A 57,671-nucleotide genomic window follows, 5' to 3' on the forward strand; every position below is an offset into this window, starting at 1 on the left:
CAGTTGACCTTCTCAATCCACCCCGTCTCAGCGGTGTGTCCCTCGAAGGAGATGCGCATTCTACAGACACACGCAGATCTGTCAACGGCCATTTTCATTTAATTTCAGAGAGCCTCGGTTTCCACCTATAAACAGGCCAAAAAAAGGTGGAAACCGATCAAAAATCACACAAACCCTGGGACACCTCAGAGCTTCACTTGCCAACCTTAGCCGATCGACGCGACTTTCCCCGAAACAAAGCACGAACGGGCCCAGACAATGCATAGACCAGAAACCCGCTAAACAACACAGTAGCCGGATCCAGTGCGATCACCACAAGAATCAGAACCACAAGAAGTATGGCAGCAAAAGGCACACGACCACGAAGATCGAGATCCTTGAAGCTGTGATACAGCACATTACTGACCATCAGCACGCCTGAGCCACCTACAACAACTATGGTCAAGAAGGTGAGCCATGCCGCAGGCTCGAATGCATGGAAGCACCAAACGAGACCAGCAACACACGCAGCAGCCGCAGGACTGGGCAACCCAACAAAATACTTTTTGTCCACGGAACCAATCTGAGTATTAAACCGCGCAAGGCGTAAGGCTGTTCCGGCCACATAGATAAAGGTAATAGCCCAGCCAATTTTATCCAGCCCATTCAAAGACCAGAAAAAAGCAACAAACCCGGGAGCAACACCAAAAGCAACCATGTCAGCGAGACTGTCATACTCCTCACCAAATTTGCTTTGCGTATTGGTCATCCGGGCCACACGTCCATCAAGACCATCGAGAATCATGGAGATGAATATCGCAATGGCCGCATTATCGAAAACACCACCTGCAGCAGACACAATGGCGTAAAAGCCAGAGAACAATGAAGCTGTCGTGAGCGCATTAGGAAGCAGGTATATCCCCTTCTTTCGCACCGGCGCCCCCTCAACCAACTCTTCTTCCACTACCTCGCCAGGCTCGATGTCGCACTCGCCCGCTGAACGGGTAGAAATCTCCGGCTCGCCGGCCGAAGAGCCCACTTCTGTATCTTTTCTTTCGTCAGTCATTCCCACTACTCCGGAAAGCATTTGGGCGAAGTATATACGAAAAACGCGGCCACCCGGGCCGCGCTTTATTAATCTAAGCAGAACTTCGCTTAGTTTTTGTCTTTATCTACGATCTTGTTGGCAGAGATCCATGGCATCATTCCGCGCAGCTTCTCACCCGTCACTTCAATCTGGTGCTCGGCATTCTGACGACGACGCGCTGTCATTGAAGGATAGTTGAGAGCGCCTTCAGAGATGAACATCTTCGCGTACTCACCACTCTGGATACGCTTCAGCGCGTTGCGCATGGCTTCACGGGACTGCTCGTTGATAATCTCCGGGCCAGTCACATACTCACCATACTCTGCGTTGTTAGAGATGGAGTAGTTCATGTTGGCGATACCGCCTTCGTACATCAGATCTACAATCAGCTTCAGCTCGTGCAGACACTCAAAGTACGCCATTTCCGGTGCATAACCTGCTTCAGTCAGGGTCTCGAAACCTGCCTTAACCAGCTCAACTGCACCACCACAAAGCACAGCCTGCTCACCGAACAGGTCAGTTTCAGTCTCGTCCTTGAAAGTAGTTTCGATGATACCGGTACGACCGCCACCGATGCCACTCGCATAAGAAAGAGCAACGTTCTTGGCATTGCCAGATGCGTCCTGGAAGATAGCAATCAGATCAGGAATACCGCCGCCGTTAGCGAATTCGGTGCGAACAGTGTGACCTGGCGCCTTAGGGGCAACCATGATTACGTCCAGATCTTTGCGTGGAACGATCTGGTTGTAGTGAACAGCGAAGCCGTGAGCAAATGCCAGAGTAGCGCCCTGCTTCAGGTTCGGCTCGATTTCGGCTGCGTACAGCTGAGACTGGAACTCATCTGGAGTCAGAATCATTACAACGTCAGCAGCAGCAACTGCAGACGGTACGTCACTGGTCTTCAGGCCATAGGCTTCTGCCTTGGCAATGGATGAGGATCCCGGACGCAGACCAACAGTTACATCAACACCGGACTCTTTCAGGTTGCACGCATGAGCGTGACCCTGTGAGCCAAAACCGATGATGGCAACTTTCTTGCCCTGAATGATGGAAAGATCACAATCCTTATCGTAATAAACCTGCATGACTAACCTCTATGATTTGTGATGGCCTTTCAGAAGACCAAATCGTTCGTGATATACAAAACAGTTTAAAGACTCAAAACCTTTTCGCCTCTGGCGATCCCGGAAACCCCCGAACGCACCACTTCAAGCACACCCGACGTTCCAATTGCCTGGACGAAACCGTCCAACTTGTCGCTGGCGCCCGCAAGCTGAACGGTGTAGACAGAGCTGGTGACATCAACTATCTGTCCCCGGAAAATATCCACCGTGCGCTTTATTTCGGCACGTTGAGAGCCGGTCGCCTTCAGTTTGATCAGCATCAGCTCCCGCTCGATGTGGGGGCCCTCAGTCAAGTCCACCAATTTAACCACCTCAACCAGCTTATTGAGCTGCTTGGTGATCTGCTCGATAACACGATCCGGGCCCGTCGTTGTCACTGTCAGGCGAGACAGGGTCTCATCCTCGGTAGGCGCCACTGTCAAGGTCTCGATATTGTAGTTCCGCTGCGAAAACAGCCCAACGACTCGGGACAGCGCCCCCGGTTCGTTCTCAAGCAACACAGAAATGATTCGACGCATGATCACACCCTCTCCGTCTTGCTGAGCCACATATCTTTCATGCAGCCGCGGGCCACTTGCATCGGATATACATGCTCAAAGCGGTCAACCTGGATATCCACAAAAACCAGCCTGTCCTTCATGGCCAAAGCTTCTTTTAACTTCGGCTCCAGATCTTCTTTCTTGTCAATCCGGATGCCCACATGACCATAAGCCTCTGCCAACTTAATAAAATCTGGTAGCGACTCCATGTACGAATGGGAGTGACGGGACTCGTAATTCATGTCCTGCCACTGCCTCACCATGCCCAACGACTGATTATTCAAGTTGATGATCTTTACCGGCAGCTTGTACTGATTACAAGTCGACAGCTCCTGGATATTCATCTGGATACTGCCCTCTCCGGTAATACAGAGGACCTCTTCATCCGGGTGCGTGAGCTTTATGCCCATTGCGGCGGGCAAGCCGAAGCCCATGGTGCCGAGGCCACCTGAGTTAATCCAACGATTAGGCTTGTCAAATTTGTAGTACTGAGCCGCAAACATCTGGTGCTGCCCCACATCGGAGGTTACAAATGCATCCCCATTAGTGAGACGATGAAGCATTTCGACCACTTCTTGCGGCTTGATTACATCCGGACTGGTCTCATAGCGCATACCATGAAACGCGCGCCATTCATCGATCTGCCTCCACCAGGCTGCGAGAGCCTCTGCATCGGGCTTTTCCTTACTTTCTTTGACAAGAGCAAGCATTTCCTTGAGAACCGCATCCACCGGACCAACAATTGGCACGTCGGCGTCTATAGTTTTGGAAATGGACGCAGGGTCAATATCAATATGAATAATGCGCGCACCGGGGCAGAACTTTTCCGTTGCGTTGGTTACGCGGTCATCGAAACGCGCACCGACCGCCAAAATAAGGTCTGAGTGGTGCATCGCCATATTGGCTTCGTAGGTTCCGTGCATACCTAACCAGCCAAGATGCTGCTTATCACTGGCCGGATAACAACCAATTCCCATCAGAGTGTTGGTAATCGGATACCCCAATTTGCGCACCAACTCTGTCAGCTGCCCAGAGGCCTTACCCAGAATAACACCACCACCGGCATATATTATCGGCCGGCGCGCCGCCAACATCATATCAACCGCTTTCTTGATCTGGCCTGCATGGCCTCGTATGGCCGGGTTGTAGGAGCGCAGCTTAACCTTTTTCGGATAGGCATATTCGAAGCGCTCATTGGGGGCTGTCATATCTTTCGGGATATCCACAACAACCGGGCCGGGTCGACCGGTCGAGGCAATGTAATACGCTTTGCGGATAATCTCCGGGATCTCGGATGGATGACGCACACTGAGGTTGTGCTTAACGACCGGCCGGGAAACGCCCATCATATCGGTTTCCTGGAAGGCATCTTCGCCAATCAAGGTGGACGCAACCTGCCCACACAGAACCACCATAGGGATGGAGTCCATGAATGCAGTTGCAATACCGGTAATGGTGTTGGTAGCTCCAGGACCTGAAGTCACAAGCACAGTTCCTGGCAGACCCGTTGCACGCGCATAGCCATCAGCCATGTGCACTGCGGCCTGCTCATGTCTCACCAGTATATGTTTGACTTCGTCCTGCCTGAACAGTGCATCATAAATATGAAGGGCTGCACCACCCGGATAGCCATAGATGTACTCGATTCCCTGATCCTGCAAAGAGCGGATCAGCATATCGGCACCAGACAATAACTCCACGATTTTCTACCCTCTTCTTACGAGTGAATAAGCCGGGCACACGCCCGATTGCCTGGATTCACGGTTACCCTGCTTCTTTTGAAAGCGGAACCGGCTGCTCCACACCTTGTTAAGAGGTTGTCTCCTGGCCAGCCGCCCTCCTGAGGGTTGCGGAGAACGGCCAATCAACGGGTTGCACGTAAGCAACAACCATTCCGCGACAGGTGCGCGGCACGCTCAGTGTGGTAAATAACGGGGGATACTTGCACGGGATTGCCTGCCGTTAGCCCCAGTCTTCAGGCAATCTGTAATTCTGACAGCGCTAAACTCCCTGTCAATAGCCACAGTTGCATTCTGTACCCATTGTGTTGGATGCTCTGCTTTAAATATTCAGAACTCAGGTGCGGAGTTTTGAACCAGGCGGAAGAAAATTCCTCCCACAGGTGGCATGATAGGCGCACGTAAAACACAACGAGTAGAGCCATGAACAGAAAAACCCTGATGCTGACATTATTAATCGCCGTAGCACCCAGCATGGCAATGAGTGCCTCTGTGTATAAATGGACGGACGACAATGGCGTTACCCATTATGGTGATCGTCAGCCGGTAGGAGCCAATTCTGAGACTGTCAATGTTCGTTCTGGCACTTCCTCTGGATCCGACAGCGGCCGGAGCAGCCCGCAGCAACGCCTGGACGAACTGCAAGAGCAACAGCAGAAGAAGACCGACCGGGAAAATGAGACCGCGGTTGAAGCGGCTCGCCGCAAACAGCGTGAGGCAAATTGCGAAACTGCCCGCGCAAATCTCAAAGTCATTGAGAGTAACGCGCGCATTCGGGTCGAAGAAGATGGCGAGCAGCGCTACCTCGCACCTGAAGAAATCGCTGAACAAAAAGTGAAGTTCGAAGAAGTTGTCGCCGAGAGCTGCGGCCCTGAGACTCAACAATAAGCCTCAAGTACGAAAGCAATCCCAAGAAAGCAAAAAGTGGGCAAAGCCCAAGCCACGCCCACTTTTTCTCCAGCCTTTGATCAAGCCTTTTCGAACACCAACACACTGCCATCTGCCGTGGCACGAATGGTGTCACCAGAAACAAAATCTCCCCGCAAAAGTCTTTGTGCCAACGGGTTTTCGATCATCCTCTGAACCGCTCTTTTTAGTGGCCGCGCTCCGTATACCGGGTCGTATCCGACCTCACCCAGAAGATTCATCGCAACGTCGTCCAACTCCAACTTCACGCCCTGCTCCTGCAGGCGCCTGTTGAGAATCTCAACCTGGATTTTGGCAATTCCGTGAATCTGTTCTCCAGCAAGAGGATGGAATACAACCACTTCATCCACACGATTTATAAATTCAGGCCGGAAGTGAGTGCCCACTTCATCCATAACTGCAGCCTTCATGGCCTCGTAATTCTCAGCTCCCGATTTTTGCTGAATAATGTCCGAGCCCAGATTGGACGTCATCACAATAACCGTATTGCTGAAATCCACCGTTCTACCTTGGCCGTCAGTCAGTCGGCCATCATCGAGCACCTGGAGCAGTATGTTGAATACATCCGGATGCGCTTTCTCAACCTCATCCAATAGAAGTACGGAATAGGGGCGACGACGAACGGCTTCGGTAAGGTAGCCGCCCTCCTCGTAACCCACATATCCCGGGGGCGCGCCAATCAGCCGGGCAACGGAATGCTTTTCCATAAACTCCGACATATCGATCCGCACCATAGCGTCGTCAGTATCGAACAGAAATGAAGCGAGCGCCTTACAGAGCTCGGTTTTGCCAACCCCAGTCGGCCCAAGGAACAGGAAGGAGCCATTAGGCCGTTGCGGATCCGCCAAACCAGCCCGAGAGCGGCGCACTGCATTCGATACCGCCTCTACAGCTTCACTTTGACCAATCACCCGCTTGTGCAGGGCCTCTTCCATTCGCATCAACTTATCACGCTCGCCCTCCAGCATTCTGGAGACCGGAATACCTGTCCACTTGGAGACCACCTCCGCAATCTCCTCGTCGGTAACGCGGTTCCGCAGTAGTTTCATCTCCATCATTTCTGCTTGGCTTGCCATATCGAGCTGACGCTCCAACTCTGGAATGCGTCCATACTGAAGCTCAGACATTTTGCCCAGATCACCGGCTCGTCGAGCGGTTTCCAGATCAATACGAGCCTGTTCGAGCTGACTCTTTATTTTCTGGGAGCCATGCAATGCAGCCTTTTCAGTGTTCCAGATTTCCTCAAGATCCGCGTACTCGCGCTCCACGCCTCCAATAACACTGGAAAGCTCTTCCAGGCGCTTTTTTGAAGCCGCATCGGTCTCGTTTTTTAGCGCCTCACGCTCGATTTTGAGCTGGATAAGCCTGCGTTCCAAGCGATCCAGGGGTTCTGGTTTCGAGTCCATTTCCATACGAATCTGGCTAGCCGCCTCATCAATCAGATCGATGGCTTTGTCCGGCAACTGACGGTCAGTGATGTAGCGCTGTGACAGTTTGGCGGCCGCAATAATCGCCCCATCCGTGACTTCGACGCCATGGTGCACCTCGTAGCGCTCTTTCAGTCCGCGGAGGATGGCGATGGTGTCTTCTTCATTCGGCTCTTTCACCAGCACTTTTTGAAAGCGGCGCTCAAGGGCCGCGTCTTTTTCAATGTTCTCACGGTATTCATTCAGCGTAGTGGCTCCCACGCAATGCAGCTCCCCCCGCGCCAGCGCCGGCTTAAGCATGTTGCCCGCGTCCATGGAGCCTTCGGCTTTACCAGCACCCACCACCGTGTGGATTTCATCAATGAACAGAATGATCTGACCTTCCTGCTTGGCGAGTTCATTGAGCACCGCTTTCAAACGCTCCTCAAACTCACCCCGGAACTTGGCGCCAGCTATGAGCGATCCCATATCCAGAGAGAGCACTCGCTTGTTTTTCAAACCCTCGGGTACTTCGCCGTTTACGATTCGTTGCGCCAAGCCTTCGGCAATGGCGGTTTTACCAACACCCGGCTCTCCGATAAGTACCGGGTTGTTTTTACGGCGGCGCTGCAGTACCTGGATAGTGCGGCGTATTTCGTCGTCACGACCAATTACCGGGTCAAGTTTGCCGGCTTCGGCCCGCTCGGTCAGATCAATCGTATACTTGGAGAGCGCCTGACGGCTTTCCTCTGCACCTGCATCATCCACAGTTTCACCACCTCGAACGGCATTAATAGCTTTTTCCAGCGCGGTCTTATCTACACCCTGCTCACGCAAAACACGACCAAGCGTGCCACGGTCGTCCAGCGCGGCCAAAAGCATCAATTCACTGGAGATAAACTGGTCTTTCCGCTGCTGCGCCAATTTATCGGCAATATTGAACAGACGCCCCATATCGTTAGACATAGCGACATCGCCTGCACTGCCGCTCACTTCAGGCAGGTTCTCTATTTCCTGTGCGACAACCATACGCACACGACCAGGTTCAGCGCCCGCCTGCTTCAGAAGCGGCTTTATGGAACTGCCTTGCTGATCCAGCATGGCCTGCATCAGATGCAAAGGTTCAATAAAGTTATGATCTTTGCCAACAGCTAGTGACTGCGCGTCAGCCAGTGCGGCCTGTAAAAGACTGGTGAGTTTGTCGATTCTCATGAATTCGTTTCCCCGACTTGTTCAGCGAATGCGATCAGTAATTGCACATTCGGTTAGCATTGAAAACTAATGTAGGGACTATCAGGGGAAGTTCAAGGCCATTACAAACCAAATCGTCAGAAAATTGACAGGGCTCAGGTTTTCCAAATAGCGGTGGCCATACGGCCGGTCTTGCCATCGCGGCGATAGGAATAAAAACGCTGTTTATCGGTAACCGTGCAAAAGCCACCGCCATATAGCTTTGTGACACCCATATTTTGTAGGCGCTGCCGGGCAAGCAAATATATATCGGCCATGTAATGGCCCTTTCGAGCACCCACGGAACTGAACGCAATTTCGGCTTCTGGGTCATGAGCCATAAACGCTGCTTTCACTTCCGGGCCTATTTCAAATGCCTCTGGGCCTATCGCTGGCCCCAGCCAAGCCATCAAGGTATTGCTGGGCGCGCCCATTTCAGACACCAGTTTTTCCAGAACACCACTACACAAACTACGCCAGCCTGCATGGGCAGCTGCAATTGTGATTCCATTCTGGTCACAGAGAATGACGGGCAAACAATCCGCCGTCAGAATTGTGCAAGCGCTTCTGGCAGCATCGGTATAACTTGCATCTGCGCCTGGAGTAAGAACACCCTCTTCTAATGGCAGCCGGACAACGTCAGTACCATGGACCTGGTTCAGCCACCCGAAAGCGCCCGTTGGAAGACCACAGCCCTGGGCCAATTGCAGGCGATTCTCCAACACATGGGTGGGCTCGTCGCCCACATGGTCACCAAGGTTCATGCTATCCCAAGGCGGCATGCTAACGCCGCCCTCACGGGTAGTGCACACCGCATGGATATTTGAGGGCGCTGGCCAATCCGGGCGAATCAGCGGCAGCGCCGAACGCTCATCAGAACTCATCGCTCTCCAGATCCTTAACATGCTTGCGCAACGCTGCTAACAAGCTTACGAAATCTTCTGGCAAGGGCACTTCCCAGCTCAGGATCTCTCCAGTTTCCGGATGCTCCAGCGTGAGCTGTCGCGCATGCAGTGCCTGCCGATGAAATGCGGAGAGCACTTGGCGCAGTTCTTCGGTTGTGCCCTTTGGCAGTCGCAAACGGCCGCCATAGAGAGGGTCACCCACCAGCGGGTGCTTCACATGAGCCATGTGCACTCGAATCTGATGTGTGCGACCGCTTTCAAGCTTGCAGCGCACATGAGTATGGGCCGCAAAACGCTCAATCAGGCGATAATGAGTTACCGCTGCCTTACCGCTTTTGACGACCCCCATTTTCTTTCGCTCATGGGGGTGACGACCAATGGGCGCATCCACTGTGGCGCCACCGGTGAGGGTACCAACAACTACCGCCTCGTACTCCCGGCCCATGCTGCGGGTTTGCAGCTGATCAACCAGCGATGTATGGGCGATCAGGCTGCGGGCAACAACCATAACTCCGGATGTGTCTTTATCAAGACGATGGACGATGCCGGCTCTGGGAAGATTTTCCACCTCCGGGGCATAGTTCAGAAGCGCATTGACCAAGGTGCCATCGGCGTGCCCCGCTGCAGGGTGCACCACCAGACCAGCAGGCTTGTTAATCACAAGCAAGTGCTCGTCTTCATAGACAATATCCAGGCTGATGGCTTCCGCCTGCCAGGTAACCTGGGCTTCAGGCTCGGCGTCCAGCTCTATCCGGTCGCTGAGCATCACTTTGTCTTTCGGCCTGCGAACTTCTCCATTTACTGTTAACGCACCGCTGCGAATCCACGATTGCAGGCGCGAGCGTGAGTGTTCAGGCATGAGTTCTGCCACTGCCTGGTCCAGGCGCCGATCACTCAGCGCGGACGGCACAGCAAAACTGGCAACAATTCGATTTTCAGATGACATTCAGCCCCCAGGGCCTGTGAGTGTTATGTTTTGATCAGTATATTGGAAATAGTCGGGGCGCGCGCTCTACATGTATTCACATGAGGCTGCACATAAGGCGAGATCCCCGCTACAATGGCGCCCTTGAATTTATCGACATTATACGGGATTCCGGCATGAGATCAGGTGTTCGTTTACTGCTACTTTCTACACTGGTTGTTTTAATCAGTGCCTGCGCCTCCAAGGGGCCAGAGGAAGTGCTTCCGGAAAAAACCTATTACGACAATGCCCGCCAGGCAATGAACTCTGGCAACTTCAACGAAGCCGAGCAGAATCTTGACTCCCTGGAGACCTACTACCCTTTCGGCCGATACGCCGAACAGGCTCAGCTTGACCTTATATATGCCCGCTACCAAAACCTTGATCTTGAAGGTTCCCGCGCCGCAGCAGATCGCTTCCTGCGCCTGAACCCTCAAAGTGACCACGCAGATTATGCTCTGTACATGCGCGGGCTCGCTTCTTATAACCTGGATATCGGCCTGGCCGCACGTTATTTCTCGATTGATGTTGCAGCTCGGGATGCTGGGGAGCAACTACAGTCCTTCCGTGATTTCAGTGAGCTGTTAAACCGTTACCCGGAAAGCGAATACGCGGCAGACGCAAGGCAACGCATGATCGCAGTTCGCAACCGTATGGCGGAGCTGGAGCTGCACGCAGCACGCTATTACATCAAGCGGGAAGCATATGTGGCAGCTAACAACAGGGCACGCTACATCGTAGAGAACTACCCTACATCACCTGCAGTTGAAGATGCTTTGATAGTTCTGGCAGAAACCTTTGACTTCCTTAAGTTCAAAAAAGGCTCTCAAGATGCTGTAGCACTGCTTCGCCAGAACTTCCCGGAAAGCGACGCCTTCAACAGCGATGGCGAGTTTGAAGCCAACCTGCTGAAGCGAGAAAACCGCTCACTCTCCAGTGTGGTTACCTTCGGAATCCTGGGCGACGAATAACAACCCAGTCTTTCAATTGCCGCTTTTCCACCCACTGGTGATGGGATAGCGGCGATCCTTGCCAAACCCGCGCTCAGTAATACGAATCCCAATAGGTGCCTGCCGGCGCTTGTATTCGTTAAGATCCACCAAGCGGATAACACGGGTAACATCCGCCGGATCAAAACCTTCTGCAACAATCGCATCTGCGCTGAAATCCCTCTCGACATAAAGATTCAGAATCTGATCGAGCACATCGTAACCCGGAAGATTGTCTTCATCCTTCTGGTCTGGAGCCAGCTCCGCAGAGGGTGGTCTCGTTATCACGCGTTCAGGAATCACCTGAGAAACAGAATTCCGATACCAGGCAAGACGAAAAACCAGCGTCTTGGGAACATCCTTGAGCACATCAAAGCCGCCAGCCATATCGCCGTAAAGGGTCGAGTAGCCTACCGCCAACTCGCTCTTGTTGCCGGTAGTAAGCACTAGCGACCCAAACTTGTTGGAAAGCGACATAAGCATAACGCCGCGAATACGCGCTTGCAGATTTTGCTCGGTGGTGTCGATTGCTGTGCCCTCAAATGGCTCTGCCAGCGCCGCCATAAAAGATTCATACATCGGCTCTATTGAGTAAACATCGTACTGAACGCCCATGGCCAAAGCCTGAGCTTCTGCATCCTCCAGACTGATATCCGAGGTGTACCGGAACGGCATCATGACAGCGCGCACACGCTCCGGCCCCAGTGCATCCACCGCCACCGCCAGAGCTACAGCAGAATCTATACCACCGGAGAGACCAAGAACCACCGACTTGAACCCGTTCTTGTTGACGTAATCGCGAACGCCTGTCACCAATGCGCTGTATACATTCTCTTCCAGCGCCGGTTCTGCTGGAAGGGGCTGGGAGACAGGCTGGCAGTGCCGCTCATATAGAAAATCTACCGGAAACAGGCCCTCGGTGAATTGAGGAGCTTCTACCGCGAGAGATCCAGAATGGTCGTAAACCATAGAGCCACCATCAAATACCAGCTCATCCTGAGCTCCCACCAGATTGGTGTAAACGATGCTCACCTGATTCTCCCGGGACTTGCGCTCAAGTAACGCCTTTCTGCGGGCCTGCTTGTCGATATCATAGGGGGATGCATTCAGGTTAATGATCAACCGCGCACCTGCAGCTGCAGCATCTTCAACAGGGCCATCTGCCCAAATGTCTTCACAAACCGTCAGGCCAACCGGTACGCCACAGATATTGACCACCACAGCCCCCACGCCCTCGGAAAAATAGCGCTTTTCATCAAACACCTGATAATTCGGTGGGAATCGCTTGAAATAACGCCCGGTTATTTCACCTCCTTCGATCACCACCGCCGCATTGAAGAGCAAACCACCACTTCGTATCGGTGCTCCGAAAACAATTGCCGCGCCAAGCTCCGCCGCTTGCAAGCGCTCCAGCGCCTCACCCACGCGCAACTCCATGCTAGGCCGCAGCAAGAGGTCTTCCGGTGGATACCCGGTAATACTGAGCTCAGGAAACACAACAATGTCGGCGTGTTCATCAGCGCGCGCGCGCTTAGTTGCATCAATAATCCGGCCGGTGTTACCGGGAATGTCCCCCACAAGAAAATCCAATTGCGCCATCACAACCCTCAGGCTGCGGGTTGATGCAGGGGAATACGGCGTGCTCCCGGAAACAGACATACTTTGGCTCCTGTAACTCATTGCCACGAAAAGGCTATTATACCCTCCCATAGACCCTGATTTCTTCCGCTCAACAACGGATTTCTGAAAACCATGGCGACAGACACGGTATCGGCAGTCAAAACCGGCAAACGCCCCGCCGGCATGCAGCAGACTAGACTGTTTCGCATCTACAACCATTACCGGCTTGTGATCAGCCTTATGCTGGCGGCTCTGCTATTCGCTGAACCGGTGAGCCTTGATACCCAATTTCGATACCTTGAGTACTATCAGTTTGGCGTGGTGGGTTACTTTGCTTTAAACAGCTTTGTTGCGATGGTTATGCTCGCAGGGTTTCAGCCAACTCAACGGCACATTACCCTCTCCATACTCCTGGACATTCTTGTAATGCACGGGCTGCTATTTGCTAGCACCGGCATAACCAGTGGCCTGGCCAACCTTGTGATCATCTCAGTAGCAGCGGGCAATATTCTTACCCCCAGCCGAATGGGCACCTTCTACGCAGCTCTTGCCGCAATTTGCTCACTCGGTATTTCAGGCTGGGCGATTCTGACTGTTGATGGGAACGGCGATGACATAGTCCGCGCCGGCTCCTTCGGCATTCTGTACTTTGCGGCCGCATTCGTTCTACAAAACATTTCTCGGAGAATGATGCGCAGCGAAGCGCTCGCCACCAGCCGCGCCAAGAGCATTGTAGAGTTGGAGCAGATCAACCAACAGATTATTCAGCGCATGCGTACCGGCATTCTTGTGCTCGATCGATATGGGCAGGTGAGGCTCGCAAACGCTGCTGCAGAGGAGTTACTTTTCGGAATCCCAACAGATCTAGCCCGACACACCACGCGCTCCCGAACCCTTCCCCAGGCGCTGAAATCGGGGCTGGACGCTTGGCTAAAGCACCCTGAAATGCGGACAAAACCTTTCCAACCCGCGCCTACCTCGCCACTTTTACAGGTAAGCTTCACCCAGCTCGACCCGGAACCTGGTGAACAGATTCTTGTATTTATTGAAGATATGAGCAAGGTGACCCAGCAGGCGCAGCAAATGAAACTGGCCTCTCTGGGACGCCTCACTGCCGGTATCGCCCACGAAATTCGCAACCCCCTCGGGGCCATAAGCCACGCAGCCCAACTGATGGAAGAGTCGCCTCATCTTGATGCCAGCGACTTGCAAATGCTGGACATCATTCGGCGGCACTCGCGCCGGGTAAATGGCATTATAGAAAACGTGCTCAGCCTTTCCCGTCGCAGACCTGCAAATGCAGATCTGGTTGATGTCGCAATCTGGCTGGCAGAATACAGAGCTGACTTCCTGCAAACTCAAAAAGAAACCGACCCTCCTGCTGATGTAATATTGAGCGTCGAGCCGCACATCCCCGACGCACGATTTGATAAAAGCCAGATTGAGCAGGTACTGGTAAACTTGTGTGACAACGGCCTGCGATACAGCCAGCAGCATTCAGGTGAACGGAAAATCGAACTGCGGGCGGGTGCCACAACAGATGGGGAGCGTACCTACTTGGATGTGAGGGACTTTGGCCCTGGCATTGCGCCGGAATTCCGCCATTCGGTTTTCGAACCGTTTTACACAACGGACAAAGGTGGCACTGGCCTCGGGCTTTATCTGGCCAGAGAACTGTGTGAGGCTAACCAGGTCCACTTGTCCTTGATCGAAGACGAGCAGCCAGGCTGCTGTTTTCGCATCACCTTTGCCCACCCTGGACGAATGATCTGACAAGGAACGAGCACGACAAGATGACCACCTATACCGCGCTGATTGTTGATGACGAACCGGATATCCGGGATCTTCTTGAGATTACCCTTACCCGCATGGGTATAGAAACACTGACTGCTCCCGATATTACCAGCGCACTCAAATTGCTGGAAACCCACAGCCCCCAGCTTTGCCTGACCGACATGAACCTGCCGGATGGCAACGGTATAGAACTGGTGCAATGGATCCAGAAGCATCGGCCAAGCACGCCAGTGGCGGTTATCACCGCGTATGGCAGCATGGACACTGCCATCGAGTCGCTGAAAGCGGGTGCATTCGATTTCGTTTCCAAGCCGGTGGAGCTGTCCAGACTTAGAGAGTTAGTTAACAGCGCGCTTAAACTGACCAAAACCGAATCAAGTGTTGACGACACCACGGATGAGCCAGGGCTTTTGCTTGGCAATTCCACGCAGATAAAGAAACTGCGCAACCAGACCCGCAAACTTGCCAGAAGCCAGGCCCCAGTGTTTATCAATGGCGAATCCGGCAGCGGTAAAGAACTGGTAGCCCGAATGATTCACCTGCAGGGCCCACGCAGAGACGGGCCCTTTATTGCCGTTAACTGTGGCGCCATTCCCTCCGAGCTGATGGAAAGTGAATTCTTTGGGCATAAAAAAGGCAGTTTTACAGGCGCCGTTGACAACAAGGATGGGCTCTTCCGCTCTGCAAACGGCGGCACTCTTTTTTTGGACGAAGTAGCTGACTTGCCGCTGGCCATGCAGGTAAAACTGCTGCGCGCCATCCAGGAAAAAGCCGTGCGACCGGTTGGTGACACGAAAGAACTGCCCGTCGACATACGCTTGCTTAGCGCGACTCATCAAAACCTGGCCGATCTTGTTCAGGAAGGCGCCTTTCGGCAAGATCTATTTTACCGGATTAACGTGATTGAACTGGCAGTGCCGCCCTTGCGGGACCGCCTGGATGATATTGAGCTGCTGGCGAACCACATTCTTGACCGCATTGCGCGGGAATACGAATGTGATTCAGCAACCCTTACCCCAGACGCCATAAATCGGCTGAAGGAACATAATTTCCCAGGCAACGTGCGGGAACTGGAAAATATACTGGAGCGCGCTTTTACCTTGTGCGATGCAGATCGGATCAGTGCTTCTGACCTGCATCTGGGTGGTAACCGTGCCGCAGGCGCACCTGCAAATGCTGCCGGTGACGCCACCTCCCAGGCTAACCCTTCGTTAATCCCGGAAGGGAACATCGATTTGGAAGGATATCTGGAGTCTATCGAGCGCCAGGCTATTGAGAAAGCGCTGGAGGCGACTCGCTGGAATAAGACGGCGGCAGCGAAGAAACTGGGGATCAGTTTTCGGGCGCTGAGGTATAGGTTGAAGAAATTGGGGATGGAGTGAATAATACTCAGGCGCTTTCAGGATGAAAACGCCTAATTTGCCAAGGAGGCTACATGACTGTTGTTCAAAACCGCGGCTTAACACTTGTTGAGCTTTTAATCACTTTGACCATTCTTTCCGTTGTGTTCAGCATTGCTCTTCCAGCCATGAATCGCGAGGTTTCCAAGTCACGTCAGCGCGAACTGGTTGCAACCTACAACGGTGCCTTTTCATTTGCCCGTTCACAGGCCGTACATACCGGAACTTTTGTGACCATCTGCCCTTTGTCCTCTAACAACCAATGCGTTGACGACTGGGCGCTACCCGCTGCAATATTCCCGGATCAGGACAAAGACCTGCGCCCGGATAGCAACACTGTATGGAAGCTCATTTCACCTGTGTCTAATTATCGCATCACATCCCGCACAGGGGGACGAGGCTATTTGACGTTCGGGCCCAACGGCCTCACCCATGGAGCCAGCGGCTCGTTAATCGCCTGCCCGGTACAGAGCTCACGGCAGCCCATGAGCTATCTCGGTGTAAATCGCGGCGGGCGCTTCCATGCGGTTCACGATGACAACTTTGACAATAAAATCCGGCTATCCTGGGGCGCACTGATTCAATGCTAACCCCAAGGGCAACCCCTACTTTTTCCAGTTCGTCTCGCCGGTACCGATAGCGCCACTGTTATCTATATCCCAGCGTCTGACCCCCTGATTGTTTAGGTCCAGAAACCCATCTCCGGCTTGAGCATTCACCGGGGTTGCCTGTACCACGAAGCCCGTATCTGCTGCACTCACAATTGTCAGATTATAGTATGGGTTTCCTCCAACTTCGGGCACCTGGTCGTAATATATGCTTGGCGCCCCAGTATCTCCGCCGCCAGCCCCAGCCCCCTTATAACTATTATTGGCCGTAAAGTGCCGCTCCATGGCGGCTGCGAGCCCCATCAGGGCTGATTGGGCTTCAGCTCTGCGGGCAGACTTCACATGCTCCTGATAAGAAGGGTAAGCCACCGCAGCAATAATGCCGACAATCGCTACCACTATCATCACCTCTATCAAGGTAAACCCTTGATTAACACGACTGCGAAACCCCATCACTCAACTTCCCTCCAGAATGTTTGGGTAAAGGTATTACTGTCTGCTACCGGCTCACAGTTTGTACCAACGCAAATGAACGCATTCTTTTTTATTCTCAACAGTGATGGAGACGGGGGTATCCCGGGAATTGGCACATCCTTGCTGCGGTCATCTTTGGTGAGTTCAGAATCCTTACCGATGCTGTCATAATTACGAACAGGCCGTCCATCGCGCAATGAAACCGAGTAGAGCCGAGCCCTGCCGGTTGATGGCGCACACGCCGAAAGTGTAGCTGCAGGCTCATAAGTTGTGAACGTAGCCACCCCATCTACAACAAGACTTGAGGAAAGGATTTTTTCCCCGCTATTTTCCAAATGGAGCATCCAACCTTTCTTAGTGGACAGGTTTTGCTCCGCAGCAAGCTTCTCTGCATCAGTGCCCTGTCCAATTTTGTTATCAGTTATGTTCAAAAGGTCGCTCTCAGTATGCGTGGTGTATTTCACATTACCAGATGCGTCGACCGGTGCCCCAAACAGCTCTGGAATCCGAAGCATGTAAGCGCGATCGTTGATGACCTTGTTTAAAGGGTGGGCATGGTAGCCGGAACCAATCATCATCGTTAGGTAGCGCTTACCCCAATAACGGCTGATCGCCAGATCCGGAGTGTGGTAAAAGCGTCGTGCATCCGCAACGCCACTGCCCGAGAAATCCGCAATGCGTCCGCCGTGTACCAGGGAGTTAGCGGGCTCGCCGTTGTTTAGGTCAAACCGCCATATCTGCCCGCCCATATCACCAACATAAACTTGGTCAGCAAGGCCATCTCCATCTATATCGAGTACTTTTGGAGATGCAGGGATGCTGTATTCCATTTGGCTAAGCTCAAGATCAGCACCTGAGCTCGTCGGGCCCGCCCACCACAACCGGGCACCAGTTTTAGCATCAACAACATACAGGGCACGGCCTACGCTGTCCTTGGTGCGAGTGGAAACGCTGTCCTGATTGTCATCGTACCCGCCAGCGAAAAACAGAACATCTTTAATGGTTCCATCGAGGTTTATTTTGCTTTTCACGGGGGTGGACCAGGTTTCGCCAAGCTCAGCAAACTGGCCAGAGCCTCCCGAGATATGCCACAGAGCCTTTGGGGCCGCTTTACTTGTAACGTCCAAAGCATAGTAGCTACGGCCACCTCGGCGCATGCCTGCATACAAATACACGTGATCCCCATCAGCAGCGCTAACAGCTCCACTTGGGTTTTTGACCCAACTAACTATGGACCCATCCATACCGTAAATGCGACTGGCCACGGCATTGCTATTTTCCATGAAGATGCGCTGATTCTTAAGCAATTCCGTCGGAATAAAGGCAAAATACGATTCGCCAGTTTCGCCATCGATGGCATGCAGATAACCTTGGTTGTCGCCGAAAAAAACAGCCGTATCCGGGTTCGCTTCTGTTCCACCATAAACAATCAACTTCGGTTCTGAGTGGAGGGGGTCAGCAACAAACTTACGAGCATCCGTGGTGTTGCTATCACCATTTTCATCCAGGACATCCTCACCTCGAATCCACCGTATCAGTGCCAACTGCTCTGCGTCCGACATGGCACTGTCCCCCAGCAGCGTCTTCGTTATGAAGGCAGTGTTGGCGGTCGTGACAAGATTGTCATTCGCTGTCAGAGCTTTCCCGTTAGCCCAGGTATACACCTTCCTGTTATTCGTTACCGCCGGCAGTTTTGAACGCACGCCTCCTGCTGTTACAGCCTTCCCATCAGGTGCTTGCGCCCACCAACTCTGCGCCCCGTCTTTAAAGAAGCCGGTTGCCGGGTCAACTGCTTGATTGCCATTGACATCCACAATGTCCCCGGTGCTGGATATCCTGTAGCGCTTCAGGTTACCTTGCCAAAGCGGGCGAGTATCTGGCTCAAAAACAGAATAGTAGAGTGCATCGAAGTGATTCAGCCGGTTAAACGTGTTTACAGCAACACCAGGCGCAACGAAGGTACTGCTGGTATCGAGCACACTTCTAACAATATCATCAAAGGCATTTGCTAACTGCTGAGCATCGTTTGCCTGATAATACTTGCCACCACCAGCCGTTGCCGTGTCAGCCAGGAGGGGATCATTAATCTCGAACCCCACGGTATATGTGGTTATAGTCTGATCCCCAGCATATGCTGACGACATATCATTATTTTTCATGTAGCCCGCGATATCAGGAAGGCAATTGCGCGTACTATTACTACCACCAGTACAAGACTTTCCTATTTCACTGATCATCGTAGCATTATGATTGGTATCCCTTGTTGGCTCTCCATCGGTCAACAGAATAATATTGTTGGACTGACACTCAAGTGATATGGGGGATACATAACCGTTCTTCTGGCTTGCGATCGGATGTGAATCTAAAAACTGCTTGCCCCCCTGGTAGTATCGCATTGCTTCGAAGAGTGTTTCCGCCAGTGGCGTCCATGTATCGTGATCTAGACTATTAACGGCTGTTTTAAAAGCGCCGGCATTGGTAGCCACATTTTCGACCGGATTAAGGAGGTGCCCGCCTTCATCTGCACTCCCTCTTGTATTAAACGCCATCAAACCTATATTTACACCAGTAGTACTGTCCGCCAAATGGCGTGCCACACCCTTCATTACATCCATGCGTGTCATCTTTACTGTTCCGCCGCTCGTCGCCTGCCAGTTACGGTAGTTAGCGGAAAAGTAATTTCTAGCTGTAAACTTAGACCAGTTATTTATGCTAGACCTATCATCATCTGCCTGGCAATCAGTCGTACTATTATTAACATTATCTTTATTGAAGCTATTCCATTTATTATTATAATAATAAGCCATCCTGTAGCTCTTCAACTCACCAACCTGATCAATTCTATTGAGCATGTCCGCGCACTCAATAACTGAGCGCCTAACTGTATACCACGTATTATCCTGTTTATAGTAAACAAAATCAGAATCAAACCCTGCACCGGGGTATGTTTTGGCCGGATTATAAACAGGATCAACCGGAACATTAACGGTAACTTCCGCATCCATACTTCCAGAGTTATCAAGAATGAAAAGAAGATTTGGGCGAATGCTGGTCGTATTCTGAGTATTAAAGAAAATCTCAGTATCATCCGCCAGTGAAGTTGTAGACCCAAATGACAAAATGAAGCCACACAAGAATGTGGCTACTCTACTTACTTGTATTTTCATTTGTTACCACCCCCATCACGGATACCGAAGTAATTAATACGATTAACTTTCAAATCCGAGCGATCAAAGAACACAGTCCCTGGACTATTCCTATATTGCTCTACAGCAACTTCCACCGGCAACTCTTCTTCTCCTGCAACAAACTTGATGCTGTCTTCAGGGGGCAAAGTCCTGAATTGGCAGTCCTCACATTCTTGGAATCGAACTTCCACTACTCCAGACGCCTTTGAATAAACAACTATAACTCTTGGAGACTCTACTGCTTCCTCTCCCAGGATGATCTCGCTGTATGCAAATGCTGAAGGCGCCTGTTGAGCTAAGGCAGCCTGTGCAACGAACGCACATAATATGATTAGTGCTTTGATCAGGTAACTCATCAGCTCACCTCTGAATAATTTTCGATAAAAATACTTTTAGTAGAAAACAACGCTAACACCGCGGACAACCTGGCTTCTGGCACCTGTGCCGGTCACCGATGCGTCTCCGATGATCTCGAAACGTTGACGGAACGTTTCTATGTCTTCCCCAAATGAGTGCCCCTCTATTAAGGTAGCTTCACCTAGATACTGCAGTTCTACAGTCGCTACTTTATCCGCGCCAATACCGCTGTACGCCGAGGGAGTCATTGCCACGCGTATTCCCGCATCCAGGGCATCCAGAGCTAACTTCCAATCAGCGGAACTGGAATCCATGGTTTCCAGTTTTCGAAATAGATCCTGATTGGCAGCTTCAGCAGCAAAAAAAGCCTGCCGAGCATTTTGCGCGTTTGCCGACATGCGCTCCTGCAAAATAGATGTATTCATACTTGCCAAACCAATGACAGTTATGACCAATAGAATCACTAAGCTAATAATAAGTGCTGCTCCACCCTGACGCGCACCAGCAATGGCTGGGACCGAACAAGATAATGTGCCTGTTTTCACTTCGCTCTGCTTTAATTGCATGGGTCACCATCTCCACCGTTATTGTTTGCAGTTTCCCACTCCCACTGGTTCGTCGTCCCGAATTGCTTGAATTCACCACAACGTCGGTTTCGTATATCCAGCGTGCTAACAAAAGCCTTCCGTAACCGCCGATCGGCAGCATGTACCTGTTGACCAGCACTCGGATTATTTGCAACAAATACGGTTCCCGGTAGCTCATACGCTTGGCTGTCATTCTGCTCCAGCACGTTACCTGAGGCGCTCACCAACATGCCAACACGAACAACCACGACATTTTTCCAATCAGCCGCACTAACTCCTGAGGCATCGACATATTGAATCGTGTTGCTGCTGGCATTTGTGCGCAAACCGTACTGAACTTTTAGTGCCTCTACACCTTCCACAAGCTCCTCACGCTGAAAGCTTGGTGTTGCGCTATTGGGGAAGTTATTTCTCGCCCGATAAAGTGCGCTAATACTGTTACCTTGATCATCGACTCGCCCGGTATCGGCAACGAAGAAAACGGTACTCTCAAGCGCGTATATCTCTGCATCTTCGTCACCTGCATAGGCTACAGACAGATCATTACTGGCATTAGCAGTCGCAGCATGCGCCAACGCCTTATTTGCACCTGAAGGGTTGTTGGTCAGTCGAAACACATCAGCAAACTCGCAACTTGCAATCATTAGCAAAGAACCCGAACTGAATGCTGCACTTGCCCCAAAAAGCCCATCAGGATCGTCTACAGGTATTTGGCCACCTGTGTTTGTCATACCGACAGTCTTGATTGTGGCAGTGAGCGGCCTCGCCCTCTGCACCATCAATACATCACTTCCTGGCAAGGCATCGTCCTCAATAACTCCAATATTTTCGAAGTCTGTGCCTGCATCCCAGCTCGTTTGGGTTGCTGTCGTTACCTGCCACCCCATCAAACCGGAATTATAGAAATATACGCCATCCCCGGCGGATGCTGGCGTAAGGGAGGGTGGCGGATTATTAGCGACAACATTGAGCGGGACGGTATAGCTATCGGAGCAGCCCTGATAACCCGCCATTCGCACCTCTCGAGACATTATCTCCAACCCGATCCGCCCAGACTCCTGGACGCGGGCAAGCGACTCCCCCACCCTTGTAGTCTTGGATGAGTCCATATACACAGTGAATATACCAAGTATAAGAGTCGCGCTTAGAGCAAGCGCTATCATCAACTCTACCAGCGAAAGGCCCGACTGGGGTTTGATCATATTGCTGCCCAAAGCGGCAGTATCGCACTTAGATTTACTCATAACGTAAACTCAACAACGGTCTGTTGATTTTCTGTCGACATGGAACCTTGGGTCTCATCCCAACGGTCCTCTCTCCACGTGATTGTTATTGTAAAAACATTGCCCGCGGCTGTGGTACCACCTGCCCCGGAAGCGCCGGCCCCGGATATTGCCCCTTCGCCGCCTGGCAGCATGGCCATATTGCCGTTGGCACCCTCTATCTGCTGTTTCCAGGCGAAAATATCTGCAGCAACTCTATCAGCGCCGGAGCATCCGCTTGCAATACAGCTAGGAGCCGTAAGGCTGGCAGTTGTCGTGGCGCCGTCATAACTTCCACTAATAGCTTCTGCGGTATTTGATTTCATGCGGTCAGCCATATCATAAGCAAGGATCGTGGCTTGGGTGCGCAAAAAAGCACCTTGATTATTCTTTAGACTACCCACTGTGAGGCTAGCCATTCCCAACAGGCCAACCGCAAGAACCAATACAGTGACAAGAATCTCGATTAACGTCATACCAGCTTGTCTACTTGGGCGTCTTACCATTCCCAACATCTGCAAACTCATAGTTCTCTCTCCCAACCATTAATCAACATTGAAAATCGATGTTGTTATGATCTTCACGATTTCCGTTGCTATCTCGCGCAGCCGCCCGCGCTTGGCCGGACACTGATAAAACGACACCTCTAGCTTCACTCGCACCAAAGGCGTCACATAATTTGAACGTTATTTGATTTCCTCCCGCTGGCGCTCCATTTCGAATCAGCGATACAGTGGTTGTATTGAAGTCGCTGCTGGCGCCAGTTTTCACATTAAGACTTATCCCGGCAGACAGCTCGCCTGCTACTTTCAACACCGTATCTGCGACATCAACGCTTCCATTCCCGTTGAGATCCCGGGCAACCAGCCAACCGGTACTCCAGTCAGTCTGCCCAGTACAACTTGTGCCATTATTTGACGAGCATAGTAGGACAGACTGAGCAGGTGACTTGGCGGACTCACTTCGCGCGTAGCCAACCAATCCTTGAAGCTCGTTGTAGGCTGCGGTTGTACGACTTCGGGTGACCATATCGCTCATTGCTGGCACCGCGATCATCGCGACAATTGCTATCACCACGAGAGTCACCATCAGCTCGATCAATGTAAAACCACTGTTTTCCCGGAGATGCATAAAACTAGAACCTCTGTTTGTTTCAGTTTCAGATTACAAAACTCTAATGTAAATCACTACAATGGAACGACAAGCGGGCAATAATCAGGTACAAGCGGCACCCCAACAAAAAAAAGCGTGACTGAAATCACGCTTTTTTTTGTTGGGGGCAACCACAAACCCCTCTAATCTGATCGCTACCTCAGATCGCTAATGAACCTCAACCACATCAATCCGCAACTCCTTAGGCATAGAGAAAACAATATTCTCCTCCCGCCCCGCAATCTCCTCAGGCACATCTCCACCAAGATCCCGCAAGCGGGCAATCACATCGTTTACCAACACTTCCGGGGCGGAAGCGCCAGCAGTTACGCCAATGGACTTCTTACCTTCAAGCCATTGCGGATCAATCTGGGAGGCTTCGTCGATTAAATAAGCGGGGGTGCCCATTCGTTCCGCCAGCTCACGCAGGCGGTTGGAGTTGGAACTGTTGGGAGAGCCAACCACCAACATCAAGTCGCAGTCGCCGGCCAATTGCTTTACCGCGTCTTGGCGGTTCTGGGTGGCGTAGCAGATGTCGTCTTTGCGCGGACCTTCGATTAGCGGGAACCTTTCACGCAAGGCGTCGATCACGCGGGCCGTGTCGTCCATCGAAAGCGTGGTTTGGGTGACGTAGGATACGTGCGCCGGATCTTTTACTTCCAACGTCGATACGTCTTCTTCGTTCTCTACCAAGTAGATATCACCGCCGGTACTGTGATCGTACTGGCCCATGGTGCCTTCCACTTCCGGGTGGCCGTGGTGGCCGATAAGTACGCACTCGCGTCCGTCGCGGCTGTAGCGCATAACTTCCATGTGCACCTTGGTGACCAGTGGACAGGTGGCATCGAATACCTTGAGTCCACGGCGGGCGGCTTCGTTTTGCACCGCTTGAGATACGCCGTGGGCGCTGAAGATAACGAGCTTGTCGTCTGGCACTTCGTGCAGTTCGTCTACAAAAATGGCGCCGCGATTACGCAGGTTGTCGACCACAAACTTATTGTGAACTACCTCGTGGCGCACGTAGATGGGCGCACCGAATACATCCAACGCGCGATTTACGATTTCGATGGCGCGATCTACGCCTGCACAAAAGCCACGGGGGTTTGCCAATCTTATCTGCATAGTCAGTGCGTCTTTCCTGCCGGTTCTACGTCAATTACTTCTACATCGAAGGTCAGTGTACGCCCTGACAGCGGGTGATTGAAATCCACCTCCACTTCGTCGCCTTCCACACGGCTGACAACACCAGGCAGTTCTTGCTGACGTGCATCGGCAAAGGAGATCATCACGCCCGACTCCAGCACCATATCTGCGCTGAACTCGTGTCGCTTGAAGGTTTGAACGTTGTTCGGATTGCGCTGACCAAATGCCTTTTCTGGTGGCACCTGGTAGCTGGCCTTGTCACCGGCCTTCATGCCGAGCAAATAGGCTTCAAAGTTTTCAGGCAGATTTTCGTCGCCGATTTCCAGCATTGCCGCGTCTTTATCAAAGGTTGAGTCAATCACCTCGCCGCTCTCGAACTTGAGGGCGAAATGCAGGGTTACTCGTGTTCCCTTGTCTATGGGCAAATCTTTCATGGGCTTTATTCACTCCCGTTCGCAGCTTCGCCAGACTCAGCAGGTTTGCGAAACATATCAAGAATCATCATGGCAGCACCTAGTGTAATGGCGATGTCGGCCAGATTAAATGCGGGAAAGTGCCAGTCCTGCCAGTAAAAATGCAGGAAATCGACAACGTAACCGTGCACAACCCGGTCATATACATTACCAAGAGCACCCCCAAGAATCAGCACTATAGCAACGGCCATCCAGGTTTCATGGCGCTGCAGGTTTCTCAACCAACCTACCAACACCACACTGACAACCAGCGCCAGAGTCACAAAGAACCAGCGCTGCCAGCCAGCGGCACCTGCGAGAAAGCTGAACGCCGCTCCGGTGTTGTGCAGCAACGTCAGGTTGAACATGGGAACAACCGGTACCGGGTTGCCATAAGTCAGCATGGCCGTGGCCATGGCCTTGGTGCCGAGATCTAGAGCGATCACCAACACTGCTAGCCAGAGCCACTTGAGCTTTGTTCCGGTCACCTGCTCGCTCATTGCGGCATCCATCAAGCAAACGAGCGGGTTTCGCCCGTTCCTTCCACGTTAGTAATGCAGCGGCCACACAGGTCTTTATGCTCGGCATGGGCGCCCACATCTTCCCGGTGATGCCAGCAACGCTCACACTTGGCATGGGAAGCCGGAGTTACCTTTACGCGAAGGCCTTCGTAGCTGGTCATTTCAGCATTGTCTGCTTCAGACACTGGCTTAACGGTGGCTTCGGAGGTAATCAGCACAAAGCGCAGCTCGTCACCCAAGAATTCAAGGTCGGCTGCCAGATCACCCTCGCAATAAAGTGTGACTTCAGCGCTCAAGGATCCTTTGATTTCGCCTCGGGCTCGCGCTTCTTCCATGCGCTTGTTTACGGCTTCCTTCACTCCGTAAATCCTGCGCCAGTAGTCGCGGCCCAGTTCGGCGTCTTCCGGCAATGCCGTGAGGCCTTCATACCAGGTTTCGTAGAACACGGTATCCCCGCGCTCGCCCGGCAGGTGCTGCCATATTTCATCTGCAGTGAAGCTCAAGATAGGCGCAATCCAGCGCACCAGCGCTTCAGCAACGTGATACAGCGCCGTCTGGCAGGAGCGCCGGGCCAAGCTGTCTGCCTGAGTGGTGTACTGGCGATCTTTAATGATATCCAGATAAAACCCACCCAATGTGGCTTCACAGAAGCTGTACACCTTCTGGTAGATCCGCAGGAAGGCGTAGTTCTGGTAGTCCTCATGCAGTTCGTTCTGCAGTTGCAGGGCCCGATCCACCATCCAGCGATCCAGAGCAATCATATCTTCCGGCGCAACCATGTGCTGTTTGGGATCAAAGCCGGTGAGGTTGCTCAGCAGGAAGCGTGACGTGTTGCGAATACGGCGATATCCATCTGCAGTCTGACGCAGGATATCCTTGGAAACCGTCATTTCGCCGCTGTAGTCGGTTGCTGAAACCCACAAGCGCAGGATGTCGGCACCCAACTCGTTCATGACTTCCTGAGGTGCGATCACGTTGCCCATTGACTTGGACATCTTCAGGCCTTTGCCATCCACCGTAAAACCGTGGGTCAGCACCTGCTTATAGGGCGCAACACCATTCATGGCGATGGAGGTCTTCAATGATGACTGGAACCATCCGCGGTGCTGATCGGAACCTTCCAGATACATATCGGCCGGGAACTGGCCCAGCTCGGGGCGCACGCGCAGAACGGAATCATGAGTCACACCTGAATCGAACCACACATCCAGCGTGTCCGTCACTTTCTCGTAGTTATCCGCCTCATCACCCAGCAGATCGCGGGCATCGATCTCATACCAGGCATCAATGCCGTCGGTTTCGATAGCCTGAGCTACTTTTTCGATCAGGTTTTGGGTGTCCGGGTGCAGCTCCTGTGTTTCCTTATGGATAAACAGGGTGATCGGTACGCCCCAGGTGCGTTGACGCGAGATACACCAGTCAGGAGATTGCTGGAACATTCCCTCAATACGGTTTTGCCCCCAGGCCGGCACCCAGCGCACGCCCTTGATGGCTTCCAGTGCATCTGCGCGGAGGTTTTCTTTCTCCATACTGATAAACCACTGGGGTGTAGCACGGTAGATCAGTGGTGTTTTGGTGCGCCAGCAGTGGGGGAAGCTGTGACGGAACTTTTCCTTCCGCACCAACTTGCCTTCACGCGCAAGCGCGTCGCAGACGGGCTCGTCGGCCTTATAAACGTGGATCCCTGCAAACTCGCCGGTAGCACTGGTGTAGGTGCCGTCGGCCTGAACCATGCTCAGTGTGCCGATGCCATAGGTTTTGCCAACCACGAAGTCTTCCATGCCGTGATCAGGTGCCGTATGAACGGCCCCGGTACCGGCCTCGATCGAGACGTGGTCACCCAGAATCGCAGGCACTTGCTTATCGTAGATCGGGTGATGCAGAGCCAAGTGCTCAAGGTTCGTACCGAGGCAGTGGCCCAACACTTCGTATTTTTCGATTTCCCAGCGTGCCATGATGCCTTCGACCATGGCGGAAGCCAGAATCATCCGCTCGGGGCCGTTGCCTGCGTCAACCTGCACCAGTGCATAGTCCAGATCTGCATTGAGAGACACTGCCTGGTTAGCCGGGATGGTCCAGGGTGTGGTGGTCCAGATCACCACGGACACATCACCTTCGCCTTTGTCCGTTCCAAACAGCGACAGAGCTTTGGCCTGGTCGATGGCGGTAAAGCGCACATCAATCTGGGTTGAGGTTTTGTCCTGGTACTCCACTTCCGCCTCTGCGAGCGCGGACTGACCCACCACACTCCAGTAAACCGGCTTGAAGCCTCGAACCACATGCCCCTTGGCGACGATTTTGCCCAGCGCACGCACAATGCCCGCTTCTACTTTCGGATCCATAGTGAGGTAGGGCTTATCCCACTCACCCATGATGCCGAGGCGGATAAAGTCGGCTTTCTGGCCGGCAATCTGCTTGGTGGCGTAATCACGGCAAGCTTGGCGGAAGGTTTTGTAATCCACCTTAACGCCGGCCTTCCCGATTTCCTGCTCAACCTTGTGCTCAATCGGTAGCCCGTGGCAATCCCAGCCCGGCACGTAGGGCGCATCAAAGCCCATGAAGCCGCGGGATTTGACGATCATATCTTTCAGAATTTTATTGACCGCGTGACCAATGTGAATGCTGCCGTTGGCGTAGGGAGGGCCATCGTGAAGGATGAACTTCTCACGCCCGTCGCGCTGTTTGCGCAGGTTGGCGTATACGTTCAGATCCTGCCAACGCTTGAGCATTTCAGGCTCGCGATTGGCCAGGTTACCGCGCATGGGAAACGCAGTTTCCGGCAGATTCAGAGTGTGCTTATAGTCGCTCATGGTTTGTGTGCGTACTCTTCAGGTCAGTTGGTTTGGCCAGCCACGCTCTGGCAGCGTCGAAATCTCTGGCAATCTGCGCTTTGAGCGCATCTATCGAATCAAATTTTTCTTCATCCCGCAGTCCATGGCGGAAAACAACATCAATTCGCTGGCCGTAAAGTGTGCCAGTAAAGTCAAACAGGTGCACTTCCAGTGCCGGTTGCTTGCCATCCACTGTTGGACGCAGGCCGATGTTGGCAACGCCGTCCTGCTTCGCTCCGTTTCCAAGCGTAACGCCAACCACATACACACCGTGCAACGCAGGCATCTGGTGGAGCAGGATGTTTGCCGTGGGCGAACCAATTTGCCTGCCCAATTGCCGCCCGTAAACCACCCTGCCCTGAATATGGTAAGGGCGGCCTAGCAAAGCCTCGGCTTTTCCCAGCTGGTTTTCCAGTAGCAGGTTACGGATTCGGGTGCTGCTTATGCGTTCGCCGGCAACGGTTACAGTGCGGGTGTTCTCCACTGAAAATCCGGCAGTTTTACCCACCTTCTCCAGAAGTGCGAAATCCCCCGCCCTGTCACAACCAAAGCGGAAGTCATCGCCGACAACAAGGTGGCGTACCGCGAGGCCAGCAATAAGCACGTCGTCGATAAAGCCCATGCCGGAATAGCTGCGAAAGGTTCCATCAAACTTCAGGCAAAGCACGATATCTATGCCAGCTGCACGCAAGGCTTCAAATTTTTGCCGAAACCCCATTAACCGGGGGGGCGCCTTCATTCCCTGGAAGAACTCTCTAGGCTGCGGCTCAAATACCATCACGACCGAAGGCAGGCTCAAGTCTTTCGCCTTGTTTTTCACCTGATCGATAATGGTTTGATGGCCCAGATGAACACCATCAAAGTTGCCAATTGTGGCAACACAGCCTTGTGCCAGCGGGGAATCCGCTTGCCTTGAAAGCATTTTCAGGTTGGTCAGGCCCCGGATCAGACGCATGCAATGCGAACCTTCATTTGCCAAGTGGCTTTCCGCGCTCAATCAATGCACAAAGCGCTGGTGAGAAAACGCGCGATTATACCTTACCTCTGGCGAAAATGTCTTACCCGCACTCCGGTTAGCGCCAGAACAGCAAAGTAGACACTGGCGCTCGCAACAACTATTACACCCATATAGAGAGAACGCTCGATACCATCTGCCGACAGCCAGCGCATAACGGGGTAGTTCAGCAAGAGGATAACGGCGACCATGGCAGCATTTGCCAAGGATATCTGCAGGAAATATTTGCCCCAACCTGGCTGGCTTTTCCACGCCCCTTGGCGCTTAAGCCCCCGCCAAAGCAAAATCGCATTGAGCCAGGCAGAAAGCGAGGTAGCAAGCGCCAAACCAGCATGGGCCAAAGGCACAATAAGGGCCAGATTGAAGACCATATTGGCGACCATGGCAATAATGCCAATCTTCACCGGCGTGCGAGTGTCCAGGCGCGCAAAAAAGCCCGGCGCAAGCACCTTAATTACCATAAAAGCCAGCAGTCCTGCGGAATAAGCTCTCAAGCTCTGGGCCGACATGGCGACATCTCTGTCGGTCACTTCACCGTAGTGGAATAACGTTGCAATAAGCGGCTCTGCCAGCAGCGCCAGCGCCAGCGCAGCAGGCACCCCGATAATCAGCACCGCGCGAACGGCCCAGTCTAAAGTGGCCGAAAACTGATCAGTTGACGCAGCAGCGTGCTTGCGGGACAAACTCGGTAAAATAACCGTTGCGATGGCAATACCAAACACACCCAAAGGCAACTCGGAAAGCCGATCTGAATAATACAGCCAGGACACACTCCCTGTTTGCAGAAAAGACGCCAGCACCGTGTCGAGCAGCAGGTTGATCTGGCTGACCGATACGCCAAACAGCGCCGGCACCATCAGCTTGAGAATGCGGCTGACACCTTCATGCTTGTAATCAACCCGCGGACGGGGCAGAAGCCCGAGGCGCATCAGAAACGGCAGCTGGAAAAACAGCTGCAAGGCGCCCGCAATGAACACCCCCCAAGCCAGAGCCATCACTGGTTCGCTCATCAAGGGAGTAAGATAAACAGCGGCACCAATCATCGCCAGATTAAGCAGCACTGGCGTAAATGCAGGCACCGCAAAGCGGTCGTAACTGTTGAGAATGCCACCAGCAAACGCAGTCAGTGAAATCAGCAACAAATAAGGGAAGGTAATGCGCAGCATGTCGCTGGTCAGCGCGAACTTTATGTCGTCGTCCAGAAACCCCGGGGCAAACACTGCGGTAAGCAGCGGAGCACCCAGCATGGCCGCCAGAGTAATGCCTAAAAGCACCAACCCCAATGATCCAGCAACCGCATCGACTAAACGCTTTACATCTGAGGAGCTCTTATTTTCACGGTAGGATGAGAGTACTGGCACAAACGCCTGAGAAAACGCGCCCTCAGCGAAAAGCCTGCGCAGAAAGTTAGGTATCTTGAAGGCTACAAAAAACGCATCTGCCCCGGCGCCAGCTCCAAAATAGCGTGCAATCACCATGTCCCGCACCAGCCCCAACACCCTTGAGAGCATGGTCATAATGCCCACCAGGCCAGACGAGCGCAGCAGCCCGGGCACTTTAACTGGCGGCTTGCTTTCAGGCGGGATTGAGGGTTGCGACGACATGCGGGTTCGTATCCGGGCTGTGCACTGTTTTCGGCCGGGTGTCTCGGGAATTACCTGCTTCCCTGCCACACCCGTATCCGGCGAGCCGCGAGTTTAACACAGGCCTTTAATACCGGGAGACTATCTGTCACCCCAGCAGGGTTTGGTATTGACATTTCCGGGATTGAGCGGCATAGTTCCGCGTCATTTATTTCGACGCGCTGGTTATGGGCGCGCCCGCGATTTCAGGGGCCCTCTGGTTGGTATTTTGCCCAGAGTTTCCCGTACGAATCATTCAGTAACGAATTTAAGTACTTTCAGGAGTTTTACGGTGGCAAATTCCCCGCAAGCCAAAAAGCGCGCACGTCAGAACGAGAAGAACCGCAAGCACAACGCTAGCCTACGTTCCATGACCCGCACTTACATGAAAAAAGTTCACGCCAAGATCGAAGCTGGCAACTATGAAGAAGCTCAGGCCGCTTTCCAGGCAGCACAGCCAATCATGGACAGCATGATCAACAAGGGCATCTTTACAAAGAACAAAGTTGCTCGCCAAAAGAGCCGCATGGTCTCCAAGATCAAGGCCCTGAAGAGCGCCTGATAGCGTCCGACGCTTGAAAGCTCTTATTGCGAATCAAAAAAACCGGCCCATGAGCCGGTTTTTTTGATTCGAATTTTCCACTTCAGATAATGATCATGTTATCCCGGTGGATCATCTCCTCCTCTGAGATATACCCCAGAATATCGGAGATACTATTACTGGAACGGCCCGCAATTGCCACAGCCTCATCCGCGTCGTAATTTACCAAACCACGCGCAACCTCTGCACCATCTTCCGCGACACAGGACACCATTTCGCCACGTCGGAACCGCCCAACAACACCTTTTACCCCAACCGGTAGCAGGCTACGACCTCCCTGCCGAAGCACTCTTACCGCCCCATCATCCAGCGTAAGCTTTCCACGGGTTTGAAGGTGACTTGCCAGCCACTGCTTGCGCGCCGCGATACGACCCTGCTCCGGAAGCAACAAGGTACCACATACATCACCTTGTCGAAGGCGGGTAAGCACGGACTCAATGCGACCGCCAACGATCACCGTGAAAGCCCCTGAACGCGCCGCCAAACGTGCAGCGCGCAACTTGGTCAACATACCCCCGCGGCCAAGCTCGCCAGCACCACCGCCTGCCATGGCATCCAGGGTGCGATCACCCGCAAACCGCTCGGTCACCATAATGGCATCAGGATTCTTGCGCGGATCTTTATCGAACAACCCCAACTGATCGGTAAGAATGATCAGGCCATCAGCCTCAACCACGTTAGTGACCAGCGCACCCAAAGTGTCGTTATCGCCAAACCGGATTTCGTCGGTAACCACCGTATCGTTTTCGTTTACGATAGGCACAACACCAAAATCCAGCAAAGCTCTGAGCGTGCTGCGGCCATTCAAATAACGCTTACGATCGGAGAGGTCATCGTGGGTCAACAGTATCTGGGCAGTATGAATACCATGGCGCTTGAATTGCGCCTCCCAAGTTTGCACCAATCCCATCTGGCCCACAGCGGCAGCGGCCTGTAATTCATGCAGTTGTTCCGGGCGTTTTTTCCACCCCAGCCGACTCATTCCTTCCGCCACCGACCCGGAAGAAACCACCACTAATTCGACACCCTCGCGAACCAAGGCCGCCATCTGATCGACCCAAAGACCCAACGCCTCTACATCCAGCCCCCTACCATCATTGGTCAGGAGGGCACTTCCAATTTTAACCACCAGGCGGCGGGCCTGCTGCAGCTGGGCGCGTTGCGTCATGATACGGGCTTGTCTCTCTCGGTCGAACGGGATAATTCAGACATAAAAAGGCCGAAATCTAATCCTTCACATACACCACTTCAACGTCGTAATCATCATCGTCGTCAAAGTCATCATCATCGCCAGCGGCCTCGCGAGCAGCCCGACGAGCACGTCGCTCTTCCTCTACGCCAGCCCGTGCTTCTTCGTCCATCCGCCGACGCCTTGCCGCTTCCTGCTCAGCAACCTCAGGATTCTCTGCCTCTTCCTCGGCGCGTTCTTCAATCCAACGCATAACTGCCTGAGTCAGCGGCTTGGTGCCCTCACCACTTAACGCTGAAATACGGAACACCGGCCCCTGCCAGCCAAGCTCATCAACGATCGCCTGACAATGAGCCTCCCGATCTTCTTCCGGCACCATATCGACCTTGTTCAACACCAGCCAGCGATCCCGGCTCGCCAGGGTTTCACTGAACTTCTCAAGTTCGTGGGCAATCACGTTTACCGCATGTGCCGGCGATGAACCGTCGTAAGGCGCCACATCCACCAAGTGCAATAACAAGCGAGTGCGCACCAGGTGTCTCAAAAAGCGCACGCCGAGGCCCGCGCCTTCAGCAGCACCCTCAATCAAACCGGGGATATCGGCAATAACAAAACTCTGGTGCGCCTGCACACTCACTACGCCCAGATTCGGCACCAGGGTAGTAAACGGATAATCTGCCACCTTGGGCGTTGCAGCAGATACCGACCGTATAAACGTCGACTTACCCGCATTGGGCAACCCGAGAAGACCCACATCGGCCAGAACTTTCAGCTCCAGCCGCAGGTTCCTGAGCTCGCCTTCAGAACCTTTTGAGGTTTGACGGGGCGCACGGTTTATAGATGATTTGAACCGAGTGTTGCCGAGCCCATGAAAGCCACCCTGAGCCACCTTCAGGCGCTGACCTATGCGAGTCAGGTCGCCAAGCACCTCGTGGGTATCGACATCAACCACTGTGGTGCCAACAGGCACTGGCAGTATGAGATCCTCACCCTTGGTTCCGGTGCAATTTCGCCCCGAACCCTGTTCACCACCTGGGGCTTTGTGCTTGCGCTGAAACTGGTAATCAACCAACGTATTGAGCGAATCACTCGCCTCGAGATACACGGAGCCACCATCCCCGCCATCACCCCCGTCAGGGCCACCCTTTGGAACGTACTTTTCACGCCGGAAACTAAGGCAGCCGTTTCCGCCGTTACCAGCTTCAACGATGATTGTGGCTTCGTCTACGAATTTCATGAATCTACCCTTTGCGCGTAGCGCATAAACTAAAAAGCCCCGCAGCCTCAAGGAAGCTTTGCGGGGCTCCGGATGGCTCTGATTCTAACTATAACAGTAGAATATCAGAGCTATCCAAGGTTCGTCAGAACCGGATCGCCGCTGCTTAGGCAGCAGCTGGAACGATGCTTACGAACTTGCGGTTCTGTGGACCTTTCACTTCGAACACAACCTGACCGTCTGCCTTCGCAAACAGAGTGTGATCTTTGCCCAGGCCAACATTGGTGCCTGCGTGGAAACGGGTTCCGCGCTGACGCACGATAATGCTGCCTGCAGATACTGCTTCGCCGCCGTAGCGCTTGACACCAAGTCGTTTCGACTCGGAATCGCGACCGTTACGGGTACTACCTGCTGCTTTTTTGTGAGCCATGACAAGCCTCCTGATTAAGGGGTGTTTTTCAGGACTTAACCCTGAATACCCGTGATCTTGACTTCAGTAAACCACTGACGGTGGCCCTGACGCTTCATTGAGTGCTTACGACGACGGAATTTGATGATGTTAATCTTGTCGTGACGGCCGTGGCTAACCACTTCTGCAGTCACTTTGGCACCATCAACTACCGGCGCGCCAACTTTGAAGTTGTCGCCATCAGCGATCAGCAGAACGCGGTCAAACTCAATGTTGCCGCCTGTTTCCACTTCAAGCTTTTCCAGCTTCAGCGTTTCGCCTTCTTTAACACGGTGCTGTTTACCACCGCTAACAATAACTGCGTACATTAACTTTACTCCGCGATTGACCCATCCCTGCTCTTATCCACCTGGTTCTAAGGGAAGCGCTTCGGCAACCCTATAGCAGGGAGCGCAGGTTGGGATGAGTTGGGCGCGTGATTGTACGAAAAGGCGGCCAGCAATACAAGCCAAGTTGACACTAACCGCTGCAATACCTAGCATTGCCGCAACCTGCCTGTATTAACAGTACACTAGACAGCTATCTAACCACGACATCAGCAAGGGATCCACAAGCCGCATGACAGCCCAGCGCATTTACGACACCGTGGCAGACGACTTCAGCCGCGTTAATGACCTGATCATCCAGCGGCTTTCCTCCGATGTTCCCCTGGTGGAAAAAATAGCCCAACACATTATTGAAAGCGGCGGTAAGCGGCTGAGACCCTTACTGGTTTTACTTTCCAGCCGAGCTGCTGGTTATAGTAAAGACGAACACTTGAAGCTGGCTGTGGTGATTGAATTCCTGCACACCGCCACCCTGCTCCACGACGATGTGGTGGATACATCGGATATGCGCCGGGGCCGCAGCACGGCAAATGCCAACTGGGGGAATGCCCCAAGCGTATTAGTAGGCGATTTCCTCTACGCCCGCGCATTCGAGATGATGGTAGAGCTTAAAAGCCTGCCTATTATGGAGATTCTGTCTCACGCCACTGCGGTGATCGCCCAAGGCGAAGTGATGCAACTGATGAACGTGAAGAACCCGGATCTCACCGAAGATCAGTACATGACTGTGATTCACAACAAAACCGCCATGCTGTTCGAAGCGGCGTCACACTCCGGAGCCATACTCGCCAATGCAAGCGACGCTCAGGAACAGGCGCTGAAAAACTACGGCAAACACTTGGGGCTGGCTTTCCAATTGGTGGACGATGTTCTGGATTACCGCGGTGACGCCCAAACCATGGGCAAAAACGTAGGCGATGATCTGGCGGAAGGCAAGACTACCCTGCCGCTGATTCATGCCATGGCGAATAGTAGCGAGGCGGACCGCCAACTCATACGCCAGGCTATCCGCAAAGGCGGACTGGGTGATTTGTCAAAGGTTCTCGAACTGGTAGAAGCATCTGGTGCACTGGAGTACACCATGGAGCGAGCCAGGGCCGAAGCCTCCAAAGCTTCTGACACCCTGAACGCACTCCCTGACTCGCCCCATAAAGAAGCTCTGGAACTGCTGACCCAAGTCGCCGTGGCGCGAGTCAGCTAAAGCCTGTTTTATAGACCATCACGCCCGTGGGGAGCGGTGAAGTCCAGCTGCGGTCCCACCGGCACAACCTGTGTTGGGTTGATAGTGCGCTGGCTAACATAGTAGTGCTGCTTGATCTGGCGAATATCCACAGTATCGGCCACACCCGGCACCTGATACAGCTCCCTCAGATAACCTGAAAGTGCCGGGAAATCGCTGATACGCTGGCGATTGCATTTGAAGTGGCTGTAATAAACCGCATCAAACCGAACCAGCGTTGTGAACAACCGCCAATCCGCTTCAGTGATGGTGCTCCCCGTCAGATACCGCTGCTTCGACAGCTTGGCTTCCAGCCAGTCCAACGACTCGAACAACTCGGCATAGGCCTTTTCATACTCATCTTGAGCCGTGGCAAACCCTGCCTTGTAAACACCGTTGTTAACCGTGTTGTAAACCCGCTCATTCACTGCATCAATATCTGCCTGCAGCGCTTCCGGGTAAAAATCCAGATTGGTGTTTACACCCTCAAGGCCATCAAACGCCGAGTTGAACATGCGGATAATCTCCGCCGACTCGTTGCTGGCGATGGTGTTCTGGTGCTTGTCCCACAATGTAGGGACCGTCACTCGCCCGGTGTAATCAGGCGCAGCTTTGGTATACACCTGATGCATAAAGCGGAAATCATGCAGGTCGTCTTTATGGGCGCTGTCATCCGGCCGGAACTCCCAGCCGTTCTCAACCATATCCGGGTGCACAACCGACACGGAAATATGCTTCTCAAGACCTTTCAACTTCCGAAAGATTAGGGTTCGATGGGCCCAGGGGCAAGCCAGGGAGACATACAAATGATAACGCCCGGACTCCGCCTTGAAACCACCCTCACCGGCTGGCCCAGCGGAACCATCGGCGGTCACCCAGTTGCGGAACCGTGCCGCTTCACGCTCGAATTTGCCACCGGTTTTGCTGGTGTCGTACCACTTGTCCTGCCATTTCCCGTCAACAAGAAGACCCATAATGAATACTCCTCAAAAGTTCTGAATTAACGTGCCAACCCCAGTGAAGGCCAGCACCAGATACTGGCCCGACAGACGCGAACGCCATATGTAAAGAAGGATAGCGGCCATACTGTTACACTCTCAAGCAACCAATTCTGGCCAACAACTTCAGATAATTCGAACATGCACACAGCCATCACCATAGACGCTCTGCGAGTCCTCGACGCCATCAACCGCAAAGGCAGCTTCGCCGGCGCTGCCGGCGAGCTTTTCCGGGTGCCATCGGCGATCAGCTACACCGTGCAAAAACTCGAGGAAGACCTGAACGTAGCCTTATTCGACAGAAGTGGTCACCGCGCCGTGCTCACGCCCGCAGGTATTTACCTACTCGAAGAAGGTCGCATTTTGCTTGATGCCGCCGAGAATCTTGCCCATTCAACCCGGCAGGTTGCGCAAGGCTGGGAAACCAGGCTGCGGATTGGCTTTAACTCTCTGCTGCCTGCGGAATGTCTGTTTCCGGCCATCAAAGACTTCAGCGCCTTGGGCGTGCCGGTCGATGTCCAGATTGTCGAAGAAGTGTTTGCCGGCACCTGGGATGCACTCCAAAGCCGCAGGGTGGACCTTATTGTGGGAGCTGACGACATCAGCAAACCCGCCGGAAACTTTACGTGCCAAAACCTTGGCGTAATGGATTTCATTTTTGTCGTTTCACCTGGCCATCCTCTGGCGAGCTCAGAAGAACCCCTGAGCGAAGAAGACATCTTCCGCTTTCCAGCTGCCGTTGCCGCCGACTCGTCCCGATCCTTACCTGCTGGGCACGCAGGCATTTTCCACCGCCAACGCACTTTGACCGGCACCACCATGGCTCACAAAATTGCGTTACAAAAGGCGGGCCTTGGCGTGGGCTGGCTACCTCGCTCACGGGTAAATGATCTTGTTGCTGCCGGCCAACTCATTGAAAAGCAGGTGAGCGAACCAAGACAGCCCGTGTCACTCCAGGCAGCCAGACACGCCGATGACAAAGGTAAGGCCCTGATGTGGTTTTGGAATAGACTGGTCGACGACCCGGCAATAGCACGCTGGCTAAAAGTTTAAGCGCCCCCGACAAGGCGCGGAGCATAATGACTCCGCAACAGAGCTCTTGCAGGCAAATGAGTCAACGGCATCAACAGTCTGTTCATTTATACTGGGGCAAATGTTATTAACGAACGGAGCTCATTGATGCGGCAGCTATCGGAACTGGACGCCTCCTTCCTGTATCTGGAATCAGATAATGCACCGATGCACATCGGCAGTATTTACCTATTTGATGCCAGCGAGCGGGAAACACCTCTGGCGTTCAGTACCTTTATTGCCTATTTGCGAAGCCGCCTTCACGTTGTCCCTGTATTCCGCCAACTGCTGAAAGAAATTCCTCTACGCATGGGCCGGCCCTACTGGATTGATGATCCTGATTTCAGCATTGAGCGGCATCTGGCGTATGTCAGTCTCGGCGAAAACAGCAGGGAATCACACCTGATGACCCTTGCATCCAAAATTCTGGAAGATCCGCTGAAGCGTGACCGCCCACTCTGGCATATTACCTTCGTGGACGGCTTCCGGCTGGGCGATGAGAATGAGGGCAAGGCAGGCTTCGCCCTCATTGTAAAACTGCACCATGCGGCTATCGATGCGTTCAGCGGCGCTGAAATCATGGGCAAGCTGCTGGAATACACGCCTGAGCCGCAACCCATCCGCGCGCCACGCCCCTGGCAACCGCGCCCGAAACCGTCAGAGGAGCGCGTCGTTCTACAGGCGGGGGTAAACATGCTGCGAACGCCCTGGCGCGTGACTTCTCTGGCCGTTGGCGCGGCAGAGGCAACGGTGCGCGGGCTGGTTCAAAAGCAACTGCGGAAAATACCTCTGCCATTCCCGATATTTTCAGCTCCGCACAGCCCATTCAACCGCCAGATTACAGCCAATCGTCAATTAATCTCTGCAAAGGTCGATTTGTCGCGACTGAAAGCAATCAAAGCATCTCTGGTGGATGTAACGCTTAACGATGTGGTGCTGGGGCTATGTGCAGAAACACTGCAGCGATATTTGAATGATCAGGGTGCGAGCACTATCGAATCGTTAATTGCCATGACGCCCATCTCCGTGCGCTCACGCACGTTGAACAAAGCCACCGGCAGCCAGATGTCTGCCATGCTTCTGGACCTGGCAACCAATGAACGTAACCCGGCCCAGCGTATTCGTCGGATTCACTGGAACGCTGTCGCCTCCGAGCCATACCGTGAGGCCATAGCCGCAGATCGGCTAACTGAATTGCTGCCCTCAACGATGCTTGCGCTATCAGCACGGCTGTATTCGGAGCTGCAGATTGCGCAACGCTACCAACCGGTATTCAACCTACCCATTACCAACGTGCCCGGTCCACAGGTCCCTCTTTACTTACAGGGCGCCAGGCTGGTGCAACAGTACAATGCCGCCCCGCTGTTCGACAGTCTGGGCCTGGGCATTGTGGCTGTAAGCTATCAAGGCAGCCTCACCCTTAACTTCACCATCTGCCCGGATGTCGTCGCTCATGGAGATTCACTCCAACGCTATGTCTGCGACAGCCTTGTCGCCATCGAAGATGCTGCCATCGAGCTCCCGCCCGAGGAAATGCACACCCCGCTTGAAGAAACCCGAAGCCAGAGCCTGGCAGACGATGCCATGAACCTGCTTGAAGCCGCACTACAGAAACTGACGGCGCGCTTCAAGCGATAACGAGCCTTATGAACGCTGTGCGTTTACTCGAATGCCCAGCGCAGAAACGCCTTTTTGTCTTCGTCGCTCGCGGTTTCCCAGACGGATTTGAGACGACTCAGCGCATCCACGCCATCATTAGTTGCGGTGGCACTATCAGCGGATAAAGGTGTCCGCTCTGACCCTGCAGTGTCGGCCGGCAACCAATTTGTAGAGTGCGCAAGGGCCAGGCCATCACCTCCCACAACAGCTGCGGAAAATTCAGGAATCTCTTTCTCGGCCTGTTTGCGGGATTCAGGCTTGGAGAACTCGAATCGGTAGGTAGCCTTGGGGCTCGCCTCAAAGCGCACGACTTGCGGCTTACTTTCAATAATGTGAACCTGTGACTCACCGTTTTCCACAACCCCGGATTTCGCCCAAATGGTTTTGTAGGTGAACACTACCTCGTTTTCACCCGGTAGAAGCGCATAATCCAACGCTAGGTCATCCATCAAATAATTCTTCATTTTGCGGCCGTTAACCTGGCTCACATGAATAGCACCTGGTGCTTTCAAGATTGCCGCGTTTTCGGCACCTGCCGGGTCACCCTCCCACGTCTCGAGCTTGGTTATTGCCGTTGAGCAGCCTGCCAGAGTTGTCAGCAACACCGCCGCAAGCGCAAACCGGCACGCCTGGCACCAACGGCTTAAATGGCTCATCTCCAGTCTTGCAACACGTAAAAAGTACACCATACTCATGTTATCTCCTTAAGGGTAAGGGGAAGCCCGGTGCGAGAATGCAGCCAGCTATTGCGCATTTTGAACATCGAAACCACTAAGGGCAACCGAATGAGCAAAGATGCGCTAAAGTCCGACCCGCCGTGGCAACGTCTGTTTAAATGTTAATAATTGTTGAATTTGCCGGAAATTGGTTTAATTTTAAACAGGACCTTATCAATCACACTGCGCCCGACATACAAAATCAGAAGTCAGGCACCGGAGCCGGCCATGAACACCCAGGTCAGATCAGGAGAAGACAGACACATTCCCTTTCGTAGCAGTCGGTATTTTTGCGTCGGGAACAAATGGTATTTCACGACCAGAGAGGGCTTTGACAGCGGCCCCTTCGCATCAAGGGAGCGCGCTGAAATCGGGTTAAAGCGCTTCCTTCATGTCGTGAGGTTGCTCCCGGAAGAGATGCAGGTGCACTAAGGCCAGTCACACGCCGGCGCACCCATGCATACCGCAAATGCGTTTCCGGGAGACTTAAAGGATGAACGGCATCAGCCAAGTGTCAATCGCGAGTAGGCAAAGCAGTGCCATGGCGGCTGCGACGACGTCATCTACCATGATCCCCAGCCCGCCTGGCAATCGCTCATCCAGCCAGCTGATAGGCCATGGCTTCAGCACATCGAACAGCCTGAATACCAGAAACGCCAACAATACGCCGTAAATATTCTCTGGAAACAAGCCAAGGGCAATCCACATCCCCACAAACTCGTCCCACACGATACCGCCGTGGTCGTGCACTTTTAAATCGGCCGCGGTTTTTCCACATAGCCAAATGCCCACCACGAAGGCCAATGCAACAACCAGCCAGTAAGCAGCAGGCGGCAACCAGGCAAAGCAGTACCACAGTGGAATAGCAGCCAGGCTCCCCCAAGTTCCCGGGGCCCGTGGCGCTGCGCCGCTACCAAAGCCGAAGGCTAACAAGTGCACGGGGTTTTTCAGAAATCCCGGCGGCAAAATGGCCTGTGGCAAATCCGGCTCTGGCCACTGATCTTCCTGGGTCATGTTTTTCTCCTGAAATGGTCAAAACCTGTCACCTCTGAGCCCGACACTACAGCAGTACCATCGAGGCGCAAACCAGAAGCAGGCTCAATCACACCGATAACGGTGAGTTGTTGCTTTAACGATTTGGGCACACTTGCCCAACGTGCTTCCGGAATGGTTGCGCACAGCTCGTAATCATCGCCAGAGTTCAGCGCATAACCCGTGGCTGAATCACCTTTCAAGCGAGCGAGTGCCTGCGATACCGGCACTTGGGTTTGGTCAATATTCGCGCCGACATTAGACGCTTCAAGAATATGATTAAGATCTGCCAGCAATCCGTCGGATACATCAATCGCCGCCGTCGCGAGGCTCCTCAAAGCCATGCCCAATTTCAGCCTCGGCTGCGGATAGTGATAGCGCTCCAATACCGACTGCTCGTCTTCTGAGGGACTGCGGGCATCAAGATAATCCAAGGCCGCCCCCGCATCACCCAAGGTGCCAGACACCACAATCAGATCGCCAGCACATGCTCCGGAGCGTCTGATGGCTCGCCCCTGCTCCACCAATCCATGCACCTGCAGGCTTAATGTAAGAGGGCCGCGAGTTGTATCACCTCCGGCAAGCACCAGGCCAAAGGATTCCGCCGCACGACCCAGCCCACGGGCGAAATCCTGCAACCAGGGTTCATCGACTTCGGGAAGTGTCAGCGCAAGGGTAAAACAGGCGGGCTCGGCACCCATGGCGGCCAGGTCACTCGCAGCTACTGCAAGGGCCCTCCAGCCGAGATAGTCTGGGCGATAGCCAAGGGGGAAGTGCACACCCTCAACGAGAGTGTCGATAGAAAAAACCAGATCAAAACCGGCGGGAACACTTTGAATGGCACAGTCGTCGCCCGGTCCCAGCACAACAGAGCGGGAACCGTGCAGACGCGCCAACGGCATGAAATACTGCCGGATCAGCTCAAATTCACCCATCGGTTAGCGTGAGCGGGTCTCGGCAAGACGTAAACGACGGCCTAACTTATCGAGCACACTGTTAACAAACTTGTGCCCTTCTGTACCCCCGAATCGCTTTGCCAATTCGATGCCCTCATTGATAACAACTTTATACGGCACATCAACCCGGTGGCGCAGTTCGTAGGCACCTACCCGAACAATGGCAAGCTCCACGGGGTCTACCTCAAGCAGCGGGCGGTCAAGAAAGGGCTCAATCAGCTTGTCCAGCTCCGCCTGTTCACGGTGAACCCCTCGCAGAACATCACGGAAATACAAAGAGTCTACCTTGGTCATATCATTATCAACCATGAACTCGGCTTCAATATCCGAAATCGGGCTCTTGGTAAAGTGGCGCTGGTAAAGCCCCTGCATTGCCAGAACCCGGGCACGGCGGCGATCGCCAGCTTTTGGCTGGCCTGTCGGCGCCGAACCGGGTGTTGTACCTTCAGTGTCGCTCATTACTCACCCAGCTTGTTAAACAGGCTAACCATTTCCAGCGCTGTAATAGCCGCCTCGGCGCCTTTGTTGCCGGCCTTGGTGCCGGAGCGCTCAATGGCCTGCTCGATTGAATCAACGGTCAGTACACCAAAAGTTACTGGTACGTCGGTTTCCAGGCTTACTGCACCGATACCACTGGACGCTTCGCCAGCAACATACTCAAAGTGCGGGGTGCCGCCACGAATAACGGCGCCCAAGGCAATAATGGCGCTATAGCCACCGGTTTCTGCAACACGCTTTACAGCCAAGGGCATTTCGTAGGCTCCGGGCACGCGCACAACGGTTATATCGCTGTCGGGAATACCGTGGCGGCGCAAGGTGTCGATAGCACCCTCTACCAGGCTTTCCACAACGAAACTGTTAAAACGGCCAACCACCAGCGCATAGCGCCCGGTGCACTGGGTAAAATCACCTTCAATTACTTTGATATCCGCCATCGGTGGCTCCTTCACGGGCTCCAGCAAAGTGCTGCAGCCAGGTTAATCAGTCTGGGGTGTAGGGTATGTACTCAACCACTTCCAGATCAAATCCGGATATGGCCGAGTATTTTACGGGCGGGCTAAGCAAACGCATCTTGCTTACGCCAAGATCCCGCAGAATCTGGGAGCCGGTGCCCACGGTAAAATACACACCGGAGCTGCCTTTGCCAGAGGGGCCGTGCCCATGGTCAAAAAATTCCTGAATACGGTCTTCCAGGTTGTAGCTGTCCTCCGCACTATTGAGCAGAACCACAACACCGCTGCCTTCAGCGGCCACTTTTTCAAGCGCATGATGCAGCGGCCAGCTTCGGGAATCCTTGCGGCGAGCGCCCAGCAAGTCCCGCAAGGTATCGGTAATATGAACGCGCACGTGCACAGGCTCATCCGCCGGAATCTCACCGTAAACCATAGCCAAATGCGTAGAGCCCTGAATAATATCGCGGTAAGTGCGCAGTTTGAACACACCGTATTCCGTATCGAGCTGATTCTCTTCAACACACTCAACGGTGCGTTCGTGGGTGGTGCGGTAGTGAATCAGGTCGGCGATGGTGCCAATCTTCAGATTGTGCTCATCAGCAAATAGCTCCAGGTCTTCCCTGCGTGCCATGGAGCCATCATCATTCATAATTTCACAAATAACACCCGCCGGCTCACTTCCCGCAAGGGCGGCCAGATCACAGGAGGCTTCGGTATGGCCGGCACGGCTAAGCACGCCGCCCGGATCAGACATCAGCGGGAAAATATGCCCCGGCTGAACCAGATCCGACGCTTTTGCATTGCGAGCAACAGCAGCCTGCACCGTGCGTGCGCGATCCGCCGCTGAAATACCCGTGGTTACACCGGTAGCCGCTTCAATAGACAAGGTAAACTTGGTGCCGAAGCCCGACGCGTTCTGCTGAACCATCAACGGCAAGCCCAACTGTTCACAACGGTCCCGTGTCATAGGCATGCAGATGAGACCGCGACCAAAGCGAGCCATGAAGTTAATGTCTTCGGCGGTACAGTGTTCTGCCGCCATCACCAGATCGCCTTCGTTTTCCCGGTCTTCATCGTCCATCAGGATAACCATTTTGCCCTGACGGATGTCTTCTATGATTTCTTCAACGCTGTTCAGTGCCATACTATTTTGCACCCTTGCAATGCACCCGGTACCGCTTGTCAGAAGCAGCTCTAGTGCGCACTGTGAATTTAATCGCTTAACGGCGAACCAGGATCAAACGCTGGTCGTCTCCAATTTGTCGCCGATCTTGTACGGTCCATTCAATCTTGTCAGCCATCGTCTCCAGCGGAAGATGCGCCGTAGGCCGACCGTTGCTTCCTAAAAAAACTGGCGCCTGATATAGCCAGAGTTCATCTACCAATTGTTCATTGATAAATGTGCCTGCCAAGGTTGGTCCAGCTTCAACCAACAATTCATTAATGCCCATCTCCCCCAGCGAATCCAACAGCTCGGAGACATCAATGCCATTATCCTTCCATGAGACGCCCTTCAGGCGAATTCCCAGCGCCGCAAGATCCTGTGCTGGCGCAGTTGCCAGCGTGGACGATGCACAAAACACCTGAACCTTACCACCCCGCAAAATGGTCGCAGACGGCGGTGTTCTAGCATCCCTGTCTGCAATTACACGCAAGGGTTGCCGCGATGGCTCGGTGGCAGCGCCAATATCCCCTAGCTCGTTGCGGCGAACCGTTAAAGACGGGTTGTCCGCAAGCACGGTACCAACACCGGTAAGTATCGCGTCGCTCTCGGCACGGAGCCGCTGAACATCACGACGGGATTCGCTGCCGGTGATCCACTGGCTCTCTCCGGATGCCATGGCCGTACGGCCATCGAGACTGGACGCCATTTTAAGCCGAACCCAGGGGCGGCCGGTATTCATGCGCTTCATGAAACCACGGTTCAGGCGCTCAGCTTCCTCAGCAAGCAACCCTACATGAACCCGGATGCCGGCTTCACGGAGCATGTCGAGCCCCCTTCCGGAGACTGACGGATTCGGGTCTTGGGTGGCGGCAAAAACACGCGATATACCCGCATCAATTAGCGCTCGGGCACAGGGCGGTGTGCGACCAAAATGACTACAAGGCTCCAGCGTGACATAAGCCGTAGCACCACGGGCAGCCGTGCCGGCCTGGCTAAGCGCTCTGGTTTCTGCATGGGCTTCTCCGGCCCGCTCATGCCAGCTCTCGCCCAGAATCTTGTCGCCACGAGCTATTACACATCCAACCCGAGGGTTGGGGTGTGTGGAGTAGCGACCCCGCCACGCAAGTTGCACCGCTCGAGCCATCATGGACAGATCCCGAAGCTCAGTCATTTCGTTGAGTCCGGGGTCTGTGTGTCCGCCAACACTTTTGCAACATCAACCGCCGTTTCGCCGTTAGTTGCCGAAAGCCGCTCAATTTCTTCTTTAAATTCGTTGATGTCCTGGAAGCTGCGATAGACAGAGGCAAACCTTACATAGGCCACCTTGTCGAGCTGGCGCAACTCTGTCATCACTTCCTCACCCAGCTGCATCGACTTCACTTCACGCTCACCGGTCGCCCTCAGGCGATAACGGATGCGATTCAGCGCAGCATCAATTTGCTCGATGCTGACCGGGCGCTTTTCCAATGCTTTCATTATTCCGGAGCGGAGCTTCTCTTCATCGAAAGGCTGCCGAATGCCGTCCTGCTTAACCACCCGCGGCATGACCAACTCGGCGGATTCAAACGTGGTAAAGCGCTCATGGCAGGATAGACACTCTCTGCGGCGACGCACCTGATCACCCTCGGTCACAAGACGCGAGTCAATAACTTTGGTATCTGCTTCACCACAGAAAGGACAATGCATAACGGTACTCCGGAGAGGGAGCCGGGAGGTGCGATGAGTACGCACCCTGCCCGGCAGGTCTTACCAGACGCTTAGCTGTATACCGGGAAGCGCGCACACAGGGCTTCTACCTGTCCGCGAACACGGTTGCTGACGTCTTCGTCTTCCAGGTTATCAAGGATATCGCAAATCCATCCCGCCAGCTCACGGCATTCCGCCACACCAAAACCACGGGTAGTGATCGCAGGCGTACCCATGCGCAGGCCGGAGGTCACAAATGGCGACCGTGGATCGTTGGGAACGGCGTTCTTGTTCACGGTGATGTGTGCACGGCCCAGAGCCGCATCGGCATCTTTACCGGTGATGTCCTGCTTGATCAGACTCACCAGAAACAAGTGGTTCATGGTGCCTCCCGAAACCACATCGTAGCCCCGATCAACAAACACGTTAGCCATAGCCGACGCATTCTTTACAACTTGCTTCTGATAGGTTTTGAACTCGTCGCTCATGGCTTCTTTGAAGCAAATTGCCTTGGCGGCAATCACGTGCATCAGCGGGCCACCCTGACCACCTGGGAAAACAGCAGAGTTCAGCTTCTTGTGCAGAGCTTCATCGTCGCAAGCCAGAATCAGGCCGCCACGGGGGCCACGAAGGGTTTTGTGTGTTGTGGTGGTTACCACGTGGGCGTGGGGCATGGGGTCGGGATATACGCCCGCCGCAACCAGGCCGGCCACGTGAGCCATATCCACAAACAGGTAAGCACCAACCTTGTCGGCAATGGCGCGGAAACGAGCAAAATCCAGTTCCTGGGAATAGGCGGAGAAGCCGGCAATGATCATTTTCGGCTTGTGCTCAACGGCCATCGCTTCCAACTCGTCGTAATCGATCAAGCCAGTGTCTGTATCGATACCGTACTGCACCGCATTGTAGATCTTGCCGGAAAAGTTGACGCTGGCGCCGTGGGTAAGGTGGCCACCATGAGCAAGGCTCATACCCAGAACCGTATCACCCGGGTTAACCAAAGCCATGAAGACGGCGGAGTTGGCCTGGGAACCGGAGTGTGGCTGCACGTTGGCATAAGCGGCGCCGAACAGTTCTTTGGCACGATCAATTGCCAACTGCTCTGCAATATCAACAAACTCGCAACCACCGTAGTAGCGCTTGCCGGGATAACCCTCGGCATACTTGTTGGTCAGGTCACTACCCTGGGCTTCCATTACCCTTGGGCTGGTGTAGTTCTCTGATGCAATCAGCTCAATATGAGCCTCCTGACGCTTGCTTTCCGCCTGCATGGCGTTCCAGAGTTCGTCGTCGAAACCGGCGATCTTCATATCACGATTAAACATCGGTGCGCTGCCCCTGTGTGCTTGACTGGCCCGGAGGGTCTTGGGAATGCCTCCGGAATCCCTTAAAATTCGGGCCGCTATTCTAGCCCATTACCGGGTTGGAAATCATCCTTTATGCTGTGCGCAGATACCGTCATGCGGATATCGGCGGTTTTCCTGAAATTGCTATAGCCCCCTTGTTTCGATACCTTACAAACCCAACTATTTATTCCTGTTTGCAAGGTTCTACGAGGCTGTAGCGAAAAGCGCCTCCGAAGAAACCTGCCACATCTCGTTTGATAAAGAGGGTAATGCCTTTATGGCTCAGTACGTATACAGCATGAATCGCGTGGGCAAGGTGGTTCCACCCAAACGCGAAATCCTCAAGGATATTTCCCTGAGTTTCTTCCCGGGAGCCAAGATTGGCGTACTCGGCCTGAACGGTTCTGGTAAATCTACCCTTCTACGCATCATGGCGGGTGTGGACCAGGATTACATCGGTGAAGCCCGCCCCCAGCCCGGCATCAAAGTGGGCTACCTGCCCCAGGAGCCGGAACTGGACGATACCAAAACCGTCAAAGAGATTGTCGACGAGGCAGTTTCTGAAGTTCATGACGCTCTGGCCGAACTGGACAAGGTTTATGCAGCCTATGCTGAGCCGGATGCAGATTTTGACGCACTGGCCAAAAAGCAGGGCCAACTGGAGGCACTGATTCAGGCCACCGACGGCCATGACATTGAGCGCAAAATGGAAGTTGCGGCAGACGCCCTACGTCTGCCCGCCTGGGACCAGCCGGTAAAGAACCTTTCGGGCGGTGAACGCCGGCGTGTGGCTCTATGCCGCCTGCTTCTCTCCGGCCCAGACATGCTACTGCTGGATGAGCCAACCAACCACCTCGACGCAGAATCCGTCGCTTGGCTGGAACGCTTCCTGCACGATTACGAGGGCACCGTGGTTGCCATCACCCACGACCGCTACTTCCTCGACAACGTCGCCGGCTGGATTCTGGAACTCGACCGGGGCCAGGGCATTCCGTTTGAAGGCAACTACAGTCAGTGGCTGGAGAACAAGCAACAGCGTTTGAGCACCGAAGCCAAACAAGAAGCCTCGCACCAGAAAGCCATGAAGCAGGAATTGGAGTGGGTGCGCAGCAATGCCAAAGGCCGCCAATCCAAGAGCAAGGCCCGTCTTGCCCGCTTTGAAGAGATGAGCTCCCAGGAGTTCCAGAAGCGCAACGAGACCAACGAGATCTATATCCCGCCCGGACCCCGCTTGGGTGACAAGGTCATCGAAGTGGAAGGCATCAGCAAAGCGTTTGGCGACCGCCTGCTTTATGAAGATGTGTCCTTCACTGTGCCACCTGGCGCTATCGTCGGGATCATCGGTGGTAACGGTGCGGGTAAATCCACACTGTTCCGCATGATCGCCGGCCAGGACGAGCCTACTTCGGGCAGCATTACCGTGGGCGAAACGGTTCAGCTAGCCTATGTGGATCAAAGCCGTGACCTGGATGGATCGAAAACCGTGTGGGAACTGCTCAGTGATGGGCAGGACATCATTAAAGTGGGCAACTACGAAACCCCTTCAAGAGCCTATGCCGGCCGCTTTAATTTCAAGGGCTCGGATCAGCAAAAGCGCGTAGGCGACTTGTCGGGTGGTGAGCGTAACCGCTTGCACCTGGCCAAGCTGCTGAAAGAAGGCGGCAACGTGTTGCTGCTGGACGAACCGACCAACGACCTGGACGTAGAAACCCTGCGCGCTCTGGAAGAGGCTCTCCTGAACTTCCCGGGTGCTGCCATGGTTATCTCGCACGACCGCTGGTTCCTTGACCGCGTAGCCACGCACATTCTGGCGTTTGAGGATGACGGTGAGGTGGTGTACTTCGAGGGTAACTTCGCGGAATACGACGAAGACCACAAAAAGCGCAAAGGGGACTCCGCCATGGTGCCCCAGCGCATGAAGTACAAGAAGCTGGCCTGATGGCAAAAGCCAAAATCGCTTACGTCTGCACCGAGTGCGGTGCAGACTATTCCAAATGGCAGGGCCAGTGCACGGCCTGCCAGACTTGGAACACCGTCAGCGAAGTGCGCGGCATCAGTAGCAATACCAAAGGCGCCCGCGGTGTGCGCTTTGAAGGTTTCGCCGGCAGCTTGTCGACAGTCCAAAGCCTGAACGACGTAAGCCTCTCCGAGCAGGAGCGTATCAGCACCGGCATGCAGGAGTTCGACCGGGTTTTAGGCGGCGGGCTGGTGGAAGGCTCTGCCGTATTGATGGGCGGCCACCCGGGCGCAGGCAAGAGTACCCTGTTGCTTCAAGCTGTTTGCCATTTGGCTGCCAGTGTTCCTGCGATTTATGTCACTGGCGAGGAATCCCTGCAGCAGGTTGCCATGCGGGCAAGACGCCTCGGTTTGCCTACCAGTGATCTGAAAATGCTCTCCGAGACCAGTGTCGAACGGATCATTCAGGTGGCAGAGGCGGAAAAGCCACGAATTCTGGTTATAGACAGTATTCAGGTTATGCATGTGGCGGACACTGAATCCGCACCCGGCTCGGTTTCACAAGTGCGTGAGAGCGCAGCGTATCTGACCCGCTTTGCCAAACAAACAGGCACAATTTTGTTCCTCGTTGGCCATGTCACCAAGGACGGCAGCCTTGCTGGGCCCAAGGTGCTGGAGCACATGATTGACTGCTCCATTTTACTGGAAGGCTCAAGCGACAGCCGTTACCGCACGCTACGAGGCATCAAGAATCGCTTTGGCGCGGTGAACGAGCTGGGGGTCTTTGCGATGCTGGAACAGGGCCTGAAGGAAGTTAAAAACCCAAGCGCAATTTTCCTGAACCGTGGTGAAGATGCCGCCCCCGGCAGTGTGGTTATGGTGGTTTGGGAAGGCACTCGGCCGATGCTGGTGGAGATTCAGGCGCTGGTGGACATGGCTCAGGGTGGATACCCGAGGCGTGTGGCGGTGGGTCTGGACCAGAATCGTTTGGCCATGCTTTTGGCGGTGCTGCACCGGCATGGCGGTTTGCATGTGTCGGATCAGGATGTGTTTGTAAACGTGGTGGGCGGCGTGAAGGTTAACGAGACCAGTGCGGATTTGGCGTTGCTGGCTGCTGTTGTCTCTTCGTTTCGGGATCGGGCTTTGCCTCAGGATCTGGTGATTTTTGGGGAAGTCGGGTTGTCGGGGGAGATTCGGCCGGTGCCCAGTGGTCAGGAGCGGATTAATGAGGCCGCAAAGCATGGGTTTACCCGGGCTTTGGTGCCGAAGGCCAATGCGCCCCGCAAGGCTATTGCGGGTATGAAGGTGATTCCGGTGACCAAGCTTAGCGACGCTATTACGGCTTTAGAGGAGCTTTGACCTTGACGTTCGGAGTTTACGGCAGGGTTAGGCTTTACCGTCCAAAAACCGCCTGCAGGCGCAGATGCAAAACCTCCCACTTAGCCACTAATAAATCTAGTCGATTAAGTGAGCCAGCTCCCTCTCAAGAAGAACCTGACCCCCCAAATTTAATTCAACAAGACGCCTCAGATGAGTCGCGCTTTCCAAATCGATGTACTGACATTTGAAGCCTAGCCTATGGGATTCGATGTGTTTTAGCTCCACCGCCATAACAATTCCCACCTTCTCCCCGTCAAGATGAATAACCACCTCGCAAGGTTGGTTCAATGGCACATCCCAGCTTTGCGGGCGTTTGACCAACACGCCTTTCAGTGAGATATCCAACACCTCGGTTGTCCACAGGCTTTCGAGAGCGTGAAGTTCGCACGGGGCGTCGAAGCTTATACGATGGAACTTCCGTTTTTCGGGCGCTTTGGCGGGCAAGGGACTGCTCCTTTTTATTATCGGGACATCTGATACGACTATAGCCGGTACGGGGTCACGCATCCATACAGGCTTTAGCCGCAGCAATCCGGGTCCAAGCGGGAGGGTGAATTAACAACCCTCCTCGTTCTCCTCTTGGCATCGTGGGTCTAGGTCTGTTGCCATGGGAGCGGCATCGGGAAGAGGAACAAATTTTTCCTTTTGCTCCGTGGGTGCGGCCGGCCTTTTGTAGACGCGCATCAGCACATACATGGCATATATCAGGGCCACTGCTGATTCAAACACGAAGAAGCTGAAGGGGCCGGAGGCTGCCATAAGTCCCGCTGCGAACAATGGCCCGAGGGTGGCGCCTATGGAGTGGATCATCAGCAGGCGTCCGGATGCAGCAACGTAGTATCTGCGCTCGAGGCGGTCGAAACTTTCTGCTACGCAGAGCGGGTAGATGCTGCTCATTACGCCGCCAAAGAACAAAGCCAATATCAGTAGTGTGGCGAAGGGTACGCCTGAAGCGAGCAGGCTCAGCAATACTGCCCAGGAAGCACCAACCAAAATAAGCGCAATCGACATAACTAGTCGTCGGTCAAGCCTGTCTGCCAGTGCACCTATGGGTAGCTGGAAGACCAGCCCTCCCAGGACGACCACGCTCATGATCATAGCGGATTCAGCCACGCTCAGGCCGATTCTACGGGCGAAGACTACGCCCAAGGCGTAAAAAGAGCCGATCATTATCCCCGATACCGCCGCCCCGATCATGCCAACTGGCGAGGCTGCGTAGAGTTTTTTCAGGTTGAGTGCGCGGCTTTCGCTGAGATTTGGCTCACCCAGGCTTGTCATAGCAACGGGTATTAACGACAAAACAATCAGAGCTGCCGCCAGCATGAAGAGGTCGGGAGCCTCAGGATCTGCGAGGTTTACCATTGTTTGGCCGGCAGCGATGGCCAGGTAATAGGCGAGCATGTAAAAACCGAGAACTCGCCCTCGGGTTTCGTTGCTGCTCTTGGTATTCAACCAGCTCTCGATGGTGGCCGTTAAGCCGGCAATACAGAAACCGTTAATTATGCGGAGAACTACCCATGCCGTTGGATGGGTAAAGGCTGTGTAAGCCAAGGTGACTGCGGCTGTTAATGCCGCAAAGGCTGCAAATGCGCGGATATGGCCGATGCGGAGGATTACCCGCTTTCCGCGCAACCCCCCAAGCCCGAGGCCAAAGTAGTAGGCCGCCATGATCGCCCCGATCAGCGCTATCGGATAGCCCGCCGCTTCCATGCGGAGCGGCAGAACAACGCCAAGCAAGCTTTTGCCGGCAATCAGAGCGGCCGTACCACCCAACAGGGGACGTACCGAGACAAGAATCTCGCTTACGCTTCGAACCATTATCCGGTAGTCACCCATTGGCTCAGCTCTTTTTAGCTGTGGTATTCCGGGCTCAATTCAACAACGGCTTCAATGAAGGCTTTGGCATTCTCGGGCTTCACTTCTGGAGTGATACCGTGCCCGAGGTTGAAGATATGGCCTGGGCCAGAGCCATAACGGCGCAGGATGTCACCCACCTCTTCGCGGATTCGTGCCGGTGATGCGTACAGCATAGTCGGGTCCATGTTGCCCTGCAGAGCCACACGATCGCCAATACGAGCACGGGCATCACCGATATCTGTGGTCCAATCCAGACCTACAGCGTCGGCGCCTGTATCTGCAATAGACTCCAGCCACTGGCCACCATTTTTGGTAAACAGAATCACCGGAACGCGGCGCCCATCGTTCTCACGGATCAGGTTATCTACAATTTTCTGCATGTAATTCAGCGAGAACTCTTTGTAAGCCCAAGTGCTCAAGAGCCCGCCCCAAGTGTCAAATATCTGAACAGCCTGGGCGCCTGCCTTAATCTGGCCATTGAGGTAATCAATTACGATATCGGCAAGCATGTCGAGCAGGCGGTGCATAACCTCAGGCTCGCTGTACATCAGCTTTTTGGCTTCGCGGAAGTCCTTGGAGGATCCCCCTTCAACCATGTAAGTTGCCAGTGTCCAGGGACTTCCGGAGAAGCCAATCAACGGCACACGGCCATTAAGCGCGCCACGAATGGTGGAGACCGCGTTCATTACATAGTCCAGGTCGGTTGTTGCCTTGATAGTTGGCAGGGCGTCCAAATCTGCTTTGGAGCGTATGGGGTGCTTGAACTTGGGGCCTTCACCCGTCTCAAAGTACAACCCGAGGCCGAGGGCGTCCGGAATAGTCAGAATATCCGAAAACAGAATCGCAGCATCCAGCGGAAAACGCTCAAGTGGCTGGAGGGTTACTTCGCAGGCCAGCGGCGTGTTCTTGCACAAGCTGAGGAAATCGCCAGCTTTCTCCCGGGTAGCGCGATACTCGGGTAGATAGCGTCCCGCCTGGCGCATCATCCATACCGGGGTACGATCAACAGGCTGGCGCATCAGGGCGCGTAGAAAGCGGTCATTCTTCAACTCGGTCATAGGGATCCCAACGTTGTCTCTTTCAGATGGTCTTTGTAGAACGAAAGCAATGATACCCCGTTTGCCATAATAAAAAAGGCCGGCTTACCCTTAGTCAGCCGGCCTGTCGAGTCATGATACAGCCTTAATCAAATATCGAGATAATCCATGATACCTTCGGCTGCCTGGCGACCTTCCCAGATTGCCGTTACCACCAGATCCGAACCCCGAACCATGTCACCACCGGCAAATATTTTTGGGTTGCTGGTCTGGAAGCCGTACTCTGCCTTTTCCGGGGCGGTTACTCGGCCAGAATCGTCGGTATTGATTGCGTGCTTGCCAAACCAGTCCGCCGGGCTCGGCCGGAAGCCGAAGGCGACCAATACCGCATCTGCCGGTATCACTTCTTCGCTGCCGGGAACCACTTCCGGGCGACGACGGCCATTTTCGTCCGGCTCGCCGAGCTGCGTCGACACTACTTTTACGCCCTCAACCTGGCCCTCACCAACAATCGCAATGGGCTGGCGATTAAACAGGAATTTCACACCCTCTTCCTTGGCGTTGGACACTTCACGTCGCGAGCCCGGCATGTTGGCCTGATCGCGACGATAGGCACAGCTCACGCTTTCTGCCTGTTGACGAATGGAGGTCCGGTTACAATCCATTGCGGTGTCACCGCCACCCAGAACCACCACTCGTTTGCCTTTCATATCAATGAACTCTGAAGCGTCTTTTTCAAACCCGAGGCGACGATTCACGTTGGACACGAGGAAGGGCAAGGCATCATAAACGCCCGGTAGGTCTTCGCCCGGGAATCCGCCCTTCATGTAGTTGTAGGTACCCATCCCCATGAACACGGCATCGTATTCATCAAGGATGTCCTGCATCTGAATATCCTTACCCACTTCAGTGGACAATCGGAACTCAACACCCATCTCCTCAAACACCTGTCGCCGGCGAGCCATAACGGACTTTTCCAGCTTGAATTCGGGGATGCCAAATGTGAGCAGGCCGCCGATTTCCGGATAGATATCAAACACCACCGGTTTAACACCATGGCGAACCAGCACATCGGCACAGCCAAGGCCTGCCGGGCCAGCGCCAATTACGGCCACTTTTTTATCCGTCCATTTGACAGCAGACATGTCCGGCTTCCAGCCCAAAGCAAAGGCCGTATCGGTGATGTATTTCTCAACCGAACCAATAGTCACAGCGCCGAAGCCATCATTCAACGTGCAAGCGCCTTCGCACAGGCGGTCCTGGGGGCAAACCCGGCCACAGACTTCTGGCAGCGAATTGGTTTGATGACATAACTCAACCGCCTTCATGATGTTGCCTTCCGCAACCAGCTTCAGCCAATTGGGAATGTAGTTGTGAACCGGGCACTTCCATTCACAATAGGGATTGCCACACTCCAGACACCGGTGAGACTGAGTCGCCGCACTATCTGCAGTGAACGGGTGGTAGATTTCACCAAATTCCTTTTTGCGTTTCTTCGCAGGAACCTTTTTCGGATCTGCCCGACCTACTTCCACAAACTGAAAATCGTTGTTTAGTCTTTCTTTCATATTGGCGTTCTCATCAACTCAATTTCGACAAGGGCTACCCCTATTGGCAACCCGGAACCCTCGCAAGTATCCATTCTCTATGCGAAGCGCTTATTCAGGCCGCGCACGGGTGCTTGCCAGCAGGCTGCGCAAACTTGCAGCCTTGGGTTTCACCAGCCAGAAGCGGCCGATGTAGTCGTCGAAATCTTCAAGAATATGCTCGGCCCAAACACTGCCGGTTTCCGATATGTGCTCACGAATCACGCTGCGCAGATGGTTGCGGTAGGCTTCCATTTCTTCACGGGAGATGCGCTGGATTTCCACCAATTCGTGGTTGTATTTGTCTACAAACGTATTGTCCATATCCAGCACATAGGCGAACCCGCCCGTCATACCGGCACCAAAGTTGGGGCCTGTAGAACCCAGCACAGTGACCAGCCCGCCGGTCATATATTCACAGCAATGATCACCCGCGCCTTCAACAACTGCGTGGGCGCCGGAGTTGCGCACAGCAAACCGCTCACCGGCGGTGCCAGCCGCAAACAGCTTGCCGCCGGTGGCTCCGTAGAGACAGGTGTTACCGATGATCGCGGTATTCTGGGACTCGAAAACACTGCCGCGGGGTGGTTTGACGACCAGCTTGCCGCCCGTCATGCCTTTACCGACATAATCGTTGGCATCGCCCTCAAGAATCAGATTAAGCCCGCCAACGTTCCAGACACCAAAGCTCTGGCCCGCAGTACCCACAAGACCCAAGGTTATTGGCGAGTCTGCCATTCCCTGGTTGCCGTGCTTTGCCGCAATCTCACCGGAAAGTCGCGCACCAATCGAACGGTCGCAGTTGGTTACGCGGAAATTCCAGGCTCCACCAGTTTTGCCTTCAATGGCCGGGGCAATGGCTTTGAGCATTTGTTCCGCCAGCAAGCCCTGGTCGAATGGCACATTGCGCTCGATCTGACAGGTTTGTGGCTTGTCCGCAGGAATGTGATCATTGGACAGCAACCTCGTGAGGTCTAGCTGTTTCTGGCGCTCGGTATCGCCTGGCAAGCGAACGAGAAGATCCGTTCGACCTACAAGCTCTTCCAGCGTACGCACGCCCAGCTTGGCCATCCACTCACGGGTTTCTTCCGCGACAAAGCGGAAGAAATTCATAGCCATTTCCACAGTGCCTTTGAAGTGTTCTTCCCGGAGGTGTTCGTTCTGGGTGGCAACACCGGTAGCACAATTATTCAGGTGGCAAATGCGCAAATATTTGCAGCCCAAAGCCACCATGGGGGTGGTGCCAAAGCCAAAACTCTCGGCGCCAAGAATCGCGGCCTTCACCACATCCAGGCCGGTTTTTATACCGCCGTCTGTTTGCAGCCGAATCTTTCCACGCAAATCATTGGCGCGCAGCGCTTGCTGGGTTTCGGTCAATCCGAGTTCCCAGGGCGAGCCCGCGTAACGTATGGACGCCAAGGGACTTGCCGCCGTGCCACCGTCGTATCCGGAGACGGTAATCAGGTCGGCATACGCCTTTGCCACGCCGGCCGCAATGGTGCCAACGCCAGGCTCTGAGACGAGTTTTACAGAGACCAGAGCTTGTGGATTAACCTGTTTGAGGTCAAAGATCAGCTGCGCCAGATCTTCAATGGAGTAGATATCGTGATGCGGCGGTGGCGATATCAAGGTAACGCCGGGCACAGAGTAGCGCAGACGGGCGATCAACTGGTTGACCTTGCCACCAGGTAGCTGTCCACCCTCGCCTGGCTTGGCTCCCTGAGCAACCTTGATCTGCATAACATCGGCGCTGCGCAGATACTCTGCGGTTACACCAAAGCGGCCGGAGGCCACCTGCTTGATCTTGGAGCGCTTTATGGTGCCGTGGCGAACCGGGTCTTCACCGCCCTCACCGGAATTGGAACGGCCGCCAAGCGTGTTCATAGCCACGGCTAACGCTTCATGAGCCTCCGGCGATAAGGCGCCAAGGGACATGGCAGCGGAGTCGAACCGGGGAAAGATTTGCTCCACTGGCTCAACAGCTGAAAGCTCGATGGTTTCTATACCCTCACGAAACCCGAACAAATCCCTGATCGTCGCGACCGGGCGCTCATTGACCAGCGCCGCGTATTCTTTGTAATGCCCGTAGCTGCCGGTGGTCACTGCTTCCTGCAGTTTGGTGACTACGTCCGGGTTGAAGGCATGGTACTCCTGACCATGGATGTATTTCACCAAACCACCCGGGGTAATGGGCTTGCGCGGCTTCCAAGCTGTCGCGGCCAACTGCTCCTGGTCGTGTTGCAAATCGAAAAAGCTTGCACCCTGAATGCGGCACGGAACCCCTTTGAAGCACAGATCAGCAACGTCATCAGCCAGACCAATAGCCTCAAAAAGCTGG

General features: G+C 53.9%; 52 protein-coding genes (1 of these 52 running past the window's edge). 12 read left to right on the forward strand and 40 right to left on the reverse strand.

Going from position 1 to position 57,671, the window contains the following annotated elements; translation table 11 throughout:
- Positions 1-193: 193 nt before the first annotated feature.
- The 4 genes from pssA to RG807_RS15635 form a co-directional block, all read right to left on the reverse strand.
- Positions 194-1,045, reverse strand: coding sequence for a CDP-diacylglycerol--serine O-phosphatidyltransferase (pssA, locus tag RG807_RS15620; RefSeq protein ID WP_309045727.1), 852 nt, complete (start codon positions 1,043-1,045; stop codon positions 194-196).
- 89 nt (positions 1,046-1,134) lie between these two features.
- Positions 1,135-2,151 (reverse strand): ketol-acid reductoisomerase, encoded by a 1,017-nt coding sequence (ilvC, locus tag RG807_RS15625; RefSeq protein WP_200204793.1) that lies wholly within the window; start codon positions 2,149-2,151, stop codon positions 1,135-1,137.
- Between the two features lie 65 nt (positions 2,152-2,216).
- Positions 2,217-2,708, reverse strand: coding sequence for an acetolactate synthase small subunit (ilvN, locus tag RG807_RS15630; RefSeq protein ID WP_298453492.1), 492 nt, complete (start codon positions 2,706-2,708; stop codon positions 2,217-2,219).
- Positions 2,709-2,710: 2 nt separating this feature from the next.
- The gene (locus tag RG807_RS15635; RefSeq protein WP_309045728.1) at positions 2,711-4,429 is read right to left on the reverse strand and encodes an acetolactate synthase 3 large subunit; all 1,719 of its coding nucleotides are present in this window, start codon (positions 4,427-4,429) and stop codon (positions 2,711-2,713) included.
- Between the two features lie 462 nt (positions 4,430-4,891).
- Between RG807_RS15635 and RG807_RS15640 the strand changes: the two genes are divergently transcribed.
- A complete protein-coding gene (locus RG807_RS15640; RefSeq protein ID WP_309045729.1) occupies positions 4,892-5,356 on the forward strand; it encodes a DUF4124 domain-containing protein in 465 nt (154 codons plus the stop codon).
- A gap of 80 nt (positions 5,357-5,436) precedes the next feature.
- Here the strand turns inward: RG807_RS15640 and clpB are convergent, their stop codons facing one another.
- The 3 genes from clpB to rluD form a co-directional block, all read right to left on the reverse strand.
- Positions 5,437-8,013, reverse strand: a complete 2,577-nt coding sequence (clpB, locus tag RG807_RS15645; protein ID WP_309045730.1) for an ATP-dependent chaperone ClpB — start codon at positions 8,011-8,013, stop codon at positions 5,437-5,439.
- A 134-nt stretch (positions 8,014-8,147) separates the two neighbouring features.
- On the reverse strand, positions 8,148-8,915 hold the full coding sequence (gene pgeF / locus RG807_RS15650) for a peptidoglycan editing factor PgeF (protein WP_309045731.1): 768 nt from the start codon (positions 8,913-8,915) through the stop codon (positions 8,148-8,150).
- Entirely contained in the window at positions 8,905-9,882 is a 978-nt protein-coding gene (rluD, locus tag RG807_RS15655; protein ID WP_309045732.1) for a 23S rRNA pseudouridine(1911/1915/1917) synthase RluD, read from the reverse strand. Before rluD ends, pgeF begins: the two co-directional genes overlap by 11 nt.
- Positions 9,883-10,037: 155 nt before the next feature.
- On the opposite strand from rluD, the gene RG807_RS15660 reads away from it, so the two are divergent.
- Entirely contained in the window at positions 10,038-10,871 is an 834-nt protein-coding gene (locus RG807_RS15660; protein ID WP_298453517.1) for an outer membrane protein assembly factor BamD, read from the forward strand.
- A 12-nt stretch (positions 10,872-10,883) separates the two neighbouring features.
- Here the strand turns inward: RG807_RS15660 and RG807_RS15665 are convergent, their stop codons facing one another.
- Positions 10,884-12,548 (reverse strand): NAD+ synthase, encoded by a 1,665-nt coding sequence (locus tag RG807_RS15665; RefSeq protein WP_309045733.1) that lies wholly within the window; start codon positions 12,546-12,548, stop codon positions 10,884-10,886.
- A 93-nt stretch (positions 12,549-12,641) separates the two neighbouring features.
- On the opposite strand from RG807_RS15665, the gene RG807_RS15670 reads away from it, so the two are divergent.
- Genes RG807_RS15670 through RG807_RS15680 form a run of 3 tightly spaced genes read left to right on the forward strand, consistent with a single transcriptional unit; the run spans position 12,642 to position 16,293 of the window.
- Complete coding sequence (locus RG807_RS15670) at positions 12,642-14,282, forward strand: sensor histidine kinase (protein ID WP_309045734.1); 1,641 nt, start codon at positions 12,642-12,644, stop codon at positions 14,280-14,282.
- 20 nt (positions 14,283-14,302) lie between these two features.
- A complete protein-coding gene (locus RG807_RS15675) occupies positions 14,303-15,685 on the forward strand; it encodes a sigma-54-dependent transcriptional regulator (protein WP_309045735.1) in 1,383 nt (460 codons plus the stop codon).
- A gap of 53 nt (positions 15,686-15,738) precedes the next feature.
- Entirely contained in the window at positions 15,739-16,293 is a 555-nt protein-coding gene (locus RG807_RS15680; RefSeq protein ID WP_309045736.1) for a GspH/FimT family pseudopilin, read from the forward strand.
- A gap of 15 nt (positions 16,294-16,308) precedes the next feature.
- Here RG807_RS15680 and RG807_RS15685 read toward each other — a convergent pair whose 3' ends face one another.
- The 13 genes from RG807_RS15685 to murJ all read right to left on the reverse strand — a co-directional run bounded on the left by RG807_RS15685 (position 16,309) and on the right by murJ (position 30,897).
- Positions 16,309-16,764: a type IV pilin protein gene (locus tag RG807_RS15685; RefSeq protein WP_309045737.1), complete on the reverse strand. Its 456-nt coding sequence runs from the start codon at positions 16,762-16,764 to the stop codon at positions 16,309-16,311.
- The gene (locus tag RG807_RS15690; RefSeq protein ID WP_309045738.1) at positions 16,764-19,952 is read right to left on the reverse strand and encodes a pilus assembly protein; all 3,189 of its coding nucleotides are present in this window, start codon (positions 19,950-19,952) and stop codon (positions 16,764-16,766) included. Before RG807_RS15690 ends, RG807_RS15685 begins: the two co-directional genes overlap by 1 nt.
- On the reverse strand, positions 19,949-20,329 hold the full coding sequence (locus RG807_RS15695; protein ID WP_309045739.1) for a hypothetical protein: 381 nt from the start codon (positions 20,327-20,329) through the stop codon (positions 19,949-19,951). The genes RG807_RS15690 and RG807_RS15695 overlap by 4 nt, the downstream gene beginning before the upstream one ends.
- Before the next feature lie 36 nt (positions 20,330-20,365).
- The gene (locus RG807_RS15700) at positions 20,366-20,896 is read right to left on the reverse strand and encodes a pilus assembly PilX family protein (RefSeq protein WP_309045740.1); all 531 of its coding nucleotides are present in this window, start codon (positions 20,894-20,896) and stop codon (positions 20,366-20,368) included.
- Positions 20,887-22,161 carry a PilW family protein gene (locus RG807_RS15705; RefSeq protein ID WP_309045741.1) on the reverse strand — a complete coding sequence of 425 codons (1,275 nt, stop codon included), beginning with the start codon at positions 22,159-22,161 and terminating at the stop codon, positions 20,887-20,889. Before RG807_RS15705 ends, RG807_RS15700 begins: the two co-directional genes overlap by 10 nt.
- On the reverse strand, positions 22,158-22,706 hold the full coding sequence (pilV, locus tag RG807_RS15710; RefSeq protein WP_309045742.1) for a type IV pilus modification protein PilV: 549 nt from the start codon (positions 22,704-22,706) through the stop codon (positions 22,158-22,160). Before pilV ends, RG807_RS15705 begins: the two co-directional genes overlap by 4 nt.
- 22 nt (positions 22,707-22,728) lie before the next feature.
- Positions 22,729-23,310, reverse strand: coding sequence for a GspH/FimT family pseudopilin (locus RG807_RS15715; protein ID WP_309045743.1), 582 nt, complete (start codon positions 23,308-23,310; stop codon positions 22,729-22,731).
- Between the two features lie 189 nt (positions 23,311-23,499).
- Positions 23,500-24,453: a 4-hydroxy-3-methylbut-2-enyl diphosphate reductase gene (gene ispH / locus RG807_RS15720; RefSeq protein ID WP_309045744.1), complete on the reverse strand. Its 954-nt coding sequence runs from the start codon at positions 24,451-24,453 to the stop codon at positions 23,500-23,502.
- 2 nt (positions 24,454-24,455) lie between these two features.
- Positions 24,456-24,908, reverse strand: a complete 453-nt coding sequence (gene fkpB, locus RG807_RS15725; RefSeq protein WP_309045745.1) for an FKBP-type peptidyl-prolyl cis-trans isomerase — start codon at positions 24,906-24,908, stop codon at positions 24,456-24,458.
- Positions 24,909-24,913: 5 nt separating this feature from the next.
- Positions 24,914-25,438: a signal peptidase II gene (lspA, locus tag RG807_RS15730; RefSeq protein WP_309045746.1), complete on the reverse strand. Its 525-nt coding sequence runs from the start codon at positions 25,436-25,438 to the stop codon at positions 24,914-24,916.
- Complete coding sequence (ileS, locus tag RG807_RS15735; protein ID WP_309045747.1) at positions 25,438-28,257, reverse strand: isoleucine--tRNA ligase; 2,820 nt, start codon at positions 28,255-28,257, stop codon at positions 25,438-25,440. The genes lspA and ileS overlap by 1 nt, the downstream gene beginning before the upstream one ends.
- Positions 28,244-29,233, reverse strand: a complete 990-nt coding sequence (gene ribF / locus RG807_RS15740) for a bifunctional riboflavin kinase/FAD synthetase (RefSeq protein ID WP_309045748.1) — start codon at positions 29,231-29,233, stop codon at positions 28,244-28,246. The genes ileS and ribF overlap by 14 nt, the downstream gene beginning before the upstream one ends.
- Positions 29,234-29,316: 83 nt before the next feature.
- Positions 29,317-30,897 carry a murein biosynthesis integral membrane protein MurJ gene (gene murJ, locus RG807_RS15745; protein WP_309045785.1) on the reverse strand — a complete coding sequence of 527 codons (1,581 nt, stop codon included), beginning with the start codon at positions 30,895-30,897 and terminating at the stop codon, positions 29,317-29,319.
- Between the two features lie 310 nt (positions 30,898-31,207).
- On the opposite strand from murJ, the gene rpsT reads away from it, so the two are divergent.
- A complete protein-coding gene (gene rpsT / locus RG807_RS15750; RefSeq protein ID WP_298453565.1) occupies positions 31,208-31,477 on the forward strand; it encodes a 30S ribosomal protein S20 in 270 nt (89 codons plus the stop codon).
- An 82-nt stretch (positions 31,478-31,559) separates the two neighbouring features.
- Here the strand turns inward: rpsT and proB are convergent, their stop codons facing one another.
- The 4 genes from proB to rplU all read right to left on the reverse strand — a co-directional run bounded on the left by proB (position 31,560) and on the right by rplU (position 34,698).
- Complete coding sequence (gene proB, locus RG807_RS15755; RefSeq protein WP_309045749.1) at positions 31,560-32,684, reverse strand: glutamate 5-kinase; 1,125 nt, start codon at positions 32,682-32,684, stop codon at positions 31,560-31,562.
- 58 nt (positions 32,685-32,742) lie between these two features.
- Entirely contained in the window at positions 32,743-33,942 is a 1,200-nt protein-coding gene (cgtA, locus tag RG807_RS15760; RefSeq protein WP_200371754.1) for an Obg family GTPase CgtA, read from the reverse strand.
- A 145-nt stretch (positions 33,943-34,087) separates the two neighbouring features.
- Complete coding sequence (gene rpmA / locus RG807_RS15765) at positions 34,088-34,351, reverse strand: 50S ribosomal protein L27 (RefSeq protein ID WP_216007976.1); 264 nt, start codon at positions 34,349-34,351, stop codon at positions 34,088-34,090.
- 35 nt (positions 34,352-34,386) lie between these two features.
- On the reverse strand, positions 34,387-34,698 hold the full coding sequence (gene rplU, locus RG807_RS15770) for a 50S ribosomal protein L21 (RefSeq protein ID WP_071265462.1): 312 nt from the start codon (positions 34,696-34,698) through the stop codon (positions 34,387-34,389).
- A 250-nt stretch (positions 34,699-34,948) separates the two neighbouring features.
- On the opposite strand from rplU, the gene ispB reads away from it, so the two are divergent.
- Positions 34,949-35,917: an octaprenyl diphosphate synthase gene (gene ispB, locus RG807_RS15775; RefSeq protein WP_309045750.1), complete on the forward strand. Its 969-nt coding sequence runs from the start codon at positions 34,949-34,951 to the stop codon at positions 35,915-35,917.
- Positions 35,918-35,925: 8 nt separating this feature from the next.
- Here the strand turns inward: ispB and RG807_RS15780 are convergent, their stop codons facing one another.
- The gene (locus tag RG807_RS15780; protein ID WP_309045751.1) at positions 35,926-36,909 is read right to left on the reverse strand and encodes a glutathione S-transferase family protein; all 984 of its coding nucleotides are present in this window, start codon (positions 36,907-36,909) and stop codon (positions 35,926-35,928) included.
- Between the two features lie 165 nt (positions 36,910-37,074).
- On the opposite strand from RG807_RS15780, the gene RG807_RS15785 reads away from it, so the two are divergent.
- Both RG807_RS15785 and RG807_RS15790 read left to right on the forward strand, forming a co-directional pair.
- Positions 37,075-37,986 carry a LysR substrate-binding domain-containing protein gene (locus RG807_RS15785; protein ID WP_309045752.1) on the forward strand — a complete coding sequence of 304 codons (912 nt, stop codon included), beginning with the start codon at positions 37,075-37,077 and terminating at the stop codon, positions 37,984-37,986.
- A 126-nt stretch (positions 37,987-38,112) separates the two neighbouring features.
- The gene (locus tag RG807_RS15790; protein WP_309045753.1) at positions 38,113-39,642 is read left to right on the forward strand and encodes a WS/DGAT/MGAT family O-acyltransferase; all 1,530 of its coding nucleotides are present in this window, start codon (positions 38,113-38,115) and stop codon (positions 39,640-39,642) included.
- A gap of 23 nt (positions 39,643-39,665) precedes the next feature.
- On the opposite strand, the gene RG807_RS15795 is transcribed toward RG807_RS15790, so the two are convergent.
- Positions 39,666-40,358, reverse strand: coding sequence for a DUF2057 family protein (locus RG807_RS15795; protein ID WP_309045754.1), 693 nt, complete (start codon positions 40,356-40,358; stop codon positions 39,666-39,668).
- Positions 40,359-40,607: 249 nt separating this feature from the next.
- Between RG807_RS15795 and RG807_RS15800 the strand changes: the two genes are divergently transcribed.
- Positions 40,608-40,811: a DUF6316 family protein gene (locus RG807_RS15800; protein ID WP_298453591.1), complete on the forward strand. Its 204-nt coding sequence runs from the start codon at positions 40,608-40,610 to the stop codon at positions 40,809-40,811.
- A 54-nt stretch (positions 40,812-40,865) separates the two neighbouring features.
- On the opposite strand, the gene RG807_RS15805 is transcribed toward RG807_RS15800, so the two are convergent.
- The 8 genes from RG807_RS15805 to glyA all read right to left on the reverse strand — a co-directional run bounded on the left by RG807_RS15805 (position 40,866) and on the right by glyA (position 47,496).
- A complete protein-coding gene (locus RG807_RS15805; RefSeq protein WP_309045755.1) occupies positions 40,866-41,393 on the reverse strand; it encodes a phosphatidylglycerophosphatase A family protein in 528 nt (175 codons plus the stop codon).
- Entirely contained in the window at positions 41,390-42,346 is a 957-nt protein-coding gene (gene thiL / locus RG807_RS15810) for a thiamine-phosphate kinase (protein WP_309045756.1), read from the reverse strand. Before thiL ends, RG807_RS15805 begins: the two co-directional genes overlap by 4 nt.
- Before the next feature lie 3 nt (positions 42,347-42,349).
- The gene (nusB, locus tag RG807_RS15815) at positions 42,350-42,826 is read right to left on the reverse strand and encodes a transcription antitermination factor NusB (protein ID WP_309045757.1); all 477 of its coding nucleotides are present in this window, start codon (positions 42,824-42,826) and stop codon (positions 42,350-42,352) included.
- Positions 42,826-43,302, reverse strand: a complete 477-nt coding sequence (ribH, locus tag RG807_RS15820) for a 6,7-dimethyl-8-ribityllumazine synthase (protein ID WP_309045758.1) — start codon at positions 43,300-43,302, stop codon at positions 42,826-42,828. The genes nusB and ribH overlap by 1 nt, the downstream gene beginning before the upstream one ends.
- Positions 43,303-43,348: 46 nt before the next feature.
- A complete protein-coding gene (gene ribBA, locus RG807_RS15825; RefSeq protein WP_309045759.1) occupies positions 43,349-44,464 on the reverse strand; it encodes a bifunctional 3,4-dihydroxy-2-butanone-4-phosphate synthase/GTP cyclohydrolase II in 1,116 nt (371 codons plus the stop codon).
- A gap of 76 nt (positions 44,465-44,540) precedes the next feature.
- Positions 44,541-45,656: a bifunctional diaminohydroxyphosphoribosylaminopyrimidine deaminase/5-amino-6-(5-phosphoribosylamino)uracil reductase RibD gene (gene ribD, locus RG807_RS15830; RefSeq protein ID WP_309045760.1), complete on the reverse strand. Its 1,116-nt coding sequence runs from the start codon at positions 45,654-45,656 to the stop codon at positions 44,541-44,543.
- Positions 45,653-46,171, reverse strand: a complete 519-nt coding sequence (gene nrdR, locus RG807_RS15835; protein ID WP_309045761.1) for a transcriptional regulator NrdR — start codon at positions 46,169-46,171, stop codon at positions 45,653-45,655. The genes ribD and nrdR overlap by 4 nt, the downstream gene beginning before the upstream one ends.
- A gap of 71 nt (positions 46,172-46,242) precedes the next feature.
- The gene (gene glyA, locus RG807_RS15840; RefSeq protein ID WP_309045762.1) at positions 46,243-47,496 is read right to left on the reverse strand and encodes a serine hydroxymethyltransferase; all 1,254 of its coding nucleotides are present in this window, start codon (positions 47,494-47,496) and stop codon (positions 46,243-46,245) included.
- 298 nt (positions 47,497-47,794) lie between these two features.
- Here glyA and ettA point away from each other — a divergent pair, with 298 nt between their 5' ends.
- Together ettA and radA are read left to right on the forward strand one after the other, a co-directional pair.
- Positions 47,795-49,456, forward strand: coding sequence for an energy-dependent translational throttle protein EttA (gene ettA, locus RG807_RS15845; protein WP_309045763.1), 1,662 nt, complete (start codon positions 47,795-47,797; stop codon positions 49,454-49,456).
- Complete coding sequence (radA, locus tag RG807_RS15850; RefSeq protein WP_309045764.1) at positions 49,456-50,832, forward strand: DNA repair protein RadA; 1,377 nt, start codon at positions 49,456-49,458, stop codon at positions 50,830-50,832. The genes ettA and radA overlap by 1 nt, the downstream gene beginning before the upstream one ends.
- 96 nt (positions 50,833-50,928) lie before the next feature.
- On the opposite strand, the gene RG807_RS15855 is transcribed toward radA, so the two are convergent.
- From RG807_RS15855 to gltB, 5 genes are all read right to left on the reverse strand, one after another.
- Positions 50,929-51,297: a PilZ domain-containing protein gene (locus tag RG807_RS15855; protein WP_309045765.1), complete on the reverse strand. Its 369-nt coding sequence runs from the start codon at positions 51,295-51,297 to the stop codon at positions 50,929-50,931.
- Between the two features lie 111 nt (positions 51,298-51,408).
- The gene (locus RG807_RS15860) at positions 51,409-52,689 is read right to left on the reverse strand and encodes an MFS transporter (RefSeq protein ID WP_309045766.1); all 1,281 of its coding nucleotides are present in this window, start codon (positions 52,687-52,689) and stop codon (positions 51,409-51,411) included.
- 14 nt (positions 52,690-52,703) lie between these two features.
- Positions 52,704-53,768 carry a uroporphyrinogen decarboxylase gene (gene hemE / locus RG807_RS15865; protein ID WP_309045767.1) on the reverse strand — a complete coding sequence of 355 codons (1,065 nt, stop codon included), beginning with the start codon at positions 53,766-53,768 and terminating at the stop codon, positions 52,704-52,706.
- Between the two features lie 128 nt (positions 53,769-53,896).
- Positions 53,897-55,315, reverse strand: a complete 1,419-nt coding sequence (locus RG807_RS15870) for an FAD-dependent oxidoreductase (protein ID WP_309045768.1) — start codon at positions 55,313-55,315, stop codon at positions 53,897-53,899.
- A 90-nt stretch (positions 55,316-55,405) separates the two neighbouring features.
- Positions 55,406-57,671: the 3' portion of a glutamate synthase large subunit gene (gene gltB, locus RG807_RS15875; RefSeq protein WP_309045769.1), read on the reverse strand. It continues 2,183 nt past the right edge of the window; 2,266 of the gene's 4,449 nt are visible here — the last part of the coding sequence; its start codon lies off the right edge, out of view; its stop codon occupies positions 55,406-55,408.

Source organism: Marinobacter sediminicola, assembly GCF_031157525.1.
GTDB classification, from domain to species: Bacteria; Pseudomonadota; Gammaproteobacteria; order Pseudomonadales; family Oleiphilaceae; genus Marinobacter; species Marinobacter sediminicola.

Coding starts and splice junctions, on each gene's coding strand:
- pssA (WP_309045727.1), bottom strand. CDS start 1,045: ATGACTGACGAAAGAAAAGATACAGAAGTGGGCTCTTCGGCCGGCGAG.
- ilvC (WP_200204793.1), bottom strand. CDS start 2,151: ATGCAGGTTTATTACGATAAGGATTGTGATCTTTCCATCATTCAGGGC.
- ilvN (WP_298453492.1), bottom strand. CDS start 2,708: ATGCGTCGAATCATTTCTGTGTTGCTTGAGAACGAACCGGGGGCGCTG.
- RG807_RS15640 (WP_309045729.1), top strand. CDS start 4,892: ATGAACAGAAAAACCCTGATGCTGACATTATTAATCGCCGTAGCACCC.
- clpB (WP_309045730.1), bottom strand. CDS start 8,013: ATGAGAATCGACAAACTCACCAGTCTTTTACAGGCCGCACTGGCTGAC.
- pgeF (WP_309045731.1), bottom strand. CDS start 8,915: ATGAGTTCTGATGAGCGTTCGGCGCTGCCGCTGATTCGCCCGGATTGG.
- rluD (WP_309045732.1), bottom strand. CDS start 9,882: ATGTCATCTGAAAATCGAATTGTTGCCAGTTTTGCTGTGCCGTCCGCG.
- RG807_RS15660 (WP_298453517.1), top strand. CDS start 10,038: ATGAGATCAGGTGTTCGTTTACTGCTACTTTCTACACTGGTTGTTTTA.
- RG807_RS15665 (WP_309045733.1), bottom strand. CDS start 12,548: ATGTCTGTTTCCGGGAGCACGCCGTATTCCCCTGCATCAACCCGCAGC.
- RG807_RS15670 (WP_309045734.1), top strand. CDS start 12,642: ATGGCGACAGACACGGTATCGGCAGTCAAAACCGGCAAACGCCCCGCC.
- RG807_RS15675 (WP_309045735.1), top strand. CDS start 14,303: ATGACCACCTATACCGCGCTGATTGTTGATGACGAACCGGATATCCGG.
- RG807_RS15680 (WP_309045736.1), top strand. CDS start 15,739: ATGACTGTTGTTCAAAACCGCGGCTTAACACTTGTTGAGCTTTTAATC.
- RG807_RS15685 (WP_309045737.1), bottom strand. CDS start 16,764: ATGGGGTTTCGCAGTCGTGTTAATCAAGGGTTTACCTTGATAGAGGTG.
- RG807_RS15690 (WP_309045738.1), bottom strand. CDS start 19,952: ATGAAAATACAAGTAAGTAGAGTAGCCACATTCTTGTGTGGCTTCATT.
- RG807_RS15695 (WP_309045739.1), bottom strand. CDS start 20,329: ATGAGTTACCTGATCAAAGCACTAATCATATTATGTGCGTTCGTTGCA.
- RG807_RS15700 (WP_309045740.1), bottom strand. CDS start 20,896: ATGCAATTAAAGCAGAGCGAAGTGAAAACAGGCACATTATCTTGTTCG.
- RG807_RS15705 (WP_309045741.1), bottom strand. CDS start 22,161: ATGAGTAAATCTAAGTGCGATACTGCCGCTTTGGGCAGCAATATGATC.
- pilV (WP_309045742.1), bottom strand. CDS start 22,706: ATGAGTTTGCAGATGTTGGGAATGGTAAGACGCCCAAGTAGACAAGCT.
- RG807_RS15715 (WP_309045743.1), bottom strand. CDS start 23,310: ATGCATCTCCGGGAAAACAGTGGTTTTACATTGATCGAGCTGATGGTG.
- ispH (WP_309045744.1), bottom strand. CDS start 24,453: ATGCAGATAAGATTGGCAAACCCCCGTGGCTTTTGTGCAGGCGTAGAT.
- fkpB (WP_309045745.1), bottom strand. CDS start 24,908: ATGAAAGATTTGCCCATAGACAAGGGAACACGAGTAACCCTGCATTTC.
- lspA (WP_309045746.1), bottom strand. CDS start 25,438: ATGGATGCCGCAATGAGCGAGCAGGTGACCGGAACAAAGCTCAAGTGG.
- ileS (WP_309045747.1), bottom strand. CDS start 28,257: ATGAGCGACTATAAGCACACTCTGAATCTGCCGGAAACTGCGTTTCCC.
- ribF (WP_309045748.1), bottom strand. CDS start 29,233: ATGCGTCTGATCCGGGGCCTGACCAACCTGAAAATGCTTTCAAGGCAA.
- murJ (WP_309045785.1), bottom strand. CDS start 30,897: ATGTCGTCGCAACCCTCAATCCCGCCTGAAAGCAAGCCGCCAGTTAAA.
- proB (WP_309045749.1), bottom strand. CDS start 32,684: ATGACGCAACGCGCCCAGCTGCAGCAGGCCCGCCGCCTGGTGGTTAAA.
- cgtA (WP_200371754.1), bottom strand. CDS start 33,942: ATGAAATTCGTAGACGAAGCCACAATCATCGTTGAAGCTGGTAACGGC.
- rpmA (WP_216007976.1), bottom strand. CDS start 34,351: ATGGCTCACAAAAAAGCAGCAGGTAGTACCCGTAACGGTCGCGATTCC.
- rplU (WP_071265462.1), bottom strand. CDS start 34,698: ATGTACGCAGTTATTGTTAGCGGTGGTAAACAGCACCGTGTTAAAGAA.
- ispB (WP_309045750.1), top strand. CDS start 34,949: ATGACAGCCCAGCGCATTTACGACACCGTGGCAGACGACTTCAGCCGC.
- RG807_RS15780 (WP_309045751.1), bottom strand. CDS start 36,909: ATGGGTCTTCTTGTTGACGGGAAATGGCAGGACAAGTGGTACGACACC.
- RG807_RS15785 (WP_309045752.1), top strand. CDS start 37,075: ATGCACACAGCCATCACCATAGACGCTCTGCGAGTCCTCGACGCCATC.
- RG807_RS15790 (WP_309045753.1), top strand. CDS start 38,113: ATGCGGCAGCTATCGGAACTGGACGCCTCCTTCCTGTATCTGGAATCA.
- RG807_RS15795 (WP_309045754.1), bottom strand. CDS start 40,358: ATGAGTATGGTGTACTTTTTACGTGTTGCAAGACTGGAGATGAGCCAT.
- RG807_RS15800 (WP_298453591.1), top strand. CDS start 40,608: ATGAACACCCAGGTCAGATCAGGAGAAGACAGACACATTCCCTTTCGT.
- RG807_RS15805 (WP_309045755.1), bottom strand. CDS start 41,393: ATGACCCAGGAAGATCAGTGGCCAGAGCCGGATTTGCCACAGGCCATT.
- thiL (WP_309045756.1), bottom strand. CDS start 42,346: ATGGGTGAATTTGAGCTGATCCGGCAGTATTTCATGCCGTTGGCGCGT.
- nusB (WP_309045757.1), bottom strand. CDS start 42,826: ATGAGCGACACTGAAGGTACAACACCCGGTTCGGCGCCGACAGGCCAG.
- ribH (WP_309045758.1), bottom strand. CDS start 43,302: ATGGCGGATATCAAAGTAATTGAAGGTGATTTTACCCAGTGCACCGGG.
- ribBA (WP_309045759.1), bottom strand. CDS start 44,464: ATGGCACTGAACAGCGTTGAAGAAATCATAGAAGACATCCGTCAGGGC.
- ribD (WP_309045760.1), bottom strand. CDS start 45,656: ATGACTGAGCTTCGGGATCTGTCCATGATGGCTCGAGCGGTGCAACTT.
- nrdR (WP_309045761.1), bottom strand. CDS start 46,171: ATGCATTGTCCTTTCTGTGGTGAAGCAGATACCAAAGTTATTGACTCG.
- glyA (WP_309045762.1), bottom strand. CDS start 47,496: ATGTTTAATCGTGATATGAAGATCGCCGGTTTCGACGACGAACTCTGG.
- ettA (WP_309045763.1), top strand. CDS start 47,795: ATGGCTCAGTACGTATACAGCATGAATCGCGTGGGCAAGGTGGTTCCA.
- radA (WP_309045764.1), top strand. CDS start 49,456: ATGGCAAAAGCCAAAATCGCTTACGTCTGCACCGAGTGCGGTGCAGAC.
- RG807_RS15860 (WP_309045766.1), bottom strand. CDS start 52,689: ATGGGTGACTACCGGATAATGGTTCGAAGCGTAAGCGAGATTCTTGTC.
- hemE (WP_309045767.1), bottom strand. CDS start 53,768: ATGACCGAGTTGAAGAATGACCGCTTTCTACGCGCCCTGATGCGCCAG.
- RG807_RS15870 (WP_309045768.1), bottom strand. CDS start 55,315: ATGAAAGAAAGACTAAACAACGATTTTCAGTTTGTGGAAGTAGGTCGG.